Raw genomic sequence first — 57,671 nt, forward strand, 5'->3', positions numbered from 1 at the left:
ACCAGCCCGGTGGCCAGCTGCAACTTTGTCGGCACGGGCCAGAAGGCCTCGGGCTCGATCGGCTACCCGATGCCGGGCACCGATATGGCCATCCTCGACGATGCCGGCGAGCCGGTGGCGCAGGGCGAGCGCGGCGAGGTCTGCATACGCGGGCCGCAGGTGATGGCCGGCTACTGGCAGCGCCCGGACGAGACCGCCAAGTCCATGACCGAGGACCAGTTCTTCCGCTCCGGCGACATCGGCATCATGGAGCCCGATGGCATGTTCCGCATCGTTGACCGCAAGAAGGACATGGTGCTGGTGAGCGGCTTCAACGTCTACCCCAATGAGGTCGAAGACGTGGCCGCATCCTTCCCCGGCGTCGCCGAATGCGCGGTGGTGGGCGTGCCCGATGAGAAGACCGGCGAGGCGATCAAGCTGGTGGTCGTGCGCAAGTCGGCCGATGTGACCGAGGCGCAGCTGCGCGCCCATTGCGCCGAGCACCTGACCGGCTACAAGCGGCCCAAGTACATCGAGTTCCGCGACAACCTGCCCAAGACCCCGGTGGGCAAGATCCTGCGGCGCGAGCTGCGCGACGAAACGACCAAAGCCTGAGTGCTGCAGCGGCACTGCGCCGCAGCAGTGCTGCCGCCGACACAGTAGCGAAAGCGCAGAGGGCGGAGATTGCAGCGACAATCTCTGCTTTGCTGTTTTTTGGGATTCCCCCGTGACCCTTGCCATTCTCAGTGCCCTTCCCGAGGAGCAGGCCGGCATTGCCGCGCTGCTGGCGGATGCCCGCACCAGCGACTATGCCGGCCGCCGCTACACCTGCGGCCAGCTGCACGGCCATGCGGTGGTGCTGGCGCTGTCGGGCATTGGCAAGGTGGCGGCGGCCAGCACGGCCGCAACCCTGGTCGAGCGCTTTGGCGCCCGGGGCATCGTGTTTACCGGTGTGGCCGGTGGCCTGGGCGCGGGCGTGCAGGTGGGCGATGTGGTCGTGGCCAGCAGCTATGCGCAGCACGACATGGATGCCTCGCCGATCTTTCCGCGCTACGAGGTGCCGGGCTATGGCCGCGCGCGCTTTGACTGCGACGTTACCCTGAGCGCGCAGCTGGCCGTAGCGGTGCAGCAGTGCCTGGCCGGGGGCGCCGCAGCCTGGACGGCCGAGCTGGGCCTGCCCGCGCCGCAGATGCACCAGGGCCTGGTCGTCAGCGGCGACCGCTTTGTCAGCAGCGCCGCCGAAGTGCAGGCGCTGCGCAGCGGCTTGCAGGGCGCAGGCATGGACGCGCTGGCCGTCGAGATGGAAGGCGCCGCCGTCGCCCAGGTCTGCGCCGACCATGGCCTGCCCTTTGCGGCCATGCGCAGCATCTCCGACCGGGCCGATGACAGCGCGCACCTGGACTTTCCGCGCTTCATCCGCAGCATTGCCAGCCGCTATGCGCAGCACACCATCGGCAGCCTGCTGCGGAACTTGGCGAGAGGTTAATCGGCTACCCGGTAGCGCGGGTGACTGTGCACTGCGGCAAGCCTCGTCACAATGGCGCGCTGCCTTGATGCGCTGTTTTGCCGACCATGCCCCTTTTTCGCGCCCACTCCTTTGCGCCCGGCCAGGTGCTGACCACCTGCAAGCTGGGCCTGGGGCAAATGCTGTCCTGGGGCTCGGCCTTCTACCTGCCCGCCATCCTGGCCGGCGCGATGGGCGAGAGTCTGGGCATAGCGCCATCGCGCATCTTTGCGGCGTTCTCCGTGGCGCTGCTGATGATGGCGCTCACTGGCCCGGTAGCGGGGCGGCTGATTGACCGCTGGGGCGGGCGGCCGCTCCTGATGGCCACCAATGTGCTGTTTGCGCTGGGCCTGGCGCTGCTGTCGCAGGTGCAGACCCAGGGCCAACTGTTTGCGGTCTGGTGGCTGCTGGGGCTGGCGATGGGGGCGGGCCTGTACGAGGCAGCCTTTGCCACCTCGGTGCGCCTGTATGGCAAGGCCGCGCGCGGCAGCATTGTCGGCATCACCTTGTTTGGCGGCTTTGCCAGCACCCTGAGCTGGCCGCTCACCACCTGGTTGCTGCACAGCTGGGGCTGGCGCGAGGCTTGCCTGGTCTGGGCGGCGGTGCAGCTCTTGGTGCTGCTGCCGCTGCATGCCAGCTTGCCCCATGCTCCGGCTCGCGCCCGTACCGATGCGGCAGCCGACCCAGCGGGCGTGCCTGCAGCGCCAGCTGCTGCCCTGCGGGGCCAGTGGCTCAGCCTGGTCTTGCTGGCGCTGACCTTTGCCGCCATCTGGTTCATCGGCACCTCGATGATGTCGCACCTGCCGCGCCTGCTGATGGTCAGCGGCGCCACGGCGACGGCAGCGGTCGCTGCGGCGGCGCTGGTGGGCCCGGCCCAGGTGGCCAGCCGCATTGCCGACTATGTTTTTCTGCGCCGCGCCCATCCGCTGTGGTCGGCGCGCATTGCCGTCATCGCCTACCCCGTGGCGGCGCTCGCGCTGGCGCTGTTGGGCGCCTCGGGCGCCTGGGTCTATGCGCTGGCCTTTGGCCTGGGCAACGGCATCATGACCGTGGTGATCGGCACCTTGCCGCTGGCCATGTTTGGCGCGCAAGGCTATGGCCAGCGCCAGGGCCTGCTGATGGTGCCTGCCCGCATGACCCAGGCCAGCGCCCCTTTTCTGTTTGGTCTGGCGCTGGAGCAGTGGCAGCTGGGCGCGCTGTGGGTGCTGATGCTCGCCGCATCGATCGCCGGCACGGCCCTGTGGTGCCTGCGGCCCAAGCAGGTGTAGTGGGCGCCGCCGTGCTTACTTGAGCCAGCCGCGCTTGCGGAAGTACAGCATCGGTATCAGCGCGCTGCCCACCATCAGCGCAATGCCGTAGGCATAGCCGTATTGCCAGTCGATTTCGGGCATGTACTTGAAGTTCATGCCGTAGACGCTGGCGATCAAGGTGGGCGGCAGCAGCGCGACGCTGGCCACCGAAAAGATCTTGATGATCTTGTTCTGGTTGATGTTGATGAAACCGACCGTCGCATCCATCAAGAAGTTGATCTTGTCAAAGAGGAAGGCGGTGTGGTTGTCCAGCGATTCGATGTCGCGCAGGATCTGGCGCGCGTCCTCGAACTGGTCGGAGTTGAGCATCTTGCTGCGCATGACAAAGCTCACCGCGCGGCGGGTGTCCATCACATTGCGGCGAATGCGGCCGTTCAAGTCTTCCTGGCGGGCGATGGCCGAGAGCACTTCACTCGCGTGGGTGTCGGTCACATTGCCAGCCAGCACCTGGGTGCTGACTTTTTCCAGGTCGTCGTAGATGCCTTCCAAGGTATCGGCCGAGTACTCGGCGTCGGCGTCAAACAGCTTGAGCAGCACGTCCTTGCTGTCCTCGATGAGGCCCGGCGCGCGGCGCGCACGCAGGCGCAGCAGGCGGAACACCGGCACATCCTCATCGTGGATGGAGAACAGCACGCCATAGCTTTTGAGCGCGGCGTTGTGCAGGTTCATGATGAAGGCCACACGCACGCTGCGCGGGTCGTCTTCGTCATCGATCAAGAAGTCGCTGCGGATGTGCAGGTCGCCGTTGTCTTCTTCGTAGAAGCGGGCCGATTCCTCGATGTCCTGGTCCATCGCGTCTTCGGGGATGGACAGGCCATAGTGCTGCTTGATCCAGCGCTTTTCTTCGAGGGTGGGGGATTCGAGGTCGACCCAGATAGGCTGAAAACGGGCCAGGTCCTGGAGAGACTCGATCTCTTCCTGCACCAGACGGCCATTGGCAAGCGTAAAGATGTTGAGCATGGGCTCACTTCCTTGTTGTTATTGGTCTGCAAAAGGGGTGCGGGGGGCGCTTCCGACCCTTGTGCAGCCATGTGCTTGCCAGGGTGGAAGCTACCAACTAGGGTAGGGATCCAAGGAGAGACTCCGGTTTGTGAATGGGCGCCATTATGGCATTCCCGCATCCGCTGCGCATGACGATGCGCTTTGTCCGCGCGCAGCGTTGTCAACGCCCCACGCCACAGCCTGTCAGTGGGCGCCTACACTCACCAAATGGCGGCTATTTGGCGGCTATTTGGCGGCTAAATGGCGGCAGATTGGCAGGTTGGTGAAGAAAATTAACGCCCGGCCTGGGCCAGTGCAAAGCACAGATCGGCCCAGGTTGCTGCCTTGGCCTGGGGGGTGCGCAGCAGGTGGCTGGGGTCGTAGCTGACCACGGCAGGCAGCTGGCAGCCGCCCAGCAGGTGCAGCTGCTGGCGCAGGCTGGAGAAAGGCAGGTCACCCGGCACCAGGTGGCGCACCGCCGGCAGGCCCAGCAGCAGCGCCATGGCCGGCTGGCATTCCTGCACCAGCGCCTCGATGCTGAAGCTGGGCAGGCCATCATCGCCTTCCTGGTTGGCAGGGATGCGGGCCAGCGGCACCCAGTAGACGGGGGCATCGGTCAGGCGCATGGCACGCAGCATCTGCACCAGCAGCTGGCAGGCTTCGCTCTGCTGGGGCGCGCCCTCGGGCAGCTCGGCCACCACCAGCCAGGACGGCTGGGTGTGGGGCACTGCGGGCTGCTGCTTGCCCTGCAGATCGAGCAGGACTGGCGCGCGCAGCGCAAAGCGCACACGCGGAAAGCCGGCGGTCAGCGCCTGTGGGGACGTGGGGCGTGCAGCTGCTGCAGGCGCTGGCGTTGGCTCAATAGCGGCAGCGGGCACGGCCGTTTCTGGGAGCGCAGCAGCCGGCATCGCCGCTGGAGCGGGTGCAACAGTAGGTGCATTAGCTCCTGTAGTCGCTGCTGCAGCCGCTGCCGTGGGCACAACAGCTGGGGCAGGCACCGCCTCCGCGCGCGATGGCGGTACAGCCACTGGCGCAGGAGCGGAAGATGTCTCAGGCGCGGCCTGGGCGGCAGGCGCGGGCGATTCGGGCCACCACAGCGGGTGGCCCATCTCTTGCAGCATGGCGTGTTGGCGGGCGTCCAGGTTCAGGCTCATGGGGTGGTAGGCAGCAGATAACGCATGACCATGGCGTCCTCGCGTTCGACATGGGATACCGGATAGTAGCGCTTTCGCAGCCCTACCGATTCAAAACCAAACGCCAGGTAGATCTGCTGGGCGCGCAGATTGCTGATGCGCACCTCCAGCCAGATCGCCTGCGCGCGCGCACTGACGGCCCAGCTGCGCAGCTGATCGAGCAGCACCTTGGCCCAGCCCTGGCGCTGGTGGCGCGGGTTGACGGTGATGTTGAGCAGGTGCAGCTCATCGACGCCCTGCATCGCAATAAAGTAGCCGATCAGCTCCTCGTCGGCCCAGAGCAGCTGCATCGCATAGCCCATCGCCATCGAGTCGATAAAGTTGCCCCGCGTCCAGGGGTGGGTGTAGCACTGGTTCTCCACCGCCAGCAGTGCATCCAGGTCATCAATGCGCAGCGCGGACCAGCGCAGCTGGGGCGAGGCCGGCAGGCTCATGGCGCGCTGCCTGGGCTGCCGGCGGCCTGGGCTTGTTTTTCTGCCTCGCGCTCGGCCGTGGTCTTGGCGACCTTGTCGCGGATATAGAGCGGCAGCGCATCCTGCGCAGCCACTGCCTGGCCTTGCGCCAGCAAATAAGGCGCCAGGCTCAGCAAGGCCCGGGCCGTGGGCATGGCCTGCAGATGGGTGGCGCCGGGCGCCAGGCGCTCGCCATATATGGCCTGGGCATTGCCGGCCACGACAAAGCCCGCGGGCACCTGCACCTCCTGCGGCGGGCAGACCTGCAGATCGCCCAAGGTCTGCCAGTGGCCATCCACATACTGGTAAACGGCGTTGTAGACCTCGTCCATGCGGGCATCGAGGCAGGCCAGCACCTGGGTGCAGCCGTATTGCAGGCGGGCCTCTTCAGCGACGGTCATCAAGGTATCGACCGGCAGCACCGGCACGCCCTGGCCGCCCTTGGCCACAAAGGCCAGGCCCTGGGCAATGGCGCAGGCGGTACGCAAGCCGGTGAACGAGCCCGGGCCCCGGCCAAACACAATCGCGTCCAGCGCATCAAAGCCCAGGCCTGCATCGGCCATCAGGCCGCGCAGCGCCGGCAGCAACTGGCTGGAGGTGTGCTGGCCACCGGCACCGCTGTGCAGCCAGCGCTGGTCATCCCGCGCGGTGGCAATAAAGAGGGTGTCGGTACTGGATTCGAGGGCAAGCAGGTTCATGGGGTAGGGCGCGCACGGGCGCTATGCTGGCGCCCGGTTTCAGCCCCTGTAGAGGGGTGGCAACCTGCCATTATCGGGGCAAAGCCAAGGCTGCATGCCGGGCTTGGGCATAGCCGCTAGACTGCTGCCCATGCAACAGATTTCTTCGATGGCGCCCCTTTCTCTGTCCCTGGCGCGGCTGAGCGCTGGCCTGCCTGGCAGCAGCGGCCGCTGGCTGCTCCCGGTCGCGATTGCGCTGAGCCAGGTGGCCTGCGCGCAGACGCCGGCCGCCCCCTCTAGCGACCCCACGCCCACGCCCATCCGGCTGGCCCAGCCGGTCGCTGGGGCGCCCCAGGCACCGGCCTCCGTCGCACCTGTCGCTGCAGCACCTGCAGCCCTCGCCGCCCCGGCCAACGCCTGGCCCGCCGGCCGCTTGCCGGCCGAGGTCGAAGCGGCCTTGCAGCGGGGCAAGGTCGCGTCCGATGCGGTCTCCGTGGTGGTGATGGATGTCAGCGGCGCGCAGCGCCCGCTCCTTGATGTGCACAGCGATGTGGGCCGCAACCCCGCCTCGGTGATGAAGCTGGTGACCACCTATGCAGCGCTCGAGATCCTGGGCCCCGCCTACACCTGGGACACCCGCATTGCCACCGACGGCCAGGTCGCCCAGGGTGCCCTCAATGGCAATCTTTATGTACAGGGCTCGGGCGACCCCAAGCTGGTGATGGAGCGCCTGTGGCTGCTGCAGCGCCGCCTGCTGGGCCAGGGCATCCAGGTCGTGGTTGGCGATGTGGTGCTGGACCGCTCGGCTTTCGCGCTGCCGCCCATCGACCCCGCACGCTTTGACAACGAGCCCTACCGGCCCTACAACGCCGTGCCCGATGCGCTGCTGCTGAACTACAAGTCGCTGACGATGCGCTTTATCCCCGATGCCGCCGCTGGCGTGGCCCGCATCGCCTACGAGCCGGCCGTCGCGCATCTGCGCCTGCCCAGCACGGTGCCGCTGCTCAAGACCAAGGGCAATGCCTGTGGCGACTGGCGCGGCGCGCTCAAGGCGCAGATGGCCGATGCCACGCAGATCCAGTTTCTGGGAGGCTACCCGGCCGCTTGCGGTGAGAACAGCTGGGCCGTGGCGCCCGCCGCGCCCGACCGCTTTGCGCCCCGCGTGTTTGAAGGCATGTGGCGCGAGCTGGGCGGCAAGGTGACTGGCCAGGTGCGCATGGGCACCACGCCTGACGGCGTGCAGCCGCTGATGAGCTTCAGCTCGCCCACCTTGGGCGAGGTGGTGCGCGATATCAACAAGTACAGCAACAACGTGATGACCCAGCAGGTCTTCCTGACCCTGGGCAAGGAGCGCGCGGGCATCGGCACCTTTGAAGGCGGCCGCCAGGCGGTGGCGCAGTGGTGGAGCGAGCGCGTACCCGGCATGGCGCAGCCCACCATCGACAATGGCGCTGGCCTCTCGCGCGATGCCCGCATCACCGCCGGGTCGCTGGCCAAGATGCTCTCGGTCGCCTGGAACTCCAACGTCATGCCCGAGCTGATGGCCTCGATGCCGATCGTGGGTGTGGACGGCACGATGAAAAACAGCAAAAGCGCCCATACCGGTGGCGCCCACCTGAAGACCGGCACGCTGCGCGATGCCTCGGCCATTGCTGGCTATGTCAATGGCCGCGATGGGCGCCGCTGGGTGGTTGTGGCCATGGCCAACAGCGACAATGCCCCGCAGGCACGCCCCGCCTGGGATGCGCTGATCGACTGGGTGGCGGCCCAGTAACCCCAGAGGCGCAGGCAGGTCGGGAAAAACCTGCCTGCCACCAAGGTTGGGCTGCGGCGGTATCGGTGTACATTGCGCGTTGGAGCATGGTCACAAGCCATAAGGAGCCCTGCATGAGTCTGCCTTCGAAGACCTCGCTGTTTGCTGCTGCCAAGCGTTGGGATGCCGCCTTGGTGGCCCAGCTGCTGGCGCAGGCGCCGCAGTGGGCCCAGGCGGTCGATGGCAAGGGACGTACCGCCTTGCAGGTGGCCTGTGGCGTATCCGCGCACAACACCCAGTCTGCCGATACCAACGGCCTGGAGACCGTGGCCACCTTGCTGGCCGCCGGCGCAGTGCTGGAGGCCGAAGCCCCGATGGGCGAGTGCAATGGCGAGTTCCGCGCCACCGCGCTGTGGTTTGCCGTGGCCCGGGGCGAGAACCTGCCGCTGGTCGAACTGCTGCTTTCGCACGGCGCCAATGCCAGCTACTCGCTGTGGGCCGCCGTGTGGCGCGATGACGAGGCCATGTGCCGCGCGCTGCTGCAGGCCCAGCCCCTCCTCAACCTGCGCGAGCACGGCGAAACCCCTGTTTTCTATGCCGCACGCCTCGGTCGCCTCAAGACCCTGGAGCTGCTCCTCGACGCCGGCGCCGACGTCTCGGTAGCTGACTTCAAAGGCCGCGACGCGGTCGACATCGCGCTCGCCCGGCGCCTGCCCCAGGGGCTGATCTACCGCATGCAGCAGCTGCGCCAGCCGCGGCTGGCCTGACGATCCGTTGCACAGCGCATTGCCCGGGTTTCAGCGCGAACCCGGGCGGGCCACTGCGCTGCCTTCCTGCTACTGCTCCTCGATCCGCTTCTCTTCCATGAGGCAATGCTTGGCATGCTTTGCCCGCCAAGCGACTGGAGGTAGTCAGTACCCACCTTTCAGGTGACTGTTGCATTTGCCTAACTATCTGTCAGCTTCCTGTAAGCAGTGTTCATTCCAATGCGCTTCAAGATGAAATAAAGCTATCAATTGACATCAGTAAATTATTGTTGTTAATTGACGGATATCAAGTGAAGTGGAGGACCAGGGGTGCATCCATGGACCTGGGCCGACTACAGATGGACACACGGCATGTATCAAAAAAAGAGGGGCCGCCCGCTGTTTACCAGCTGGGCAACGGTGGTGGGCATGTTGGTGCTGGGGCTGCTGTATTCGATCAGCAGTGCCTTTGCGCAGGCGGCAGACGCTGTGTGTGCCGAAGTCAAAATTGTCATTGAACAAAAGCTTTCGCTGGAGCGCCAGGCCTTTGATGCCAAGATGGTCATCACCAATGGCCTGGCGGACCAGAAGCTGGAGAACGTCTCCATCGAGCTGAAGTTTCTCGATGCCAACAACAACCTGGTGGTTGCGACCTCGGACCCCAATGCCCAGGGGGCGACGTTCTTTTACCGCACTGACCAGGTGACAGGCATCACCAGTCTCCAGGGTGGTGTCATCGCGCCCAAGGCGGTGGCCCATATCAACTGGCTCATCATCCCCGCAGCGGGCAGTGGTGGCAGCAACCCGCAAGGCGCTGTGTACTACGTGGGTGCCAAGGTCAGCTACACGCTCGACGGCAAGGCAGATTCCGTTGACGTGGCGCCAGAATCCATCGTGGTACGCCCCCAGCCCGAGCTGGTGCTGGATTACTTTTTGCCGCGCGATGTCTATGCCGACGACGCCTTCACGCCAGAGACCGAAGCAGCAGAGCCCTTTACCCTGGGCGTCCGCATCAAGAACCAGGGCGGCGGCACATCCCACAAGACCAAGATCGACACCGCCCAGCCCCGCATTGTGGAGAACCGGCAGGGCCTGGCGATCAGCTTTCAAATTCTCGGCGGCTATGTCGGCGACCAACCAGCAGGCAAGAGCCTGCTTTTGGACTTTGGCGACATAGAGTCAGGCACTTCCAAAATGGGCCGCTGGTCCATGGTCACCAGTCTGGCAGGCAAATTTGTCGAGTTCAATGCCAGCTTCACCCATGCCGATTCCCTGGGGGGGGCGGTCACCTCGCTGATCAAGGAAGTGCGCACGCATACCTTGGTCCAGGATGTGCGCGTGGATCTGGCAGGGCGCGATAAGGTGCGCGACTTTCTCGCCAAGGATGGCGACGTCTATCGGGTCTACGAGTCCGATGGCGCAGACACCGAGGTGCAGAACCAGACGGCGTCGGCACAGATGACCGTGCAGGGCAACAACGCCAGCCTGCGCTTTAGCCCTGTAGCCCAGGGCTTTGCCTATGCCCGCGTGCCCGATCCGGCGCGCGGCGCCAAGCTGCCGGTGCAGGTCACGCGGTCGGATGGCTATATCGTGCCTGCAGAAAACGTCTGGTTGTCCAAGGAGCGCAATGAAGACCTGAGTTGGAGCTACTTCCTCAATATCTTCGATGCCAATACCAGCGGCCAGTACAGCATTGGCTTTGTGGCCGGCGCGGCCGAGGCCAGCATCGCGGGCCTCGTGTACCGGGACAGCAATGCCAATGGCCTGCGCGACAGTGGCGAGCCGGGCATCCCCGTGACCGAGGTCAAACTGAGCGGCACCCAAGCCAGCACGGGCGCCGCCGAGCTGCAAACGTCGTATACCGATGCGCAAGGCGCGTTCCACTTCACCAACCTCAAGCCAGGCGTCTACACCTTGGTCGTTGGTGTCAGCGATGGCCTGGTGGATGGCGCGGCGCTGGCGGGCTCTGCGGGTGGGCAGAGCGAGGCGGGCAAGTTCAGCAGCATTGAGCTGACTGCTGGCTCCGCTGCAGCCGGCTATCTGTTTGCCAAGCGTGCCGCCGCGCCCGACAACCCCGACCTCGAGCCCAAGGCCGACCTGGCAGTAGCTGCAGGTGCCAGCCCTGCTACCGTCAAGCGAGGCGACAAATCCACCGTCACGATCACCGCAGAAAACCTGGGCCCGGCTACGTCTGTGGCGACCACGGTGAATGTGGAAATACCAGCGGGCTTAACCGTGCTGAGCCCATCGGCCGCTGTGGGCAGCTATGCCAATGGTGTCTGGACCCTGGGCGATATGGCAACGCGTTCCACCGCGATCCTGACCTTGGAAGTGCAAACCGACAAGGACAGCAGCGCCAAGGAGTTTGCCGTGGCTGCGCGTATCGGCTCGTCCACCAAGGACGATATCAGCAGCAACAACAGCGCCTCTACCTTGATCCGTATTCAGAGCAGCGAGGCCGTGACTGCCACGCAAACAGCAGACCAGGGTATGCGCGTGCTGGCCTATATCGGCTGCGGCGCAGACACCGCCTGCGCCGCGCAAAAACGCCAGGCCGCGCAAACGGTGCTGGCCACGTATGACGATGAGGCCGAGATCGTTGAGACAGCTGCTGCCTTCCAAAAGGCGTTGCGTGCTGGCGACTTCAGCCTGCTGTGGCTGAGCGGGTCGCTCAGCGATCTGAGCGCCCACCTGCAGGAGGAAGTGCGCGCTGCCGTGCTGCGTGGTGCCTCGCTGGTGGTGGATGGCGCTGCCGATACCCATCTGCGTGCCATTGCCGATATGTGGGGCAGCTATGCCGATCAGCCGTTGCCCAATGCTGCACTGCAGTTGGGCGCTAACGCGCTGCCGCTGACCCGCCCAAGCTGGGCCTTGGCGGATGATGCGCAGGCGACCAGCGAGCTGCGCTATGCGACCGGAGAAACCGCCGCAGCACGCAGCAGCTACGGCAAGGGTCAGGTGCTGGCGATGGGCTTTGACAGCCTGGCTGAGCCGCTGAGCGGCACGGAATGGACGGCATGGCTCCAGGCCCAGATGGTGCTGAGTACGCCCAAACTGGTAGACCCGATGCTCGCCCAATCCAGCGTGTACCTGAAGACTGTCATCCACAATGGCGACGACAAGGCCCGCCAGCTCACGCTGAGCACGGCCTTGGGCAACGGCGCCCAGCTGCTGTCGTCCAAGCCCGCTGCCGCGCAAAGCGGCGACCAGCTAAGCTGGCCTATGGACCTGGCTGCCGGTGCAGAGCAAGGCGTTGAGCTGTGGCTACAGCTGCCTGCCGATGCCAAGGCCTTTAGCCTGGAATCCCAGCTGCGCAATACCGCCGATGCGGTGGTGGTGGACAGCTGGTCGCACAACCTGCGCACCATTGCACAGCAGCAGGCGGAGGCCAATGCACGCACAGCGCTGCCCGCCATTGCAGGCCTGGCTGACGCAGAAAAGGCCCAGTTGGTGGCCCTGTTCGACCAAGCAGCCGATGCGGTCCAGCAGCAAAAGCTGGGCGATGCGATTGCTGCGCTGCTGCAAGCGCAAGAAAAACTGCGTGCGCTGCCGCAAGGTGGTGGGCGTGATGCGGCATGGCAGCCCGTAGCGCAGTGGATAGGCCTGGTATCTGCGGCCTGGAAGGATGACGGCTCTGCCACCAAGAACTGGACCTTGGCCATCAGCAGCGGTAACCAGCAGGTTGCCCAAGTAAGCACTGCGTTTGCGGCGCCGCTGCAGGTACGTCTGGCCGATGAGAATGGTGCCCCGGTAGCCGGTCAGACCCTGCGCTTTGCCGCACCTGCCAGCGGCGCCAGTGCGGTGTTTGGCAACGGCACTGCCGCCTTGCAGGTCAGCACCGACGCCCAAGGCCTAGCGAGCACCGATGCCATCACGGCCAATGCCGTCGTGGGTGCCTACCAAGTGTTTGCCAGTGTGGACGGCGTCAACACCCCCGCTAGCTTTGACTTGCGCAACAGCGATGCGGCAACCCCCATCTTGACCTTGCAGCGGGTGGCGGGCGATAACCAGACTGCACACGTAGGCCAGGCCTTTGCCCAGCGCTTGCAAGCCAAGGTGGTCGATGCGCAAGGCGCAGCCATGGCCGGTCACGTGGTGGTGTTCACGCTGCCATCGGCTGCAGTGGGTAGTGCCACGGCTAGCTTTGCCGATGGCTCCCAAACCGCTAGCGTCTCTACCGATGCCCAAGGCTTGGCGATCTCGCCAGTGCTGACGGCCAACAGCGCGGAGGGTAGCTACCAGGCGAGTGCTACAGCGGCAGGGGTCTCCGGCGAGGCGACGTTCGCGCTGACCAACACGGCGCAGCCGGTGCAAGTGCTCCAGCTGCTTGGCGTTGCCGGCAGCGGCCAGTCGGCCCATGTGGGCGCTGCCTTTGCGCAAGCGCTTGCCGTCAAACTGGTGGATGGCCAAGGCCTGGGCGTGGCAAACCACAGCATTCGTTTCGAGTTGCCTTCCAGCGGTGCCAGTGCCACGTTTGCAGGCGGCGCTTTGCAAGCAGAGGTGCAAACCGATGCCAATGGTTTTGCCAGCGCGCCCCTGCTCACGGCCAACAACACCGAAGGCAGCTTCGAGGTGCTGGCCAGTGCAGGCGGTGTGGCAGACGGCGTGCGGTTTGCATTGACGAACACCGCTGTAACGGCGCCTGTGCTGAACCTGCAGGTGCTTGCCGGTGGCGGCCAGTCTGCGGTGGTGGGTACGGCCTTTGCCGAGGTGATCCGTGTCAAGCTGGTCAACGGCCAGGGTGAACCGGTGGCAGGGCGTGTGCTGAGCTTCAGCATGCCCGCCAGCGGTGCAGGCGCTGTCTTTGCGGGTGGCGGCTTGACTGCGCAAGCGACGACCGATGCACAGGGCCTGGCGGCATCGCTGATGTTCAGCGCCAACGCGACGGCGGGCGACTACGAAGTGGTGGTGGCGATGGCGGGTGCGCCCGATGTCAAGCTGGGCCTCAAGAACACCCCGGCCCCCGCGGGTGACAAGCAAGTAACCATCCCCACGCCAACGGGAACGGGCACGCTCAAGGCTTCGGTCACGGGCGGTGGCGCCACTTGCCGCTTCAACCCTGACAAGACCGCCGTCAAGCGGGCGCAAGGCTGGTTGCCGCTGTTTGATGTGCTGCTGTTCCCCCATGGCGTGTTCGAGTACGAACTGGTCGGCTGTGACGTGGGCAGCACGGTGACCGTCACGACCGAGTGGCCCAACCTGTTTGGCATCAGCAACTACATGAAGTACGGCCCCACGCCTTCTTCACGTGGCCGCAGCCTTTGGTACGTGCCCAAGAACCTCAAGCTGGAGGGCAACCGGGTGAGCTTCACCATCACCGATGGCCAGCTGGGCGATGACGACCTGGCCGCCAATGGCGTCATCAAAGACCCGGGCGGCCCGGTGATCCAAAGCGGGCCGCTGCCTGCCGACGAGCAAGCCGTGCCTGTGCCTGGCTTGGGTTGGCTGGCTGTGCTGATGCTGTCGATGTTGACTGGTTTGGCGGCAGTGGTAGGGCTGCGACGCAAGGGCGTGCTGGGAGCGAGCGATGGCCGCTAAGACCATGGCGTGCGGCCCCAGGTGGGGCGTGCACGCTGCGCTGGCCGTCTTGGTCGGCGCAGCCTTGGGTGGTACTGCCTGCGATGCAGCAGCTTGGTCGCGGCCAGCGACTGCGCCTCCGCCTTTGGTGGAGGCTGAATCGGCTTCTGCCCCGTCCAAGGAGTTGGGCTGTTCGGCTGCGCAATATGCAGCGCAAACCACAGAGACGCCCGCGCTGGCATGGCCGGTGCAAACCGCGCCGCTGGCGCTGGACCAGGCCTGCTGGGTAAACGCTGCTGAGGCGGCTGCATCGGTGCAAAGCGCCCAGCCCCCCACCTTGGTGGATGTGCGCCCGCGCAGCCTGCAACGGGCAGCACCCATTGCGCGCGCTTTGGAGCTGGAGCTTTCTGACATGGCCAGCAAACGATTTTTACAGCAAACGCCCGTAGTGCTGCTGGGCTCCGGGCTCGACAGCGCCGAGGTTGACCAGGCCTGCCGTCAGCTGCGGCAGCAAGGCTTTGTCCAGTTGCAAGCGGTGCGGGGCGGTGTCCGAGCATGGCAGGCCGCGCAAGCGGGGACGGCAGGTAGCCAACCGTTGTTGCAGCCCTTGGATGCGCAGACTTGGATAGCCGCTCTGGGCCAGGGCATGCACTGGACGGTGATCTCCGCCAGCGAAGCCATGCAACATGCGCCCCAGGCGCAGTGGCCGGTTCCGCCCGAGCAGCTAGTCGCCGTACGGGTGGAAGGCAAAGAGCGCGATGCCAAGTTGGTGGCCGCCATTGCGCGCGCCTACCAAGACCGGCTCAAGCATGTACGTCATGCGGGCTACGCCCAGGCGCTGGTGGTCATCACCGATGGGGTGGTCAGCGATGCCTTGCGTGCCCAAGTCGAAAGTACCTTGGCGCCTAGCACCGATGCATCCAAAGCGGGCCGTTCCACAAGTGAGACCAGTGCCGCAATGGTCACCTTGCCCGCCTACTGGCTGGACGGTGGCTGGCAAGCCTATGCACAGCAAGTGGCCCAAACCGCCGCCATCCAACAGACCGCCAACCACCGGCTGCAAGCGCCGTGTGGACGCATATGAGTGCAAACAAAAAATGAGAAATACAGGGGGAAGCATGTACCAACAACAACCATCTTCAGCGCTCCAAGCGGCGGTCTGGGCACGCAAGGCCTGGCAGGGCTTGCAGATGCTGGGCCTTTGGCTGATGCTGCTCTGTGCGGCCCAGCCAGCCTTGGCACAAACGCCGGTGACGGGCGTGATCACCAGCAACACCACATTGCGCGCCGCGCAGTCGCCCTATCTGTTCCAGGGCGATGTGATTGTGGATAACAACGCTACCTTGAGTATTGAGCCCGGGGTGACCATCCAGATGGCAACGGCGGCCAGCTTTACTTTGAAGCGGGGTGCGCTCCAGGCCGTGGGCACTCCCAGCTTGCCCATCAAAATCACCTCGGCATCTGCAACGCCCGCCACCGGTGACTGGCGGCAATGGCGCTTCACCGCAGGCACCAACCAGGCACTGACGCAGCTGGGCCATGTCGTCATCGAATACGGCAGCGGCGTGGCGATTGAATCGGCTTCCCCCGTTATCAACAACACCGCCATCAACCACCACAGTGGCCCTGCGATCAGCATGGACCTGGCTTCGTCACCGGTGGGTACGGGCAATACCGCCAATGGCAACTCGCTCAATGCAATCTCTGTGCCCTCAGGCACCATTCGCACGCAGGTGGTCTGGGGCATCGTCGGTATCCCCTATCTGGTGCAGCAAGGCCTGGTGCATATCGGCCAGGCACCTTTGGCGCTGGATCCAGCCAAACTCAAGCTCAGTCCCGGTGTGGTGGCCATGCTGCGGGTGTCGCTCAATGCACCAGCCCCCGCAGGCGGCACGCTGATCGATGTCAGCAGCAGTGTTCCCTCGGTCGCGTCGGCCGTTACCCGTGTCACCGTGCCCGAAGGGCAAACCAGTGCCGATCTGGAGGTGCAGGCCAGCAGCCTGGGCACCACCAAGATCACCGTCAGCCATGCGACGTTGGGTATGGCTGAAACCGACATTGAAGTCACTAATCTGCCTTCTTTGGGACTGGTGCCTGTAAACGCTACGGTGGGGAGCAACCAAAAGCTCTTTATGACCTTGTCGCTGCCAACGCCTGCCGTATCCAATGTGGCAGTGCAGTTGGACAACGCAGACGCGGCCTCGCTCTGGGCGCCTAGCCAGCTGGAGGTCGCAGCCGGCCAACAGAGTGTGAGCTTTGAAGTAAAGGGTCTGGTTGACGGTATCAGCCGTTTGACAGCGCAGGCAGACGGCTACAACAGTGCATGGTCCACAGTCAATGTGCGCAGCAAGGCACTGGTGTTGCCAACCAGTGTGGTGGTAGCGCCTACGGGTAGCAGGACTGTGACTTTGGAGACCACGGAGCCGGCACCTGCTGCAGGTTTGAACGTGAGCTTGGCCCTCGCACAAAGCAATTTGGCTCAGATTCCTGCCGCAGTGATTATTCCTCCAGGCCAAAGCAGCGTGAGCTTTACGATTCAAGGTATTAACTCTGGCTCCACCTCTTTGGTCGCGTCCGCCGCTGGCTATCAGTCAGCACAAACCGCGTTGCGTGTTGATGAGATCCGATTAAACACCGCTCCTTTAGGAGATCTGGTGATGAATGTGAATGCGAGCCGAACGGTGCGTGTGCACATAGACAAGGTTGCGCCGAAGGATGGAATCGTCGTGGGCGTAGTAAGCCAGGATCCAGCAGTTGCCTCGGTCAGCCCTGTGCAGGTGTTCATTCCAGCCGGGCACACCTATACGACAGTCCCCATCACCATCAATGCCTTGGCGGAAGGAAAGACAGCCATTGCAATTTCGTCCCCTGGGTTGATCTCCAAGACCTTGAATGTGCACGTCCAGGAAAAGTTTGGTTTGCGGGTCGGCCGCGTGGACGGTAGCAAGGTCGTCGTGGGCAAAGGGCTGTACAGCTATTACAGGGATGAAGTCTATGTCGAGCGACTGACCAATGGCATTGGTAGCAGCGAACCTGAAGCGATGACCGTACACCTGCGCTGTGCTGCAGATAGTCTGTGCCAGACGCCCGAAACGGTCACTATTCCCGCAGGTGAAAGCACCGCCTACTTTAGTGTCACAGGTTTAGAAGTGGGCTCAACGCATTTGGAAGCCACTGCTGAGGGCGCGACAGCGGCTGTGCCTTTTCCTGTGGATGTAGTCATACCTCTGTTCGAGATTGCGAATTTGGACTACGAAAGAACTACCTCGAGTGAAAAAGATGATTTCCTTATATGGGTCAGGGTGCCAGATGCTAGAAATCAGTTTTCTCAGTATGCAAGTAATCCTCTGACTGTGAACGTAAGAATTACTGACCAAGATTCAGAGGGAATAATCAATGGCATTTATGACGTAGCAGGAAATCCAGTTTCCCAGGTAACTATTCCAATGGGGCGGGCTTTATCTGGGCCGGCTTACGTTGCGCAACCCATAGCTGCAGGTACATACCAGATTAGCGCCGAGATTAAAGATCTAGTAAGTGTTAAGTCCTGGGTGCAAAGAGTTACTGCTGGTCCAAATCGATTGGAGCTGACGGCAACAGGTGGAGGCAGGGCCGTGGTAGGAAAATACCTGTCAACCCTCCCTGGTGACTTGTTCGTGGAAAGATTTACGGATGATGAAGTGGATAGTGGCGCCGATGCGTTAACGGTGAATTTGCGTTGCGTTAATGAAAGCATATGTTCAGTTCCCCCAACGGTCACCATTCCCGCTGGACAAAGCTATGCACATGTAAGCATAACGGGGGTGGATTTGGGCTCTACCCAGATCGTTGCTACTGCGGCAGGGTTTGATACATCTATCCTCACTGTGGAGGTGGTGAGTGCGGTACTACAACTGCATGGGACTTCTCCCAGTATTGATGTTGGGCAAGCGCATGAGGCTATCTATGTTTCGGCACAAGTACCAGGCAGAGAAAATTTTCTTCGCCAAACTCCAGCCACTCCTATTTCTATTGCCTTCTCAAGCTCAGAGCCGTCTGTAGCTGCCGTCACTGAGACGGTGATCTGGTATAGAGGTAATTGGTTCTCTCGCAGCCCCACCTTCACCGCCATATCCCCCGGCACCACCCAGATAACCGCCAGCAGCCCCGGTTTCGTGCCGGCCACCAGCGGCGTGATCACTGTCAACCCATAAGAAGGAGAAGACCATGCAACTCTCCCATATCACTTCTTTATTCTCTCGTCGAGCCTGGGCCTCTGTAGGCCGCAGGGCGGCAGCGGCGAGCAAAAAACACAGCCACACCATAGCTGTGACGGTACTAGCAGGCACCGCGCTGGCAGGCGGCGCCGTCGCACTGGCGGCAGGCAATGCCAAGCTCAGTATTGCCGATGGCGTTGTCGTTAAATTTGGCGAGGGCGCTGGCATCAATGTGCGCGACCAGTTGCAGACTGGCTCCAACGTCCTGTTCACCAGCCAGTTCGATGACAGCGCCATTGCGGCCACCAACCCAGAGCCTGGCACTGCACAAGCAGTTGATTGGCTGGGCGTGCTGGTCGAGGCAGGTGTGCCTGCGGCTGGCCTCAAACTCGATGGCTTGCAGATTCGGTATGCCGGTGGCACAGCAGGTTTGCCCAGCTATATGAACGGGGGCGCTGGCCTGGTCGTGCATGGCGGTGCCTATAGCTTCAACCGTTTGCAGCTCAGCCACAATGCCGTGGGTATTCGGGTGATAGGCAGTGGTAGTCCCAGCATCAGCGCATCACGCATCACCCATAACGAGGTGGGTCTGTTGGCCGAGCAAGGTGCAACGCCTGCCATCGCTGAATCCGATATTTCGGCCAATACTCAGTTTGGGGTGCGTAACACCCAGCCCGCTGCCGTGGTGCAAGCGCGCGGCAACTGGTGGGGGCATGCCAGCGGCCCCAAAGATTCGGTAGGTAATCCGGCAGGCCAGGGCAATGCCGTCAGCAGCGGGGTGGACTATGGCAGCTATCTGGGGGCAGAGCCGGTGCTGAACTGCACGATGGCGCCCACCCAGGGCTATGTCACCCGGGTTCGCAATGTTGAGTTGGTCCTGGAGTGCCCGCAGGCAGCGCAGTACCGCATCCAGGAATCGGACCAGTTTGGCGATTCACTGCCTTGGCAGGCAATGGCGGGCCATCCCAACAAGCTGGTCTACACCTTGTCCAGCGGCGGTGGCGACAAGATGCTGTATGTGCAGTTTCGCACGGCACAGAACAAGACCAACCAGTTCTCGCTCAGCCAGCCCATTGCCTATGCGCCCGAGGGGCCCGTGGTGCAATTCAGCCAACCTGCAGCAAACGCGGTGCTGGAGCAAGACACCACCATTGCGGTAACGGCCAGCGATGCTGAGGGCCTGCGGGATGTGGAGCTCTTGGTGAACGACAAGCGCCTGGCGCTGCTCAGCGCCGCGCCCTACCAAGTGCAATGGTCCTTGGTGGGTGTGCCCAACGGCAATTACACCCTCAAAGCCAAGGCTACCAATACCGCCGGCTTGAGCAATACCGCCACCCGCACCGTACAAGTACAAAAACAAGGCGGCAACGGCCCAGCCATCACCGCCAGCTTTGCCGGCCAGGCGCTGCAAGCCAATCCCACGATCACCCAGCCGGGCACGTTGGCGGTTAGCGCAGAAAGTGCCGTGGGTGTCACCAGCCTCCAGGCTGCCGTCAACGGCGTGCAGATTTTTGAGCGCAGCTATGGCAAGACCAGCCCCGTCACCCACAGCCAGATGGTGGATTTTGCCCAGCTGCCCAATGGCAACCACAGCTTCAGCATCACCGCGACCGATGCCGATGGCATTGCGGCAGTGCTGGATATTCCTTTCAGCCTCAATCTGAGTGCCCCTGCCGCCCCGGTCATCACCCAGCCCGCAGCGGGCACGACCGTGGCCGTGCCGCAGCTGAATGTGGCGGGCACAGCAATGCCAGGCTCGCAGTTGCAGCTGTTCTTGAACGGGCAGGCATCGGGTACGCCTGTCGCAGTGGGCGCCAATGGCAGCTTTGCGGCCAGCATCAGCTTATCCGCTGAAGGCGCACACCAGATTGAGGCGACCGCCAGCAACACGCGTGGCAACAGCCCCAAGAGCGCGGCGGTCACGGTGACCTATGCCAGCGCACCACCCAGCATCAGCTTTGTGGCGCCGGCGCCCAATGCGGTGTTGTCCAGCGCGGCCACGATCACCGCCGTGGCTTCTGCCCCAGCAGGCATTGCCAAGGTAGATATCTACGCCAACGATGTCCTGCTGGCATCGCCCACCCAAGCGCCATACAGCGCGCAATGGGCAGCTAATGCGGCAGCCGATGGCAGCTATACCTTGAAGGCCGTGGCCACCTCAGCCGCAGGCAAGACCGCGCAGGCCACCCGCGTAGTGACGGTGCAAAACGCTCCCGTCGTGCCCGAGGTGCCCAAGACGCCTTACACCGGCACGGTGGCCAATATCAGCCCTGCGCTGTCTTATGGGGCGCAAAGCATTGTCATCACCGGTGCCGCCGTTACGCGCGATACCGCGCAGGCGATCCCCAATGCTGCGCTGCGCATCGTGCTGGATATCGCAGGCTTCAAGCGCCGCATCAATATCGCAACCGATGCGAGCGGCAATTACCGCTATGAGTTTGTACCCGCTGCCAATGACAACGGCACCTATGTCGTCTCGGTGGTTCATCCCGATGAAACCGCAACCGCTGAGCAAGGGCGCTTCACGATCAACCGCCTGAGCTTTAACCTCTCCAGCTACAACCTGACAGCCGCGCGCGATTTTGCGAGCAGCATCACCATCCAGGCGCGTGCCAGTGCCGGCACAGGCGTGGAGGGGGTGCGCTGGGCCGTTGTGCCGGCCAACCAGCCCAGCGGCAGCCTGCCGCCAGGCATCAGCGTGGATGCAGGCCCGCCTGTCAATATTGCCGCCGGTGCCTCCGTGCCCATGGTCATCAAGTTCACCGGCAGCGCTACGGCAGGTGAATCGGGCACGGTCGTCCTCACCGCCTTTGCAGCCGATTCAGGCGATACGCCGCGCGGCACATTCAGCATCAACTACAAGCTGGTGCAAGCCCGCCCTGATCTGTTTGCCAAGCCCACGTTCATCGAGACCGGCGTGCAACAAGAAAGCTCTGTCACCGAGAGCGTAGTCATCGGCAACCGGGGCCTGGTGGCTGCGCAGAATGTGCAGGTCAAGCTGGTAGACAACAGCGGCAACCCGCCGCCTGCCTGGGTATTCCTGGCCAGCGGCAACCAGATCGGGGCCATTGATGTGGGCGGCGAAGTGCCCATCCAGGTGACGGCCAGCCCAGGCAAGAATGTGGCCGATGGCATCTACAACTACAAGCTGATCGTCACCGCAGGCAACAGCGGGGATGGCGTCATTCCGGTATCGGTGGCCGTGACCCAAAGCGGGCAGGGTGGGGTGAGCTTCCAGATCACCGACCTGTTTACCGGAACCCTGGGCGCGGACAACCAGCCTATCAAGGGTGTGACGGGCGCCCGCATCCGCCTGCAAAACGATGCTGTGCTCACCTATCTGCGCACGCTCACCACCGATGCGGAAGGCAAGGCTGTCGTGACGGACCTGCCACCAGGCACCTACACCTACCGTGCCAGTGGCCCGCGCCACTCTGACAAGACCGGCCGCATCTTTGTGCGCCCGGGCATCACCACCACGGAGCGGGTGCACCTGCAGTACCAAACCATCAGCATTGATTTCAGCGTCACGGAAACCACCATTCCCGATGTCTACGACATCAATCTGGAAGCCACGTTCCAGACCCAGGTGCCCGCACCTGTGGTGCTGCTGGAGCCGCTGTCCATCAACCTGCCCGAGCTGCAAATTGGCGAGGAGCACACCGGCGAGCTGACCTTGACCAACTACGGCCTGATCCAGGCCGAGGACGTCGTCTTCAAGCCGCCCCAGTCCGACGAGTACTACCGCTACGAGTTCTTGGCAGACATCCCTAAGGTGCTGGCAGCCAAGCAGCGTGTGGTCATCCCCTACCGGGTGACCGCCGTCAAGCTGCACCCCAAGGGCATTGGCTTTACCAATGCCAAGGCGGGCGACTTTACCGCTGTGCAACGCGCGTTGGCCAACACCTTCAGCAGCAAGGCATCCAGCTGCTCGTCCTACAGCGTGTGGGCCACGGCCGAATGCTCGTTTGAATGCGTCAACGGCGAGCGAGAGAACCGGGTGGTGTTCTCCCAATACAGCCGCTTGGTCGGCACCGGTACATCGTGTAGCGGCGGAGGTGGAGGTGGCGGAGGCTGGGGCGGCGGAGGAGGCGGCTGGGGCGGTGGCTCTGGTGGAGGAAGCGGCACCCAACTGCCTCTGGCGCCACAGTGCACACCCCATTGCCGGGGTGAGTGCTGCGCTGGTGCCGGTTCAGGCCCTGGCGGTGGTGGCGGGGGCGGAGGAGGCGGTGGTGGATCTGGCCCCGCTGGCCCTGGCAGTAGCTAAGCCTTCAGCGCCTGAACAACCCAATCAAAAAACACTGGCCATCAAGCCTTGCTGCCGCACAAAGCCGCAGCAAGGCCAGGCATCAGCCCATGCCACGCCAAGCAATATGAGGGAATGAGATATGACAATGACAAAGAAAAACACAGCAGGATTAGCGGCTGCTGCGGCAAAGACTGCAGCACTCGCTAATGCAAATGGGAGTGCCCCCGCAAAGCACCTACTGCGCACCAGCCTGCTGGTCGCCGCTTTGGGCTTGGCCAGCGTGGCCTCCGCCCAAGGAATCTCCGGCATCGGCGCTTTCGCACCCAATACCGAGCTGGGCTTTACCCCGGTCGCCAAAGCCGGCGAGCCGCGCATCAACTGGATCAATGGCGAATACCAAGAGAGCAACACCGACCTGAGCGTCAAAGTGCTGGGCGGCAGCTTGGACATCGCCCGCTCCTGGAGCCAGGGGCGCTGGTGGCTCAACCCCGCCTGGGCACCGCTCAGCTTTGAGCTCGATCCGCTGGGCAGCGACGCCAAAGTGATAGAGCGGGTGGGAGTGCTCTACGAACGCAGCGGCCAAAGCGATCTGTACATGGCCAAGAGCAAAGGCAACGCCCCCGTCTATATCAAAAGGCTCAAGGATGCAGCTGGCCAGCACACCGGCTGGCAGTGGTACGACCGCTTTGGCAACACCATCCACTACAGCGCAGACGGCGTCATCCAAAGCTATGCCAACGCCAGCGGCGTCAAAGTCAGCTTCGCCTACGACAGCGCCACCAGCGCCCGCATCCTGGACCACGGGGGCAAAACCATCTACACCGTCACCATGGCAGGGGGCCTGATCACAAGAATAGAAGACCTGGCTGGGCGCAGCGTCAGCTACCAATGGGCAGGCCAGCGCCTGGCCCAGGTCACCGACGTCATGGGCAACGCCTGGAAGTACGGGTACGACGCCAACGGCCAGATCACTAGCCGCACCGACCCGCTGGGTCTCAAGATCAGCGCCCAGTACATCCAAAGCATCCCCGCACCCGAGCCCATGCTGAGCCTGGGCAAGAAGGGCGTCACCATCGACCCCACAGGCACCAGCGGCACCACGCAAAAGCTCGCCAACCTTTGGGGCGGCGGGCGCGTGGGGCAGTTTGATGGGCAAAGCGGCTGCGCATCCACGGGCGCCAACAACTACCTGCGCGAGCGCCGGGTGTTCGAAGTCACCTACACCGACTGCCGGGGCAACGCCACCGTCACCCAGTACGACCTGCAAGGCAATGAGCTCAGTCGCACCTTCAACGGTAAAAAGACCGCCTCTAACCAATGGGATGGCGCTTACAGCCAGAAATACACCAACGCCCGGGGCTACAGCACCACCACGACCTACGACAGCAACTACCAGCCGCTGCAAATCACCCACCCCGATGGCAGCGTGGAAAAGTACACCTATGAGCCTGTGTTTGGCAGGCAGAGCAGCTACACCAACCAGTTGGGGGTTGTGAGCACCTGGCGGTATGACAGCAAGGGGAATGTGACCGAATGGGTGGAGGCCAAAGGCCTGCCCGAGCAGCGCACCACCGTCTATACCTACGACCCCTACAGCCAACTCACCAGCAGCACAAAGGGCGCGGGGGATGCCACCAAGGCAGATGCGATTACCCAAAGCTGGCAGTACGACAGTGCGGGCAATGTAATTATTTTCAAAGATGGCGAAGACAATACCTTTACGCAGATATACGACTCTATAGGGTCATTGGTTGAAAAAATAGACCCTGAAAATAATAGGAAAACCTACAGATATAACAAATCTGGCAGTGTGGAGATGATATCTGTTGCCGGAGAGATTGTTGAGCGATTTAAATATGATTCTTTAAATCGAAGAATTCAATCGACAACTGCTATGGGTTACGAAACCAATATTAAATATGATGAGTTAGGGCGGTTGACTGAAATTAGTGAGCCTGGTGATTCGAGTGGAAGTGGACGTAAAGTACAGTATGATAAATATGGAAGCGTGCAAAAAACAATCAGTCCCAGCGGGTTGAGTATTGTTAATGAGTATGATGAGTTCGGTAGAATATCTAATATATATAATATCGCTGGTGAAAAAACGTCGTATGTATATGGAGACTATGAAACGGAAAATGCCGGGTTACTAATTTCAACGAATTATGCAAGCTATTCTGAGGTATATAGTTACGACCAGTTAGGTCGGAAGGTGAAAACTACGGAAATCTTTGATGACGGTGAAAAAAGATCTCGGATCGTTCAATATAATGCTGCCGGGGAAAGGGTCGCCGTTATTAATGCTGCTGGTGCTGCAACACTCTTTGCATATGATTCGTTGGGTAGGCTTCTTTCAGTAAATACTCCTGCTGGTGGATTTAGTGGATATAGCTATCGTTTCGATAATGAAATGACGGAGTTTTTGGATGGGAGTGATAATAGATTCAAATATGCTTATGATAGAAATGGGCGGGTTGTGAAGACAGTTTCTCCATTGGGTGTGGTAGTGCATTTTACGTATAATAAGAATGGTAAATTAATTTCACGAGTAGATGGGGGAGGGAATATAAAAGAGTTTTATTACGATAATCTTTATAATCTCCAAAAGGAGGTATACCGTGATGCATCGTTAAAGACTATTCAATCCATAGCGTACCGGCATGATTTGGACGGGCAAGTGATTGAGTATCAACAAATGGGTTTTGATGATAGGCTATTGAGCTCGGTAGTCTATGAGCGAGATATGCGGGGGAGAGTGATAAATTCAACTGTTAAATACGGGATGGTCAATAAGACTGAAGTTTTTGGTTTTAATATCGGATATAAGTATGACAGGGATGGGAGAATTGTTGAGGTGTCCTATCCTGACTCTTCAGTTCAGTCGTATCAATATACCGATGCTAACTTATCTCAAATAAAGTTACCTAATAAGCAAGTGATAAATTATGAGAGATATTTCCACGGGAAACCTGCTAATATAATTTTTCCTGGTAGTAGGTCAGAAGCCCAATTTGATGGTTTGTATAGACTTAAAAATATAAACATCGTTGCAAAGGATCGGCTGATTGCGCATAAGTCGTATGAATATGATGTAATAGGCAATATAAAGCAGATTGACGACCAAAACGGCATATTTAAATATGCGTACGATGATGATAATCGACTGACTGAGGTTGAGCCTAATGGCGATGCACGAAATCTTGGTTTTGAAAGCGAAGCTTATAAATATGATAATGCTGGTAATCGCATATTTAGTTTGCATCAACCCGGGGGGTGGGTTTATGCAGGGAATCAGTTGGTAGCATATCCAAAGCGTGATATGTTTGATGAAAATTTACAAGAGGTGAGCGCTACATATAGCCCTCAGGGGAATTTGGTTGCTGAAAGTAGCTCCGAAGCGAAAATACTATATAGTTACGATGCTACAGGGCGGTTGATAGGCTATAAAAATGACCGTCTAGATGTTATATATGGCTATGATCCGTACGGTAGGCGCATAAGTAAGAGTAAGAAGAATGGTGTAGATATTGATACCTTCTACTATGCTTACAATAATCAAGGTCTTGTGGCTGAGTTTGATTCAAAGGGAGTGATGACAAAGGCTTATGGCTGGGGTAGGGCTGATGTTAGTGATGAGGAGTGGGGAGCTAATCCAGTTTGGCAGGCCGATGTTGTTAAAGGTGCTTTAAGTGAAAAGATGACCGCTTATAACTATATACATAATGACCATTTGGGGTTTCCTGTAGTTTCGGTTAACGGGGATGGATTGATCACTTGGTCTGCAATTTATGATTCGTTTGGATCTGTGAAGATATTGGATAATTCTATAAATATCAATCTAAGATTTCCTGGTCAATATTGGGATGAAGAGAGTCGGTCTCATTATAATTACAGACGGAATTATATGCCGCAAATTGGGCGCTATATACAGAGTGATCCTATTGGCTTAAAGGGTGGTAGTAATTTTTATGCTTATGCATCATCTAATCCGATAATGTATTATGACCCCCAGGGGCTACAAGCTAAACCATGTTGTCAGCCTCAAATGACAGATCAAGACTGCTGTAATTCAATACCAACTTCGAGCGACGGTCTTAACTTTGAAATGCCTTCATTAGCGACTGGAACCGTTATGTGTTGTCAAGGACGATCTATTAGCTGTCTTTCTAAATCATACGATCATGCAAAGTATGGGCGAGATATCTCTAGAAGATGTGCAAAAGTGCATGAAGATACACATCAGGCGCATGTGAAAAAATGCCCCATGGATTGTAGTTACTTTGTCAATCCATTTGATATCGATAAAATAAGCCCTGAGAAAGGTGAGTGTGAGGCATATGGTGCAGAGCTGAAATGTCTCACAGATAGTCTTCCTGAGTGCGGCGATGATGCACTTTGCAAGATGAAAATTAAAGCTTCTATAGCTTCAAGTAAAAAGGAACTTGGAGAAAAAAGACAATGCCCAATGTGAAGACGATCTTGTTGGTAATCTTAATAATCCCTCAGTTATCCGCATGCTTTGGCACTTTGTGTGAAGGAGGCTGTGGTAGAAGGATGCGCGATGCGGAAGCCATTGAAAGAATGAAAAAACTTTATAAGATGGATGAGGACTTGATTCAATTTGGAAAATTTGAAGTTGTATATAAAAGAAATAATTATTATGTTAAATTCATAGTTGAGCCGAGAGTGCCAGGAGGGGAGTTTGAAGTGGTATTTGATTGCGCGGGTGATCCGATTTCTTCCACGCCAGGAAAATGAATTTATGGCTTTTATTTTGTGTTTAATTTATCGAAGAATTCTTGTGTCTGAATGTTGATTTTTTATGTGTATGCTCTTTATATATTTAATGGTGATGAGGTTGTAGTGACGTTGTTTAATGAAGTAGACATTGAGGAGTGTGTTTTGTAATTACAAAAATTGGAATATATCTGATAGGCGTTGTATTGACGAAGATAGCTGCAGCGTTGGTGTTCTATGTGCCGGCCGTCTCGTCTTTCTCGTTGTTTTAATTTTGTCAATGTGGTTTGCAAGTTGGGGAAATTGCGTTGACTTAGAAAAAAGAAGAAATATGAGAAAGTTAGCTAATCTGAATTTGACTTTACTGCCATTAAAATAATGACTGAGGTTCAGGGGATATGCATCGGGCTGGATGCCAAAATCCAATCGGCATAGCCCCAATTAAAAGTAATTAAGGGGTGATGTTAAATATTTTCTCCTGTGCTATTCAGATTTTTCTAATATTAAAGATGTATTTTTAAAGCATGTGATTTTATTGTTAATATAAAAAGTAAATGGCGTAAAGCTTCTTAATGGTGGTTCTGAATTGATTTTCTGAGAGCCTCCAGATGATTGGTATTGTCTGGGTGTGCGTGTTGTTGATGAATATTGTATTTGAATTTTTGAAATGATGATATTTATGGATTAATGCTGAATGGGCGAATTCCGTAATAAATTTATTTTGGTTTATTTCAAAAAAATGTTGCATTGCTTAATTTGAAGGTGCAATAGGATATGGGGTTTTTTGGGCTTGCCAGTGTTAACGCTGGCAAGCCCTGTCTCATCAAACTACCCAAGGCCAATCCCTCCACTATCCGAGATACAGTTCTGCAGCAACTAGCCAATGAGTGGCGTCTAGTGCGCCCCAGGGGCGCGCTGAGTGTAGACACCTGAGCGCTGCGCTCAGCCAGTGATCGCTCGTGTGTCCTGACAAACTCCTTCTCACCCAGGCTCCAAAAGCACTGCCTTTTAGCCTCCAGCCAAGACCTCAGCAGACATCCAACTCTGAGGCCTGCGAGCCCGCGCTAGAACCACCGCAAAGCGTTTCCATAGAGCGCCGCCTGAACAAGAACATCCTCGACTTCTTCCGACCCCTATGGTTTTCTGAGAGAACACGTTCGAGGCTGAGTACCTGACACCCCAGCACAGACTTCTCATATCCATATTTGAAATTCTTCGTGGTGCAAAGCCAGCCCGAAAGCTCCAATGGAGGCTTCGTTGCTGCTGCCGCCATGTGATGGCGCAGTCTTTACCTCCAGAAAGACGTCCCATGTTTCAGAGTTTCAAGCGTGTGCTGATCTCCGCTGCCATTGCTGTGGCCGTGCTGCCAGCTGTGGCGGCAGACAAGCTCAAGATCGCTGTCGTGCCCGGTGCCTATGCCGATTCCATCAATGCGGCTGCCAAGGATGCGAAGGCCCAGGGCATTGACGTGGAGGTGATCGAGTTCACCGACTGGACCACGCCGAATGTCGCGGTCAACAACGGCGATATCGATATCAACTACTTCCAGCACCAGCCGTTTCTGGATAACGCGGTGAAGAAGAATGGCTATGCGCTGGCCAGCGCCGGCACCGGCATTCTGGCCAATGTGGGCCTGTATTCGCTCAAGCACAAGAACGTGGCCGATGTGCCCAACAACGGCAAGGTGGGCATTGCCAGTGACCCGGTCAACCAGGGCCGGGGCCTGTTGCTGCTGCAAAAGGTCGGGCTGATCACGCTCAAGCCGGGTGTCGGTTATCTGGGCTCCATCAACGACATTGCCAGCAACCCCAAGTCGCTGCGCTTTGTCGAGGTCGAAGGGCCGCAGCTGGTGCGCATCACCGGTGATGTGGATATCGCCCAGGGCTACCCGCACTTCATCGTGGCGGCCAAGGCCTTTGATCCATCGAGCGGCCTGGCGTACTCGGGCATCGAGGACCAACAGTTCGCGATCCAGTTCGTGGTCAAGAAGGACCGGGTCAACGACCCGGTGGTGCAGAAGTTCATCCGCATCTACCAGAACTCCGAGACCGTGCGCACGGTCAGCAAAAAGTCTTTCAGCAATGACGACCGGCTCTACACGCTGGCCTGGCTGAAGAAGTAAGCCGCGTACCAAGACCTTTCATCAAGCAAGCGAGAAAAACATGACGAACAAGATAAACAGACGTGTGGTGGCGGCAATTGCAGCAGCGGCCATGCTGGGAGGGTGGCAACTGGCGCAGGCAGCCGACAAGATCCGCATCGCCTCCACGCCGGGGGCCACGGCCGATGCCATCAAGGCGGTGGTGGCCGATGCCAAGAGCCAGGGGTTGGATGTGGAGCTGGTCGAGTTCACCGACTGGACGGTGCCCAATGAGGCCGTCAACAACGGCGATGTGGACCTGAACTTTTTCCAGCACCAGGCCTTCTTGAACAACGTCATCAAGGAGCGCGGCTACCAGCTCAAGTTTGTGGGCCTGGGCCTGTTGCAGAACATTGGCATCTACTCCGAGCGCTACCAGTCGCTGGCCGATGTGCCGGCCAAGGCCAAGGTCGCGATTGCCAATGACCCGGTCAACCAGGGCCGGGGCTTGGCACTGCTGCAAAAGGCCGGCCTGATCCGCCTGCGCACCGGCGATGCGCCCGGCGCCACGGTGGCCGATATCACCGACAACCCCAAGCAGCTGCGCTTTTATGAAGTCGAAGGCCCGCAGCTGATCCGCTCGCTGCCCGATGTGGACCTGGCCGTGCTCTGGCCGAGCTACTTTGTCAGCGCCGGCAAGAAGGAGCAGGCCAGCAAGGCCCTGGCCTATTCGGGCATTGCCGACCGCTTCTATGCGATGGGCTTTGTCGCGCAGGCCAGCCGTGCCGACGACCCCAAGCTGCGCAAATTTGTCCAGGTGTTCCAGAACTCTGCGGCAGTCAAGCAGGCGATCAGCCAGCAGTTCAACAACGACCCCAAGCTCTACACCTTGCCCTGGTAAGGGCAGGACACCAGGAGACGCACATGGCCCTTTCCGCCGTATCCAATGTATTGCGCAAGCAGTTCCGCGCCGAGGCCGAGCCGGCCGCCGAGGGCCGTGCTGCGCGCGCCAGCGCAGCGGTACCAACCGCCGCAAGCGGCCAGGCGCCGGTAGCCGCCACCCCCTTGGGCACCGTGGTATTCCGCAATCTGGGCAAGGTCTACCGCTCATCGGCCGGTGAGGTGCCTGCGCTGCAGAACATCACCTTGGACATTGCTGCGGGCAGCATCTTCGGCATCATCGGCCGCAGTGGCGCGGGCAAGTCCAGCCTGCTGCGCACCATCAACCGCTTGGAAGCGCCCAGCAGCGGCCAGGTGCTGGTCGATGGTGTCGATATTGGCACCTTGGATGAAGCGGGCCTGGTGCAACTGCGCCGCCGCGTCGGCATGATTTTTCAGCACTTCAACCTGCTGTCGGCCAAGACGGTGTTCGAGAACGTGGCGCTGCCGCTCAAGGTCGCAGGTGTGCCGGCTGCGCAGATCCAGCAGCGCGTGACCGAGCTGCTCGACCTGGTGGGCCTGCAGGACAAGCACAAGACCTACCCCAGCCGTCTCTCCGGCGGGCAAAAGCAGCGCGTAGGCATTGCCCGTGCGCTGGCTACGCGCCCCGAGATTCTGCTCTGCGACGAGGCCACCTCGGCGCTGGACCCGGAAACCACGCAGGCCATTCTTGCGCTGCTGCGCGATATCAACCGCCGCCTGGGCATCACGGTGATCCTGATCACCCATGAGATGAGCGTGATCCGCGAGATTGCCGACCAGGTGCTGGTGCTGGAGAAGGGCGAGATTGCCGAGCTGGGCGAGGTTTGGCAGGTGTTTGGCAACCCGCGCCATGCCGCCACCCAGGCCCTGCTGGCACCGCTGCGCCACGGCGTGCCCGATGACCTGCAGCAGCGCCTGCAGCCGCAAGCGCCCGGCACCGGCCGCTTTGAGCAAGTACTGCAGCTGGGCTACTGCGGCCATGACGGGCTGGAGCCGGACTTTCCCCGCATTGCCGAGGCACTGGGCGCCAAGGTGCGCCTGCTGCACGGCGGTGTGGACCGCATCCAGGGCCATGCCCAGGGCCAGCTCATCATCGCCATCGATGGTGCCGCCGCCCGCAACGACTGGGCCGCGCTGACGCAAGGCCCTGCCACCATCGCACATGAAATCAGGGTACTGGGCTATGTTGTTTGAACTGAGTATTTCCATCGACCGTTACTGGAAGGCGCTGGCCGACACCTTCATCATGGTGTCCACCTCGGCCGGTATCGCGCTGCTGGCGGGCATTCCGCTGGCCATCTTGCTGATCGTGACGGCACCTGGTGGCTTTCTCGAATCGCCCCGCACCAACCGCGCCGTCGGCAGCGTCGTCAACGGCTTCCGGGCCACGCCCTTTATCGTGCTGCTGGTCGCGTTGATTCCGTTCACCCGTCTGGTCACCGGCACGACGATTGGCGTCTGGGCGGCGATTGTGCCGCTGGCCATCAGTGCCACGCCGTTCTTTGCGCGCATTGCCGAGGTCAGTCTGCGTGAGGTCGATCCCGGCCTGATCGAGGCGGCACAGGCGATTGGCTGCAAGAAGTGGGACATCGTGCGCCATGTCTACCTGCCCGAGGCCCTGCCCGGCATCATCGGCGGCTTCACCATCACCCTGGTGGCGCTGATCAGCTCGTCGGCCATGGCCGGCGCGGTGGGGGCCGGTGGCCTGGGCGACCTGGCGATCCGCTACGGCTACCAGCGCTTTGATACGCAGGTGATGCTGATCGTGATCGCGGTGCTGATTGCGCTGGTCACCATCGTGCAGACCGCTGGCGACCGCGTGGCGCACTGGTTGCGCAGCCGCTGACCGTCCGCGTTATCGCGGCCCACCACGGCGCAGTGCCGTGGTCTGCAGGCCAGGGCGTGTCTCTGGCCTGTCTCTCTCCGAACCCCTTTCAGAAAGCACCGAATGACTTCAGCGGTTGCCCAGGGCGCAGCGTTGCCCGCCGATTCCCCACCCCGCCTGCCTTTGCCGCCCAGCCAGCCCGCGCAGATCCGCAGCGAGGCCGAGGCCTTGCAGGTGGCCGCTGCGCTGGCCGAGAGCTTTCGCGGCGGCGCGGCCCGGCGCGACAGCGAACGCCTGTTGCCCTGGGACGAGATCGAGCGCTATACCGCCAGCGGCCTGGGCGGCATCACCGTGCCGCGCAGCCATGGCGGCCTGCAGGCCAGCTGGCACACCGTCGTGCAGGTGTTTGCGACCATCAGCGCGGCCGATGCCTCGCTAGGGCAAATTCCACAAAACCACTTTGCGCTGGTGCAGAACCTGCGCGATACCGCGAGCCCCGCGCAGCAAAGCCGCTGGTTTGCCGATGTGCTGGGCGGCTACCGGCTGGGCAATGCTGGACCTGAGCGCAAGGGCCGCGCCGCCCAGCTGAGCGATGCCACCGCCAGCCTGCGCCGGGCGGCCGATGGCCGGCTGCTGGTCAACGGCACGCGCTACTACTCCACCGGATCGTTGTTTGCCCACTGGGTGCCTTTCCGCGCCGAGGACGAGGCGCAGCGCCCCGTGCAGGTCTGGGTGCGGCGCACGGTGCCGGGCCTGCAGATCATCGACAACTGGAACGCCTTTGGCCAGAAGACCACCGCCAGCGGTGGTGTGGTGCTGACCGATGTGGAGGTTGAGCCGCGTGATGTGATTGCGCTGCATGACCTGAAGGACCGGCCGACTCTCTCCGGCCCGGTGTCGCAGATTCTGCAAGCCGCCATCGACATGGGCATTGCCCAGGGCGCGTTTGACGAGGCGCGCCAGTTTGTGCGCGACAAGACCCGTGCCTGGGTGCACTCGGGTGTCGAGCATGCCTGGCAGGACCCCTACATCATCCAGGAGTTTGGCCAGCTGCAGGTGGAGCTGGATGCCGCGCGCGAGGTGCTGCTCGATGCCGCGCAGCAGTTGGATGCCTTCGCTGCCCAGCCCGTCACCGACGAGAGCAGCGCCGAGGCCTCGGTGGCCGTGGCGCGCGCCAAGATCCTGACTACCGAGGCGGCGCTGAACGCCAGCGAACGCCTGCTGGAGCTGGGCGGTACCTCATCGGCCCGCGCCGGCTACAACCTGGACCGCTATTGGCGCAATGCCCGCGTGCACACCTTGCACGACCCGGTGCGCTGGAAATACCACCTGCTGGGCAACTACCTGCTCAATGGCCGCGCCCCGCGCCGCCACCAGTGGAACTGAGCCGCCGCAACGCACAACGACTTTGAAGGGCCAGGCCAGCGCCATGCTGCTGCCAAGCCCATGAGCCACCACCATGACTACCTCTCCCCCTGTGATCGCCGCTGCCAGCCCGGTGGCCCCCGCCCCCGCACCACGCCAGCGCCCCCCCGTGTTTGCCAGCGAGCAGGCCGCACTGCAACAGGCCCAGCAGCTGGCCGATGCCTGGGCCGGTGATGCGGTACTGCGCGACCGCGAGCGTCGCCTGCCCTGGGCAGAAATCGAGGCCTACAGCGACAGCGGCCTCTGGGCCATCACCGTGCCGCGCGCCTACGGCGGCCTGCAGGCCAGCGCCTGGACGGTGGCGCAGCTGATCGCCACCGTGGCGGCGGCCGATGGATCGCTGGGCCATATTCCGCAGAACCATTTCTATGCGCTGGAGGTGCTGCGCGTGGGCGGCAGCGCGGCGCAGCAGCGCTTTTTCTACGAACGGGTGCAGGCGGGCGAGCGCTTTGGCAATGCACTGTCCGAGATCGGCCACCGCGACTACCGCCGCCGCTCGCGGCTGGAGCGGGGCGGCTCGGGCTGGGTACTCAATGGCCGCAAGTTCTACTGCACCGGCGCCATCTTTGCGCACTGGATTCCGGTGCAGACCATGCAGGTGATCGACGAGGCCCAGGACCCCGTCAGCGTGATGGTGTTTGTGCCGCGCACGGCGCCGGGCGTGACGGTGATCGACGACTGGGACGGCATGGGCCAGCGGGTCACCGGCAGCGGCTCGGTGCTGCTGGAGAACGTCGCCATCGATGAGGCCTGGATCGTGCCTTTCCAATCGAGCTTCGACAGCCCCAGCACCATCGGGCCGTTTGCGCAGATCATCCATGCCGCCATCGACCTGGGCATTGGCGAGGGCGCGCTGCGTGCCACCTTGCCCTTTGTGCGCAACCAGTCGCGCGCCTGGGTGGATGCCGGCGTGGCGCAGGCGAGCGACGACCCCTTGACCCTGCAGGCGCTGGGCAATGTGGAGCTGCGCCTGCATGCGGCGCGGGCGCTGCTGCGGCGCTCGGGCAGCCTGGTCGATGCCGCGCAGCAGGAGCCCACGGCGCACACGGTGGCTGCGGCCTCGGTGGCCGTGGCGCAGGCACGTGCGCTGGCGCATACGGCCGGCCTGCTGGCGGCCAACAAGCTGCTGGAGCTGGGTGGCACCTCGGCCACCTTTGCCGAGCACGGCTTTGACAGCTACTGGCGCAATGTGCGCACCCACACCCTGCATGACCCCGTGCGCTGGAAATACCATGCCATCGGCAACTATGCGCTGAGCGGCGTGCTGCCCCCGCGCCACGGAGCACTGTGATGGCCAGCACCGCTGCCGGCGCGCGGGCGCCCATCATCCTCAATGCCTTCAACATGGCCAGCGTCGGCCATATCAACCATGGGCTGTGGACGCATCCGCGCGACCAATCGAGCCACTACCACCGCCTGGACTACTGGACCGGCCTGGCCAAGGAGCTCGAGCGCGGCCTGTTCGATGGGCTCTTCATCGCCGACATCATCGGCGTCTATGACACCTACCAGCAGTCGGTCGATGTGACCCTGCGCGAGTCGGTGCAGCTGCCAATCAACGACCCGACCCTGGTGGTGCCCGCGATGGCGGCGGTGACCGAGCACCTGGGCTTTGGCGTAACGGTCAACCTCAGCTACGAGCAGCCCTATCTGCTGGCGCGGCGCTTTTCTACCTTGGACCACCTGACCCAAGGCCGCATTGGCTGGAACATTGTCACTGGTTATCTGGACTCGGCTGCCCGCGCCATGGGCCAGCGCCAGCAGCTGGCGCACGATGCGCGCTATGACCGCGCCGATGAGTTTATGGACGTGCTCTACCAGCTCTGGGAGGGCAGCTGGAGCGACAGCGCCGTGCTGCGCGACCGCACGCGCCGCATCTATGCCGACCCGCAGCAGGTGCGCCGCGTGCAGCACAGCGGCCCGCATTTTCAGGTCGATGGCTACCACCTGAGCGAGCCCTCGCCACAGCGCACGCCGGTGCTGCTGCAGGCGGGCAGCTCGGGCCGGGGCCTGCAGTTTGCCGCGCGCCATGCCGAATGCGTGTTCATGGCCATCCAGGACAAGGCCGCCACCGCCACGCTGGTGCGCCAGCTGCGCGCCGAAGCCGTGCGTGCCGGCCGCCAGCCCGGCGACATCAAGGTGCTGGTGGGCATGACGCCCGTGGTGGCCGCCACCGCGCGCCAGGCCCAGGAAAAGTACCAGGAGTACTGCCGCTATGCCAGCCCCGAGGCTGCGCTGGCGCATCTGTCGGCCACGGCCGGCATTGATTTTTCGACCTACCAGCGCGACACGCCGCTGCTGCAGCAGCACCGCAGCAATGGCATCGAGAACTCGATCAAGCGCCTGGCCAATGGCCGTGAGGACTACCGCCTGGGCGACCTGCTCGATGAGCTGGCCTTGGGCGGGCGTTACGCCACCGTCGTGGGCGATGCCCAGCAGATTGCCGACGAGATGCAGTCCTGGGTGGATGAGGCTGGTGTTGATGGCTTCAACCTTGCCCGCACCGTGGTGCCCGAATGCTTTGGCGACTTTATCGACCTGGTCGTCCCCGAGCTGCAGTCGCGGGGCCTGCACAAGAGCGCCTATGCGCCCGGCAGCATGCGCCACAAGCTGTTTGGCCAGGGCGACCGCCTGCCGGCCCACCACCATGCGCAGCAGTTTCGCCAGCAGCCCTCCGTCGGTGGCGTCAGCGTTGCTGCTTCTCCATCCCTCTCCACACCCCGCGCCCAGGCCTTGGCCTGAGCGCCATCCAGGAAACCCCATGTCCCAGAACCCTTCTTCTCCGCTGCCAGGCCAACGCCGGCGTTTTCTGTCCTCGTCGCTGGCCGCTGGCGCCGCGCTGGCCACGGGCGCCTGGCGCAGCACGGCGCAGGCCGCAGTGCCGGTAACGACCAAGGTGCTGAAAGTGGGGGTGACCTCGGGCCCGCATGAGCAGGTGTTCGAGGCCGTCAAAAAGGTCGCCGAGCGTGACTATGGTCTCAAGATCGAGATCGTGTCCTTCAGCGACTATGTGATGCCCAATGCCGCGCTCGATGCGGGTGACCTGGATGCCAACAGCTTCCAGCACGGCCCCTTCCTGCAGGCGGCAATCCGTGCACGCGGCTACAAGCTGGTGGGCTTTGGCCGCACCTGGGTGGGCCCGATTGCGCTTTTCTCCAAGCGCTACAAGCGGCTCGAAGACGTGCCGGTGGGCGCGCAGATTGCGCTGCCCAATGACCCGGCCAATGGTGGGCGCGTGCTGCTGCTGTTGGAGAAGGGCGGTCTCATCAAGCTCAAGCCCGGCATCGACCCGATCAAGGGCGTGTTTGCCTCGACCCAGGACATCACCGACAACCCGCGCAAGCTGCGCTTTGTCGAGCTGGAGTCGCCCATGCTGGTGCGCGCGATGGACGATGTGGAGCTGGCTGCCATCAATGCCGACTATGCCTACAAGGCGGGGCTCAACCCCACGAAGGACTCGCTGCTGGTCGAGGGCGGGGACAGCCCCTATGTCTGCCTGATAGCAGTGCAGGAGAAAAACCGCAACGCCCCCTGGGTGCCGCAGCTGGTGGCCGCCTACCGCACCGACGAGGTGCGCAGCTATATCCAGCAGGCCTTCAATGGCGTGGTCATCCCTTCGTGGTGATCGGCGTCGCTACACCTGGCATTCACTGATTGCGCTCACCCGCACTGGTTATGACTGACAAAAAAATCATGCATGTCAACGCGTTCAACATGAACTGCGTCGGACATATCCACCACGGCCTGTGGACGCATCCGCGCGACCAGTCCACCCAGTACCACACGCTCAAGTACTGGACCGATATCGCCAAGCTGCTGGAGCGCGGCCTGTTCGACGGCATCTTTATCGCCGACGTGGTGGGCTACTACGACGTCTACCAACGCGGCGTGGACCTGACCCTGCGCGAGGCGATCCAGCTGCCGGTGAACAACCCCTGGCTGCTGGTGTCGGCGATGGCGGCGGTGACCGAGCACCTGGGCTTTGGCCTGACCGCTACCGTCAACGCCCACCAGCCCTACACCTTTGCCCGCGATGTCAGCACCCTGGACCAGCTGAGCAACGGGCGCATTGGCTGGAACATCGTCACCGGCTATGTGGACAGCGGCGCGCGTGGCCTGGGCCAGGATGGCCTGGCCGACCATGACAGCCGCTATGACCGCGCCGACGACTTTCTGGCGCTGGCCTACAAGTTCTGGGAAGGCAGCTGGGAGGACGGCGCCGTGATCGCCGACAAGGCGCGCCGCATCCATACCCTGCCGGACAAGGTACACCCTGTGGTGCATGACGGCCCGTTCTACCGCGCCAATGCGATCCACATGAGTGCGCCATCGCCCCAGCGCACGCCGGTGCTGTTCCAGGCGGGCACCTCGCAGCGCGGGCTGCAGTTTGCCGGCCAGCATGGCGAGGGCATCTTTATCGGTGCGCGCACGCCGGAGGCGGCCAGGGGTGCCTCGCGCAAGCTGCGTGCGGCCGCCATGGCCGCTGGGCGCAGGGCCGATGACATCAAGATCTATGTGGGCGCAGCCGTGGTGGTGGCGCCCACCCAGGCCGAGGCCGAGGAGAAATACGCCGACTACCTGGCCTATGCCAGTGCCGAAGGGGGACTGGCGCATTTTGCCGCCAGCACCGGCGTGGACTTTGCGCAGTACGACCTCGACGAGCCCATCGTCTACGGCCAGGGCAATGCCATCCAGTCGGCCGTGCAGGCCGCCCAGCAGCAGGGCCTGACCACGCGGCGCAAGCTGCTCGAACAGTTCAGCCTGGGCAGCCGCTACAACACCATCGTCGGCGACCCGCAGCAGGTGGCCGATGCGCTGGAGCGTTGGATCGATGTCGGCGAGATCGATGGCTTCAATCTCACCCGCATCGTCGTGCCCGAGACCTGGGAGGACTTTGCCAGCCTGGCCGTGCCCGAGCTGCAAAACCGCGGCCGCTACCGCACGCGCTACGAAGAGGGCAGCCTGCGCCACAAGCTGTTTGGCCGTGGGGATGGTCTGCCCGCCAACCACCCCGGCGCGCAGCAGCGCCGATAAGAGCCGCTAACACAACCCTTGATACGTCGTTGCCCTGCCTTGTCGTACTACTGTACTGCCTGCGGCAGGACGCCTAGTCTCAACCGCAAACCTTCGGTTTGCTGGGTCGTGTTACCGGTTCTAAGTACCGAGATTTTTTGAAAGCAGCCATGAAGTTTTTCCCCTCCTTGACAGCCCTGCTGCTGTCGCTCGCCACCTTGGGCGCCGCCCAGGCCCAGCCACTGCGCGTCGGCGTCACGCCCGGCTCGCTCGCCGATTCCGCCCAGATCGCGGCGCGCGAAGCCAAGGCCCAGGGGCTCGACGTTCAGATCGTCGAGTTCACCGACTGGACCCTGCCCAATACCGCGCTGGTCAACCGCGATCTGGACCTGAACTACTACCAGCACCAGGCCTTCCTCGATACCTTCAACCGCGAAAACCGCCAGGACCTGCGCGCGGCGGCCGTGGGCTCGCGCGGCAATATCGGCATCTTCTCCAAGCGCTACAAAAGCCTGGCGAGCCTGCCCACCGGCGCCAGCGTGGCGCTGGCCAATGACACCTCGAACCAGGCACGTGCCATTGCCACCTTGCGCGATGCGGGCCTGGTGACCCTGCGCGCCAATGCGCCGCAGCTGGCCCAGATCGACGACATCGCCAGCAACCCCAAGAAGCTCAAGTTCATCGAAGTGGCCGGCCCCCAGCTGGCGCGGGCGCTCGATGATGCCGACATCACCGTGGTGAGCCTGGGTGGACTGCTGCAGGCGGGCCAGCTCGAGACCGCCCGCCAGGGCCTGTACTACAGCGTCGGCACGGATGCCTTCTGGGCCATCCACTTTGTCACCCGGGCCGATAACGTGAAGGACGCGCGGGTGCGCCAGTTCATTGATATCTACCAGCAATCCCAGGCGGTGCGCCAGCAGATCCATGCCTCGTACGCCAATGAAAGCCGCTTCTACAGCCTGCCCTGGCTGAAGTGAGCCAGCCACCTACCCAAGGAAAGACGATGAAGACATTTGCGCTGAAAAAATACCTGCTGGCGCTGGGCGCCGGCGCCGTTATGGCCACCGCTATGGCGGCCACCGCCGTGGCAGCCCCGCTGAAAATCGGGGTCACGCCTGGCTCGCTCGCCGATTCGGTCCAGGTCGCTGCCAAGGAAGCGCGCCAGGCCGGGCTGGATGTGCAGGTGATCGAGTTCACCGACTGGACCACGCCCAACACCGCGCTGGATGCCGGCGATATCGATATCAACTACTTCCAGCACCAGGCCTTTTTGGACAATGCGATCCGCGACCGGGGTTACAAGATCGAGAGCGTGGGCGTGGGCCTGCTGCCCAATATCGGTCTGTATTCGAAAAAGCATGCGGCGCTGGCCGATATCCCCGCCGGCTCCTCGGTCGGTGTGGCCAATGACCCGGTCAACCAGGCCCGGGGCCTGTTGCTGCTGCAAACGGCCGGGCTTATCAGCCTGCGCCCCGGCGTGGGCGCCAAGGCCAGCGTGAACGACATCGTCGGCAACCCGCGCAAGCTCAAGCTGCTGGAGGTCGAAGGCCCGCAGCTGGTGCGTGCGCTTGACGATGTGGCCCTCGCCCAGGGCTATCCGGCCCACCTGGTCAACGCCGGCCAGCGCGAGCTGGCCAGCCGCGCGCTGCTGTATTCGACCGTCGATGACCTGTACTACGCGATCCGCTTTGTGGCCCGCAGCGACCGCAAGCAGGACCCGCGCATTGCGCAGTTTGTGCAGCTCTACCAGGCGTCGCCCGCGGTGGCCAAGCAGATCAGCGCCTCGTTTGCCGATGACGCCAAGCTCTATTCGCTGCCCTGGAAGAACGCCGCGAAGGCCGCGCCATGACCGAGGCCACACTGACACGCCCCGTGCCCGAGGTTGCTGATGCCAAGGCCCCGCGCCTGACCGATCTGCAGCAGCGTTTTGCGCCGGTGTTTGCGCGCATTGCCGAAGGTGCTGCCGAGCGCGAGCACAGCCGCACTCTCGCCCATGCGCCGCTGCAATGGCTGCGCGAGAGCGGCTTTACTGCCCTGCGCCTGCCTCAAAGCCTGGGCGGCAGTGGCGCATCGCTGGAGCAGCTGGTGGCCTTGCTGGTGGACCTGGCCGAGGCCGACCCCAACCTGACCCAGATCCTGCGGCCGCATTTTCTGTTTGTCGACCGCGTGCTCTACCAGGGCTCCCCCGAGGCACAGCGCCATTGGCTGCCGCTGGTGGCCCAGGGCGCCACCTTTGGCAATGCGACGACCGAGGTGGGCGAGGGGGCCGTCGGCAGCCTGCAGACCACCTTGGTGCCCGACCCAGCGGTGCCTGGCCAGTGGCGGCTTCATGGCCAGAAGTTCTATAGCACCGGCAGCTTGTATGCCGACTGGATCAGTGTGCTGGCGCGCGCGGTGGTGCCCGGCCAGCCGGACCAGACGGTGCATGCGCTGGTAGCGGGCGGTGCGGATGGTGTGGAGCGGCTCGATGACTGGCGTGGCTTTGGCCAGCGGCTGACCGGATCGGGCACCACGGTGCTGCGCGATGTGCCGGTGCCGGTGCCAGCGCATGCGGTGCTGCAGTTCCGCGCGGGCGAGCCGTCGCCCATCGTGGCCTTTGCGCAGCTCTTCCACCTAGCGAGTCTGGCGGGCATTGCCCGCGCGCTGAGCCGCGACACGCTGGCCTATGTGCAACAGCGCCGCCGCGTGTTCAGCCATGGCGCGGCCGCCCTGCCCAAGGACGATCCGCTGGTGCAGCAGATTGTGGGCCAGCTGGCCAGCACCGCCTATATGAGCGAGCTGGTGGTGCGCGATGTGGCCCAGGCGCTGGGCCCGATCTTGCGCAGCGCCGAGGCTGGCCATGAGCGCGCGGACAAGGCCCAGCTCGATGCGCTGGAGCTGCGTGCCGCTCAGGCCCAGGTGGCGGTGGTCGATGCGGTGCTGCAGGCGGCCACGCGCATGTTTGATGTGGGCGGGTCGAGCGCGCTGGCCGAGGACCTGCGGCTGGACCGCCACTGGCGCAATGCCCGCACGCTGGCCTCGCACAACCCGGTCATCTACAAGGCCAAGTCGGTGGGCGACATGCTGCTCAACGGCGCCGAGCCGGTCTACTTCTGGCAGGTGGGGCTCGCAGCAAAAAACGCATAAGAACATGAGATTTCATTCCTTGGCCTGCGGCGGCGCAGTGGTTGTAATGGTTGTCTTGACGCTGGAGGCAGCGACCCGGATAGGCCGGGCCCTGGCCCCTTGCGTGTGAACGACTGGAATGAACATGAGCCGCATCTTGAAAACCGTCATCGTCAATGGCAGCCTGGGCAAGCCTTCGCGCACCCGCAGCCTGCTCGACAGCTTGCATCTGCAACTGGGCCAGGCCCTGGGCCAGTCGGCCCAGGCGGTGCGCCTGGATGTGCGCCATATCGACCTGGTCGATCTGGTGGCCGACATCGGCCCGGTGCTGTACAAGGATGCGCTGTCCGCCGCCGCCCGTGATGCGCTGGAAGCGATCGAGACCGCGGACTTCCTGATCGTCGGCTCGCCCGTGTTCCGGGGCAGCCTGCCGGGCCTGCTCAAACACCTGTTTGACCTGGTGGACCAGCATGCGCTGCAGGGCACGCCCGTGCTGCTGGCTGCCACCGGCGGCAGCCCACGCCATTCGCTGGTGCTGGACCACCAGCTGCGCCCGCTGTTCGGCTTTTTCTCGGCCTTGACCTTGCCGATCGGCGTCTATGCAACGCCCGAAGACATCCAGGGCGGTGTGGTGGTGAGCGAGGCGCTGCACAAGCATATCTCGCTGGCGGTGAGCCTGGCGGTGCCGGTGCTCAGCGCGCTGGCGCACAGCCAGCGCAGCAGCCAGCCTGCCTTGCATGCGCTGGAGCGCCAGGCCGCTTAAGCGCGTTCAGGCTTCTTTTCAAACGCCACCCGCCTGCATACGCTGCGGTCGGGCTGGCGCAGCATGCCCTGCGGCGTCTGCTGCACGCCCCTTGCCTTGCAGCCATCCTGACCCTTTGCCATGGCCTCTACCTCATCCCCACCGGAGCTGTTCTGGTTCCTGCCTACCTCCGGCGATACCCGCTACCTGGGCGCCTCGGACTTTGGCCGCCAACCCACGCCCGAGTACCTGCGCAGCATTGCCACGACCAGCGAGAACCTGGGCTATGACGGGCTGCTGATTCCGACCGGCAGTTCGTGCCTCGACCCCTGGGTGGTGGCATCCAGCTTGGTCGCGGTCACCCAGCGCATCAAGCTGCTGGTGGCGCTGCGCACCTCGCTGGGCATGCCGGTGCCCAGTGCGCGCCAAGCCGCTACCTTGGATCAGGCGCTCGCCGGGCGTTTGCTGCTCAATGTGGTGCCCGGGGGCGATGCCACCGAGCTGGAGGCCGATGGCGTGTTTCTGGCCCATGACGAGCGCTATGCCTATGCCGATGAGTTTCTGAGCATCTGGCGGCGCCTGCTGGCCGGCGAGACGGTGGACCACGAGGGCAAGTACTTCAAGGTCAAGCAGGGCAAGAACTTTTTCGAGCCAGTGCAAAAACCGTATCCGCCTTTGTACTTTGGCGGCTCCTCCGACGCCGCCCATGACCTGGCGGCCAAGCATGTCGATGCCTACCTGACCTGGGGCGAGCCGCCCCAGGCCGTGGCGCGCAAGTTTGCCGATATCCGGGCACGTGCCGCCGCTGCCGGCCGCCAGCTGCGCCTGGGCGTGCGCCTGCATGTGATCGTGCGCGAGACCAACGAGGAGGCCTGGGCCGATGCCGAGCGCCTGATCAGCAAGCTGACCGACGAGGACATTGCGAAAGCGCAGCAGAACTATGCGCGCATGGACTCGGTCGGCCAGGCGCGCATGGCGGCCTTGCATGGCGGTAACCGCCAGAAGCTGGAGGTGGCACCCAACCTCTGGGCCGGTGTCGGCCTGGTGCGCGGCGGTGCCGGTACCGCGCTGGTGGGCGATGCGGCCACCGTGGCCGAGCGCCTGCGCGAGTACATGGACATTGGTGCCGATACCTTTGTGCTGTCGGGCTACCCGCACCTGGAGGAGTCGATCCGCTTTGCCGAATTGGTGTTTCCGCTGCTGGGCAAGAAGAGCGTGACCACCGCGCGCTCGCAGACTGGCGGCGCGTTTGATGTTCGTGGTGTTCAACAATGGAAGGAGTCGGCTTCATGAGCCTGCCCGTGATCGATATGCGCTGCCGGCCAGCGTTCTTGCACAACTTTTTTGGCGCAACGCCCGGCTCGCCCGAGCATGACACCGCCCGCTGGCTGAACCGGCGCGTGGGTACGCGCGGCAGCGATACGCACTTTGAGGAATCGCTGACCCAAGACGGCTTTTTAAAGGCGGTGCGCGATGCCGGCCTGAGCCAGGCCGTGGTCGTGGGGCGGCACACGCCTTCGCAGCACCTGCCCAACGATACGATCCACCAGATCGTGCAGGGCCACAGCGAGTTGCTGGGCATTGCCGGGGTGGACCCGGTGCTGCAAGGCGAGCAGGCGGCGCTCGACGAGATCGAGCGGGCCGTCAAGCAGCTGGGCCTGCGCGGCATCGACCTGGAGCCCGGCTTTGGCGACCCGGCGCGCCACCCCGATGACCCCGTGTACTGGCCCGTTTATGAGCGCGCGCGGGAGCTGGGTGTGCCGGTGTTCCTGATGAGCGGCCCGACCACACCGGACCCGAGCTTCAACGACCCGGCGCGCCTGGCCAAGGTGGCCCAGGCCTTTCCCGATCTGCCGCTGGTCGTCTACCACGGCTACTGGCCGCGTGTGCAGGAGGCCATTGGCCTGGCCTTCCGCTACGCCAATGTCTACCTGGTGCCGGACATGTATGTGTTCCAGCCCGGCCACCAGGCCTATGTGCAGGCGGCCAACCAGTTCCTGGGCGACCAACTGCTGTTCGGCTCGTCCTACCCCTTCCGCCCCATCGGCCAGAGCATTGACGACTTTCTGGCGCTGGGCTTTGACGAGGCCGTGCTGCCCAAGCTGCTGCATGGCAATGCGGCGCGCATTTTGGGGCTGTAGTCGGCCTGCGGCGAATGCTGCGCCGCTCCCATCCCACTCCACCAAGGGCTCCCGACAGGAGCCCTTTTTTGCGTATGCGGCGAGGGCCGCGTGGCAGACCTCTCTGCCGGGCGGGAGCGCGGTGGTGCGCCATCGGCTGCACGGTCGCTGTTATCCAGAGCAACGCCCCCATGGCCATCGACTTCTTGCACGCCATGGCGATCCAAACCGCCTGCGCCCCCCGCCGCCGCTACCTGGGGTTTACCCAAGGGTAATTGTCAATAAATCGTCAATAGATTTACAACAAATGTTTCTTAATGTTTTGTTAACCAAGCGGTTGGTACATTTTCTAACAGGTTGCGGATAATTGCGTCTTTGGTTTTTTGCTGAGAGAAGTGCTTTTATGTGGGTACTTGCTGCTTTTTGAAGAATTCGGAAACCAGGAAATTTTTTTCCTGAATTAATGCATTTTCTCTATCGCAAATTGTTTTTTTATTATTTATGTGGAAAGAACAATGATGCTCAAACAATCATGGTGGCCATTTTTGCTGCACCGCGCTAAGGCCAAGGCTGCGGTGCTGCTGTTCGCTGCCTCGCCGCTGTACGCGCTGGCCCAGGTGGCTGACGTGCAAATCACCAAATCCGGCCCATCATCGGCTGTGGGCGGCACGCCGGTGAGCTATGTGCTGGAGATGGATAACAACGGTCCCAACGCGGCGAATGGCGCGCGTTTTGAGGACGTGTTGCCCGCCGGTCTGGCGAATGTCACGCTGGCCTGTACGCTGGCCACGGGTGGTGCGACCTGCCCGGCCGATCTGGCCTTGGCCGGTGGCGTGGTGTCTGGCACGTTGGCCAGCTTTCCCAACCAGGGCAAGGTGCGGGTGGAGATCCAGGCCCGTTTTGGCGTGACGGGCCCCAGCACGTTGACCAATACAGCGACCATCAGTGCCCCGGCAGGGACCTCCGATCCGGTGCCGGGCTCCAACAGCAGCTCGATCAGCACGGCCATGCGCTATGAGGTGAACCTGGCCGTCACCAAGACGCAAAGCAGCGACAGCTTCCAAAGCGGCGTGCCGCTGACCTACACCATCAGCTTGCGCAACAACGGCGTGGGCGCTGCCGATGGCGTGGCGCTGTACGACCGGCTGAGCAACAGCTTTATCAGCCACATTGGGGCAGATCTGGTGTTCAACCAGTGCACGGCCAGCGGTGGCGCGCAATGCCCGGACAATGCCAGCTTCCCCAACCACAGCGGTGCCAACGACTACGGCCCGGTGTTCAACGCCACGGTGCCAGTGTTGCCGCCTGGTGGCGCGGTGGTCGTCACCTATACGATGACGCCTTATCTGGTGCCCAATGCCGCCTGCGGTCGCCCCGCCGGCCAGTTGTTCAACCAGGCTTCGCTCCAGCTGCTCGATGGCATGGTGGACACCACCCCGGCCGACAACCAGCAGACTGCCATTTTGCAGGTGCCCGGCACGCCCGCCTGTCCCACGACGGATCTGCAGGTGAGCAAGACCCAGGACCCGCCGGTGCCTGCCATGGGGGATCTGGTGACCTATACGATGACCTTGGTCAATGCTGGCCCGAACGCGGCCAACGGCGCCAGCATCGCGGACATCATCCGCACCCATGGCGGCTCGGCCAATTACTTCGCGGTCGACACGCAGTTTCAAAGCTGCTTCGCCGAAGGGGGCGCAGTCTGCCCACCGTCCTCGGAGTTCCTGGAGCCGAGCGGCAATGCCTCGTATGTGAGCTTGTTCAATACCCAGGTGCCGGTCTTGCCCGTCAACGGGCGGCTGACCATCATCTACCAGGTGCAAACCCGCTTCAATGGCAGCATTCCATGCGGGCGCACCCTGGGTGGTCTGAACAATGAGTTCTCGGCGAACCCGCCCGACAACATGACCGACTCCAACACCAGCAACAACGTGGCGTCGGTGGGTATCCTGGTGCCGGCCACGCCGGCATGCCCCAGAACGGATCTGGCGGTGACCAAGACGCAAAGCGCGGACCTGTACCAGCCGGGTGTGCCCGTCCATTACACGATGACCGTGACCAACAAGGGCCCTGCAGCTGCCGATGGTGCGTCCATCGCCGATCGTCTGATCACGTTTGAGTTGGCCAACCGCCTGGATGTGCAATCGTCTGCGATCAGCTGCTCAGCAGCCGGTGGTGCCGTGTGCCCGGACGCTTCAGTGTTTCCTGCGCCTTATACGGGCAGCATCAGCGGGTTTTCCTGGCCTTTCCAGGCGCAGGTGCCACAGCTGCCGGTGGGTGGCAGTCTGACCATCGGCTACAGCCTGACCTATAGCTATTCCCAAAGCAGCTGTGACTGGCCATCGGGCTATCTGGTCAACGAGTTCTCGGCCAACCCTGGCGATGGCGTCGAAGAGGCGGTGCCTTCCGACAACGTGGCCACGACGGCCATGCAGCGCTTTAGCTGCTCGAACGTGTCGGTCAACAAATCGGTCAACCCGGTCACGGCCACCAGCGGCGCGCAGGTGACCTACGCGGTGGACATGCACAACGCCGGCCCGGCCGACACCAGCAATGTGGTCTTCTCCGATCCACTGCCCGCTGGCGTGGTGTTCAGCGATGCCAGCTGCAGCGTGCTGGTGGCGCCTGCACAGTGCGGCGCAACGGTCGACTATGACCCGGCCACCCGCACCGTGAGCAGTGTGGTGACGTCGCTGGGCAATGGCGGCGCGGTGCGCTTTGTCATCCAGACCACCGCGGGTGGCCAACCGGGCACCTACACCAATACCGCCTATGCGGCGGTACCTGCTGGCGTGATTGACCCCATCCTTGCGTCCAACGAGAGCTATGTGAACCTGCAGATATTTGCACCGACGACCACCAAGACCGTGACCAAGAGCATTGCAGGCCTGGCGACGGGCTTGCCCCAGGCGATGACCTTCAGTGGCAGCCTGCGCTGCGGCACGCAGCCTGCGCAAACCTGGACGGCCACGGTCGCCGCAGGCGCGACCAGCGGCACCAGCGCAGCACTGACGGTGTTTGAAGGCGACAGTTGCACGGCCACCGAAGACACGCCGCCGGCGGCCCCTGCGGGCTATGGCTGGAGCGGTGCGCCAGAGATTGCCGAGCAGGCCCAGGGCTTTACGGTGACCAACCGCCTGCAGCGGCTGACGGGCGGTGTGCAACTGACCAAGCGCATCACCGGCCCGGCAGCAGGCGTTGCAGCCGCCAATGGCAGCTTCGACTTCAGCCTGGATTGCGGCCCGGACGGCATGCACACCGCCAGCGTTACGGTAGCCAATGGGCAAGAAGCCAGCGTCCACTTGGCCGATCTGCCTGCGAATGCCAGCTGCACAGTGACTGAGACGGGCAAGGCCGCAGCGCCTGCGGGCTACCAGTGGCGGGCGCCGGTGTACAGCGCCAACCCGGTGGTGATACCTGCTGGCAGCGATGTGGCGCTGAGCGTCAGCAATCCGCTGACCAGTAACGGCAGCGTGGTTGACCCCATCGATGGCGGCAACAACGGCAAGCTGCGCGCGGTGCCGGTGGGCAGTCCCTGGGCCTATCTGGTGCTGACGGGCCTGATCGCGGGCCTGGGTATGGCGCGCAGAAGGCGCATGCTGTAAGCGCGCAGCGCTTGAGCGCTGCGACCTAGCCAACCCGTGCCCGGCCGCCTCAGCAGCCGGGCACTTTGGCGAATGCGGCCGCCAGATGGTCGATCAATGCCCGCACCGCCGGCAGCATGCCCCGGCGGGAGGCGAATACCGCATGCACTGCCTCCTTGCGCGGGCCCCATTCGGGCAGCACTTTGACCAAGGTGCCTTTGTCCAGCTGCTCGTGCACCATAATCATCGGCAACTGCACCACGCCCAGGCCGGCCATCGCCGCACTGCGCAGTGCCACCATGTCGGTCGTGATCAGGCGAGGCGTGTGCGGGACCTGGATGCTGGGCATGCTGTCGTGTTCGAGCTTCCACACAAACTGCTGCTCGGGCGAACCCAGCCAGAGGCTGGGCCACTGCGACAGATCGGCAGGGCTGCGCACAATGCCCTGGCGCGCGGTCAGGATGGGGCTGGCCACCAGGTGCTGGGCATGGACAGAAAGCATGCGCACCGACAGGTCACTGTCCTCCAGCGGCATGGTGCGCACGCGGATCGCCACGTCAAAGCCCTCGCCAATCACATCGACCGGGCGGTTGGTGGCCTCCAGCTGGATCGTCACCTCGGGGTACATGACCATGAAGTCGGTCAGCATGCGCTCGACCAGTTCATGGAGCAAGGTGATGGGGCAGCTCAGGCGCACGACGCCCCGGGGCTGGGACTGCACCGCCTCGATGCTCAGCTGCGCGGCCTCGGCCTCGACCAGCATGGCCTTGCAGTGCTGGTAGTAGGTCTGGCCCAGCTCGGTCACCGCGAACTTGCGTGTGGAGCGCAGCAAAAGGCGCACGCCCAGGCGCTCTTCGAGCAGCGCAATGCGGCGGCTGAGCTTGGACTTGGGCATGCCCAGCGCGCGCCCGGCGGGCGCAAAGCCGCCATGGTCGACGACTTGGACGAAATAGAACAGGTCATTGAGGTCGAATGGCTGCATGGGGTGCTCTGCGGGATGGTCTTATCGTTCAAAAAATAGAACTATCAAGGCGAATTATGCCGTCTACCGCTCGCAGTGTTTCAACCCCACAATAACGGTACAGCCTTCCGACACCTAGCTTGGAGGCCAGACAGGAATCCCCGATGAAAAACGTACTGCATGTCCAAGACGCACCCCGCCAGCACTGGGTTGGCGACGGCTTTCCTGTGCGTTCACTGTTTTCCTACCAAAGCCACGGCAAGCTGCTGAGCCCCTTTTTGCTGCTCGATTTTGCCGGCCCGGCCGAGTTTGCCCCTGCCAGCGCGCCGCGCGGTGTGGGCCAGCACCCGCACCGGGGCTTTGAGACCGTGACCATCGTCTATGACGGCGAGGTCGCGCACCGCGACTCGACCGGCCAGGGCGGCGAGATAGGCCCTGGCGATGTGCAATGGATGACGGCCGGCGCTGGCATCCTGCACGAGGAGTTCCATTCGCCTGCGTTTACCGCCCATGGTGGCACGCTGCGCATGCTGCAGCTGTGGGTCAACCTGCCTGCCAAGGACAAGGGCGCGCCCGCGGGCTACCAGGCGATTGTCCAGTCGCAGATCCCTGCGGTGGCCTTGCCTGGCGGCGGCCAACTGCGCGTGATTGCCGGCGATTACCAAGGCCAGCAGGGCCCTGCCAAGACCTTCACGCCGATGCAGGTCTGGGATCTGCGCCTGGTCGCCGGTGAAAAGCTGGAGCTGGAGCTGCCCGAAGGCTGGAGCACGGCGCTGGCCATCGTGCAGGGCATCGTGCTGGTCAACGGCAACGATGTGGCGCGCGAGGCGCAGCTGGTGGTGATGGCCCAGGAAGGCCGCAAGCTGACACTGGAGGCCAATGGCGATGTCGCCTTGCTGCTGATGAGCGGCGAGCCCATCGACGAGCCCATCGTCGGCTACGGCCCCTTTGTGATGAACAGCCAGCAGGAGATCGTGCAGGCGGTCAATGACTTCAACAGCGGCAAGTTTGGCAGCATGCGGGCTTGATCGGCGGGTCTGAGATGCCGCAGCCGTGTTGAGGCGGCCATAAAAAAATGGACACCTTGGTGTCCATTTTTTCGTTAAGCGCTTGCCAAGGACAGCAGCTTACCAATTCGCCTTCATGCGGTCATAGACCCAATCGCCAAAGCGGCGGTGCGCCTGGGGCGTGTAGTTCACCAGGTCGGAGAACAGGTACTGGTCGACCTTGGAGGCTTCCACCAGGGTGTCGGCGGTGCACAGCGAGGAGTTGATCTGGTTGACGCCAATGTTCAGGCCATTGGTGGCATCTGCGGTGGTGCAGGCCGGATCAGTGGAGTTGGTGAAGCTGTAGCTGCCGGGGTTGCCGGTCATCGAGTTGAAGTAGTACTGCACGTCGGCGTACAGCACTTCGGTGCCCGACAGGCCATACAAGGCGTTCAGCAGGCCATTGTTGAAGGCGGTGGTGGCCGCTTCCAGCGTGTTCGATGGCTTGGGGTCGGCGCTGGGTTGCGCGTTGTCCAGGCTGGTGGCCCACAGCGTGCGGCCCAGGTTGGGCGTGCCCACGGTCAGCACGCGGGGGGCGCCTGCGCTGTTGAGGCGACGCACCTGCGCTGCCATCTGCTGGCCAGCGGTGGTCATGTCGGCCAGGTACTGGTCGCGGGTCTTGGTGCCGGCGGCGTATTCGTTGTAGCCGGCAATCACGTCGCTCATGCCGCCACTCATCAGCACAAACTGGTTGCTGGTGAAGGTTGGGTGGGCCGCCAGGTAGCTGTCGATCTGCGCGGTGATGGAGGGGGCATTGGTCACGCCGGTGGCATCGGGCTGGGAGACGCGGGCATTGCCGTAGGCATAGGCGGTGCCACCATCCTTGGCCGCGGTGATCGTCAGGTCATAGCGGTAGGCGATTTCACGCGTCCAGTTGTTGTAGCTGCCGTTGCTGACCGAGTAGGGACGGCCATTGGGGTTTTGGCCCAGGTCGGTCATTGCATCACCAAAGGTGATGATGCTGTCGGGGCGAATCGAGTTCGCGGTTGAGCTCGATCCGCAGGCCGCCAGCATGGCCACCGAGGCACCAGCCACGGCGGTCAACACGGTACGGCGCATCCAATTTGCTGCCATGTGAGTTCTCCAGTAAGTAGAGCGTAGTGTAGCGAGGCTGATCCAGGCCACCAAGGTGATGAGGTAAAGAGAGGTAAAACGCCAGGGGCTAGGCGGCTCAGCCAGCCGCCGCCGCGCGCTGCAGACGGTCGCTGACGCCTTCCCAGTCTGCCGTCTCCGGCGGGGTTTCGATCCAGATGAGCTTGGCGCCCCAGTCGTCCAAGTCGCGCAGCAGGCCAAACAGCTCGCGGGCCGCAGCCAGCGGCGCATTGGGCATGGGCTGCAGGCGCAGATGGGGGCTGGCGCTGCGCAGTGGGCCGCGGTGGTAGATGGCGATATGCCGCGCGTCGGCCCCCAGCACATCGAGCGCCGATTGCAGCTGCTTGGCATCCATCAGCCTGACCTTGGCGCTGGGCGCATAGTGCGCGAGCAAGGTGCCCGAGGCGCGCGGGGTATCGGCCGTCAGCTCCTGCATCGACAGCGGGCGGGTGCCGCAGGCGCGCTCGATATCGTCGCGCGTGATGGCGCCGGGGCGCAGCAGCACGGGCACGCCACGCGTGCAATCGACAATGGTCGACTCAATGCCGATATCGCAGGCGCCGCCGTCGAGCACCAGCAGTGCGTCACCCAGTTCGGCCGCCACATGGGCGGCCGTGGTCGGGCTGACGCGGCCAAAGCGGTTGGCGCTGGGCGCCGAGACGCCCCAGACTGGCGGGCTGAGCTGCTGGCAGGCCTGCAGCACCGCTTGCGCCACCGGGTGCGAGGGGCAGCGCAGGCCCACGCTGTCCTGTCCGGCCGTCGATGCCATCGCCGCACCGGGCAGGCGCGGCAGGATCAGGGTGAGGGGCCCGGGCCAGAACGCATCGATGAGCTGCTGGGCAAACACCGGCACGGCCTTGGCGTAGCGCTGCACGCCTGCGGCATCGGCCACATGCACGATCAGCGGGTGGTCGGCAGGCCGGCCCTTGGCGCTGAAGATCTGCGCCACGGCGGCGTCGTTGTCGCTGTCGGCGGCCAGGCCGTAGACCGTCTCGGTCGGCAAGCCAACCAGTTGCCCCGCCTGCAGCGCCAGCGCGGCGGCGCGCACCGAGGCGTCGAGCTTTCCATCCAGAATCACGTGTAGTCCTCTTAGAACGCGGCAATGCCCAGGATGGCAGCGGCTTTGAGTGCCGTCTCGCGCACCTGCTCGGGCGTGGCAGCCGTGATGTTCAGGTGGCCCATCTTGCGGCCACGCTTGGCATCGACCTTGCCGTACAGGTGCAGGTGGCAGCCGGGCAGGGCCAGCACCTGGTCCCAGGCGGGGGTCTGCGCGCTGGCGCTGTCCTTGAACCACAGGTCGCCCAGCAGGTTGAGCATGATGGCAGCGCTGTGCTGGCGCGGTTGCACCAAGGGCAGGTTGGCCATGCAGCGCACCTGCAGCTCGAACTGCGACACATCCAGCGCGTTCTGGCTGTAGTGGCCGCTGTTGTGCGGGCGCGGGGCGATCTCGTTGACGACCAGCTGGCCGCCATCGAGCACAAAGAACTCCACACAGAGCACGCCGACATAGTCCAGGCCCTGGGCCACCGACTGGGCCGCCGCAATGGCCTGCTCGGCCTGCGCGGCAGGCAGGTTGCCGGCATAGACCTCGGTCACCGCCAGAATGCCTTCGCGGTGCAGGTTGCGCTGCACCGGCAGGTGCACGATATCGCCCTGGCGGCTGCGCGCGACGATGACCGAGCACTCATGGGCGAGCGGCAGCATCTTCTCGAGCACGCAGGCCACCTGCTTGAGCTCGGCCCAGGCTGCAGTCAGCTCCTCGCGGGTCTTGACGCGGATCTGGCCCTTGCCGTCATAGCCCATGCGGGAGGTCTTCAAAATGCCGGGCAGCAGCGCGTCGTTGACGGCGGCCAGCTGCTCGGCCGTCTCTATGACCGCATAGGGTGCGCAGGGCACGCCGCATTTCACAAAGTGGGCTTTTTCCGCAGCGCGGTCCTGGGCGATGGCCACGGATGCGCCGGCGGGCGACACCGGCAGGCTTTGCGCGAGCTGGTTCAGCGCGGCGGCGGGCACATTCTCGAACTCGGTGGTCACCGCAGCGCACAGGCGCGCCAGCTCGGCCAGGCCTTGCGGGTCTTCATAGCCGCTGCGCACATGGTGGTGGCTGACCAGGCCGGCCGGGCTGGTCGCATCCGCATCCAGCACGGCGGTGAAGTAGCCCATCGACTGGGCGGCATGGGCAAACATGCGGCCCAGCTGGCCGCCGCCCAGCACGCCCAGGGTGGCGCCGGGCAAAATGGCTTGGGCCTGGTCTTGCGCCGGGGCGCTGTGGCTGGTGGTGCTCATGCGTTCACCGGCAAGGTCATGTTGCGGGCCGCTTCGGTCTGCTCGGCGCGGAAGGCATCGAGCTTGGCGCGCAGCGCAGGGTCTTCATTGGCCAGCATGGCCACGGCAAACAGGGCGGCATTGGCCGCACCGGCCTGGCCGATCGCGAAGGTGGCGACGGGCACGCCCTTGGGCATCTGCACGATGGAATGCAGCGAATCAACGCCTTGCAGGTGGCGGCTGGCCACGGGCACGCCCAGCACGGGCACCGGGGTTTTAGCGGCTATCATCCCAGGCAGGTGGGCTGCGCCCCCAGCGCCGGCGATGATGGCCTTGAGGCCCCGTTCTACGGCGCTCTCGGCAAAACGGAACATGTCATCGGGCATGCGGTGGGCCGAGACCACCTGGGCCTCAAAGGCAATACCGAATTGCTGGAGAATGGCTACTGCGTGCTGCATGGTCTCCCAGTCGCTGCTGGAGCCCATGACCACGCCAACTTGGATGGGTGTCATAGTGTGGGTTGGCGGGTGTCTAAGGCAAGAATGCCGGCCCCGCGCTAGGGTGGAACCCGCCATTTTACTTTTTGCAGTGAAGCTGCCTGATCAACACGGATTTTTAGCGACATGATCGACGTCACCATTGAGAATTTTGAAGCCGAAGTCATCCAGGCATCCATGCAGGTGCCCGTGCTGGTGGACTTTTGGGCACCTTGGTGCGGCCCTTGCAAAACCCTGGGCCCCTTGCTGGATAAGCTCGAAGTCGACTACGGCGGCCGCTTCAAGCTGGTCAAGATCGATTCGGACCAGGAGCAGCAGCTGGCAGGCATGTTCGGCATCCGCTCCATTCCGACCTGCGTGCTGATGATCGGCGGCAAGCCCGTCGATGGTTTCATGGGCGCCCAGCCGGAAGGCAAGCTGCGCGAATTTCTGGACAAGCATCTGCCGTCGGAAGCAGCCATGGCCGCCGAAGCGGGCGCCGACGAAGCCCAGCAACTGCTGGACAGCGGCGATGTGCAGGCCGCGCTGCAGATGCTGCAAGAGTCGCTGGCGGCCGACCCCAGCAATGACGATGCCCGTTTTGACTATGCCCGCCTGCTGATCCAGACGGGCGCGGTGACCGAGGCCGAAGCCCAGATCGAGGAGCCGCTCAAGCGCATCCAGCAGCCGCTGCGCTTTGTGGCCTTGAAGGCCTGGGCCCAGGCGATCCGCTTTGTGCACGAGGACGACCGGGGCGATTGGCCACTCGAGCAGTTCGACGCGGCCATTGCCGCCAACAAGCGCGACTTCGACACGCGCTTTGCGAAGGCGCAGGCGCTGATGGCCGAAGGCCAGTGGACCGCCAGCATGGACGAGCTGCTGGAGATCATCATGCGTGACAAAACCTGGAACGACCAGGCTGCACGCAAGCTGTTTGTCGCCATCCTGGAGCTGCTGACCCCGCCCAAGCCCAAGGCCGCAGACACGGTGCCCGGCACTACGGCCGGCGGCATTGCGCTGACGGGCAAGGCCAGCAAGCAGGAGGACGAGGTGGGTGCATTGCTCAGCAGCTACCGCCGCCGTCTGAGCATGGCGCTGAACTGAGCCCCACTGGCGCGGCGGGTGCTGGTAGGCGAGGGCCGGTTTTTTGGGCAGGGGCCCAGCCCTTCCTGTACAGTAGTTGACCTACACCCCGTTGCAACTGCAAAACAGGGGTATGGTGGTTTGCACCTATACTGATAGCAGCAAAGCGGCGATGGGTGCGCGCAGGTGCCCATTTTGAGCGTCAATAGGCCCAAAGCTGTGGTCTTTGACGCTTGGGGCGCATGGGGCGTGCCGCTACCGCAGGAGAATCAACACCATGGGATTGTGGCAAAAACTGTTTGGCTGGCTGAGCCCCTCTGCGCCAACGGCTGCCCCCGCTGAAACCCCGACCCCGCACCCCGCCGCAGCGGCAGGCGGTACGCCGCAGGAGCCTGCGCGCGGCACGCGTGAGCCGGCCTTTGACCCGGCGGCCGAGCTGGCTGCGCCCTTGGTCGGCATGCCCAGCGCTGGCGATGTGCCCGCAGCACCCGCTGCCCATCTAGCAGCCGAGGCAGCGCCCAGCCCGCAGGCCGATCTGTTCGAGGCCGCAGCGGCCCGTGAAGCCGAAGTCCCTCCGTCCATTGCCGATCCCGCACTGCGCGAGGCGCTGTCCGCCTATGCCGGCATGGCCTGGGACCGCCAACTCGATTTTGCCGAGAGGGTGGGTGACCGCCCCTGGTCGGCCGATACGGCCCAGGGCCTGATCGCCTTTGGCGATGACCTGCGTTTTCGCATGCAGGTGCTGGGCTCCTACTCCTTCCAATCAGGCACCTGGCTGTGGATCTGGGCCCATACCCAGGCCGAGGTGGCGCCCGCCTTTACCGAAGTGGCACGCCAGCTGCAAGGCTTTGGCGCGGCCAAGAACCTGGCGCTGTTCACCGAGCCGCGCACCGCGCTGCGCCAGGAAGACCTGCATGTGATCGGCCTGATTGCCGCTGGCGCCGACAACAGCGCTGGCTACTACCTGGGCAACTATGGCGAGGGCATCTTGCTGGCGCTGATCGATCCCGACCATGGCCTGCCCACGACCGCGCCCCAGCCCGAACGTGTGCCGACCGTCGTGTCGCAACTGATCAGCGATTTCGAGCTGGACCACCGTGTGCTGCTGCAGCACTACCTGCCGGCCAAGGGCTTCAGCGTGCAGGAGACGGGCTCGCGCATCACCGGCCAGCATGGCCCACACCGCATCGTTGCCGATCTGGACGGCCAGGGCCGTATCAGTGCGATCTCCGGCAGCCTGGGCCCTGCCGTCTGATCGATCAGAAGCGGTAGTCCAGTGTCTTGCCGGGCGTACCGGCTGGCCCCACCTCGACACCCTGGTCGATCGTCTTGCCGCCATCGGCGCTGGCCTTGACTGTGTAGCGACCGCTGTCCAGGCGCAGCAGGCAGACGGGCCCCTGGGCCTGGAACTGCGCCACTTCCTGCCCCTTGCCATCGGCAATCACCACCTGGATCTTTGCGAGGTAGTCGCCCGACTTGGTCGCAAACAGCAGCGACAGCGGGTAGTCCTTCATCGCCGCACGCATCGCGGTCGATTCATCAATGCCAATGCCGCCGCAGACATACTGCACATCACCTGCTTTTTGCAGCGCGGGGTGCTGCGCATGGGCCGCAGTAGCCGACAGCAGCGCGGCGCAGAGCACGGCGGCACTCAGGGTGGGGGTGTGGTTCTTCAAGGCAGTCCTTTGCAGTCATGGATCTGCCTTGACTGTGCCTGGGCGTTGCTGTACCGCCTGTCAGCGAAGGGCGGACATGGCGGTACGCCTGCAGCGGCTTAAAAGCGTGGCAAATCTGGATGGGACAGCTTACCCGCGCGCACCAGCATCTTGCCGTACTCGGCGCAGCGGTTCAGGGTCGGGATCACCTTGCCGGGATTCAGCGAGCCCTGCGGGTCAAATGCGGCTTTCAAGGCCAGCATCTGCGCGTTCTCCTCGGCCGAGAACTGCACGCACATGCTGTTGAGCTTTTCCACGCCCACGCCATGCTCGCCGGTGACGGTGCCGCCCATGGCAACGCTGGTCTCCAGAATGTCGGCGCCAAACAGCTCGCAGCGGTGCAGCTGGTCGGGGTCGTTGGCATCGAACAGGATGAGCGGGTGCAGGTTGCCGTCGCCGGCATGGAAGACATTGGCGCAGCGCAGCTGGTACTTTTTCTCCATCTGCTGGATGGCGAGCAGGATATCGGCCAGGCGCTTGCGCGGAATGGTCGAGTCCATGCACATATAGTCCGGGCTCATGCGGCCGCTGGCGGGGAAGGCGTTCTTGCGGCCGCTCCAAAAGCGCAGCCGCTCTTCTTCGTCCTGGCTGATGCTGATGGCGGTGGCGCCTGCGGCGCGCAGCACCTGGCTCATATGGGCGACCTCTTCGGCCACCTCTTCGGGCGTGCCGTCGCTCTCGCACAGCAAGATGGCTTCGGCGCTGAGGTCATAGCCGGCATGCACAAAGTCCTCGACGGCAGCAGTCATTGGCTTGTCCATCATCTCCAGCCCGGCCGGGATGATGCCGGCGGCAATCACGGCGGCCACCGCATCGCCCGCCTTGCGCACATCGTCAAAGCTGGCCATGATGCAGCGCGCCAGCTGCGGCTTGGGAATGAGCTTGACCGTCACCTCGGTGGCCACGGCCAGCATGCCCTCGCTG

41 protein-coding genes (2 of these 41 running past the window's edge) are annotated in these 57,671 nt (G+C 62.8%); 30 read left to right on the forward strand and 11 right to left on the reverse strand.

What is annotated here, in order from left to right:
- The 3 genes from F0Q04_RS04665 to F0Q04_RS04675 all read left to right on the forward strand — a co-directional run.
- On the forward strand, nucleotides 1-594 hold the end of the coding sequence (locus F0Q04_RS04665; RefSeq protein ID WP_182344718.1) for an AMP-binding protein. It extends 1,095 nt beyond the left edge of the window; only the last 594 of its 1,689 coding nucleotides appear in the window; its start codon lies off the left edge, out of view; its stop codon occupies nucleotides 592-594.
- 112 nt (nucleotides 595-706) lie between these two features.
- Nucleotides 707-1,465: a 5'-methylthioadenosine/adenosylhomocysteine nucleosidase gene (locus F0Q04_RS04670; RefSeq protein ID WP_182344720.1), complete on the forward strand. Its 759-nt coding sequence runs from the start codon at nucleotides 707-709 to the stop codon at nucleotides 1,463-1,465.
- Between the two features lie 86 nt (nucleotides 1,466-1,551).
- The gene (locus F0Q04_RS04675; RefSeq protein ID WP_182344722.1) at nucleotides 1,552-2,751 is read left to right on the forward strand and encodes an MFS transporter; all 1,200 of its coding nucleotides are present in this window, start codon (nucleotides 1,552-1,554) and stop codon (nucleotides 2,749-2,751) included.
- A gap of 15 nt (nucleotides 2,752-2,766) precedes the next feature.
- On the opposite strand, the gene corA is transcribed toward F0Q04_RS04675, so the two are convergent.
- The 4 genes from corA to tsaB all read right to left on the reverse strand — a co-directional run bounded on the left by corA (nucleotide 2,767) and on the right by tsaB (nucleotide 6,117).
- The gene (corA, locus tag F0Q04_RS04680) at nucleotides 2,767-3,753 is read right to left on the reverse strand and encodes a magnesium/cobalt transporter CorA (protein ID WP_021025633.1); all 987 of its coding nucleotides are present in this window, start codon (nucleotides 3,751-3,753) and stop codon (nucleotides 2,767-2,769) included.
- A 314-nt stretch (nucleotides 3,754-4,067) separates the two neighbouring features.
- Nucleotides 4,068-4,928: a hypothetical protein gene (locus tag F0Q04_RS04685; protein WP_182344724.1), complete on the reverse strand. Its 861-nt coding sequence runs from the start codon at nucleotides 4,926-4,928 to the stop codon at nucleotides 4,068-4,070.
- Nucleotides 4,925-5,401 carry a ribosomal protein S18-alanine N-acetyltransferase gene (rimI, locus tag F0Q04_RS04690; protein ID WP_116926120.1) on the reverse strand — a complete coding sequence of 159 codons (477 nt, stop codon included), beginning with the start codon at nucleotides 5,399-5,401 and terminating at the stop codon, nucleotides 4,925-4,927. Before rimI ends, F0Q04_RS04685 begins: the two co-directional genes overlap by 4 nt.
- A complete protein-coding gene (tsaB, locus tag F0Q04_RS04695) occupies nucleotides 5,398-6,117 on the reverse strand; it encodes a tRNA (adenosine(37)-N6)-threonylcarbamoyltransferase complex dimerization subunit type 1 TsaB (protein ID WP_116926121.1) in 720 nt (239 codons plus the stop codon). Before tsaB ends, rimI begins: the two co-directional genes overlap by 4 nt.
- 130 nt (nucleotides 6,118-6,247) lie before the next feature.
- Between tsaB and dacB the strand changes: the two genes are divergently transcribed.
- The 24 genes from dacB (at nucleotide 6,248) to F0Q04_RS04815 (ending at nucleotide 48,130) form a co-directional block, all read left to right on the forward strand.
- Nucleotides 6,248-7,870 (forward strand): D-alanyl-D-alanine carboxypeptidase/D-alanyl-D-alanine-endopeptidase, encoded by a 1,623-nt coding sequence (gene dacB, locus F0Q04_RS04700; protein WP_232539501.1) that lies wholly within the window; start codon nucleotides 6,248-6,250, stop codon nucleotides 7,868-7,870.
- A gap of 113 nt (nucleotides 7,871-7,983) precedes the next feature.
- A complete protein-coding gene (locus F0Q04_RS04705) occupies nucleotides 7,984-8,616 on the forward strand; it encodes an ankyrin repeat domain-containing protein (RefSeq protein WP_182344726.1) in 633 nt (210 codons plus the stop codon).
- Between the two features lie 351 nt (nucleotides 8,617-8,967).
- On the forward strand, nucleotides 8,968-14,133 hold the full coding sequence (locus F0Q04_RS04710) for a choice-of-anchor U domain-containing protein (RefSeq protein WP_182344728.1): 5,166 nt from the start codon (nucleotides 8,968-8,970) through the stop codon (nucleotides 14,131-14,133).
- Between the two features lie 226 nt (nucleotides 14,134-14,359).
- A complete protein-coding gene (locus F0Q04_RS04715) occupies nucleotides 14,360-15,196 on the forward strand; it encodes a rhodanese-like domain-containing protein (protein ID WP_182344730.1) in 837 nt (278 codons plus the stop codon).
- Nucleotides 15,197-15,230: 34 nt separating this feature from the next.
- Nucleotides 15,231-18,305 carry a hypothetical protein gene (locus F0Q04_RS04720; protein ID WP_182344732.1) on the forward strand — a complete coding sequence of 1,025 codons (3,075 nt, stop codon included), beginning with the start codon at nucleotides 15,231-15,233 and terminating at the stop codon, nucleotides 18,303-18,305.
- A 115-nt stretch (nucleotides 18,306-18,420) separates the two neighbouring features.
- The gene (locus F0Q04_RS04725) at nucleotides 18,421-22,575 is read left to right on the forward strand and encodes an Ig-like domain-containing protein (RefSeq protein WP_182344734.1); all 4,155 of its coding nucleotides are present in this window, start codon (nucleotides 18,421-18,423) and stop codon (nucleotides 22,573-22,575) included.
- A gap of 121 nt (nucleotides 22,576-22,696) precedes the next feature.
- Nucleotides 22,697-27,028 carry an RHS repeat domain-containing protein gene (locus F0Q04_RS04730; RefSeq protein WP_182344736.1) on the forward strand — a complete coding sequence of 1,444 codons (4,332 nt, stop codon included), beginning with the start codon at nucleotides 22,697-22,699 and terminating at the stop codon, nucleotides 27,026-27,028.
- Nucleotides 27,029-27,111: 83 nt separating this feature from the next.
- A complete protein-coding gene (locus F0Q04_RS04735) occupies nucleotides 27,112-27,315 on the forward strand; it encodes a hypothetical protein (protein WP_182344738.1) in 204 nt (67 codons plus the stop codon).
- 1,288 nt (nucleotides 27,316-28,603) lie between these two features.
- A complete protein-coding gene (locus F0Q04_RS04740; RefSeq protein WP_021026289.1) occupies nucleotides 28,604-29,416 on the forward strand; it encodes a MetQ/NlpA family ABC transporter substrate-binding protein in 813 nt (270 codons plus the stop codon).
- A gap of 40 nt (nucleotides 29,417-29,456) precedes the next feature.
- Complete coding sequence (locus F0Q04_RS04745) at nucleotides 29,457-30,275, forward strand: MetQ/NlpA family ABC transporter substrate-binding protein (RefSeq protein WP_182344740.1); 819 nt, start codon at nucleotides 29,457-29,459, stop codon at nucleotides 30,273-30,275.
- A gap of 23 nt (nucleotides 30,276-30,298) precedes the next feature.
- Entirely contained in the window at nucleotides 30,299-31,489 is a 1,191-nt protein-coding gene (locus F0Q04_RS04750; protein ID WP_182344742.1) for a methionine ABC transporter ATP-binding protein, read from the forward strand.
- Nucleotides 31,479-32,141 (forward strand): methionine ABC transporter permease, encoded by a 663-nt coding sequence (locus tag F0Q04_RS04755; protein WP_021026291.1) that lies wholly within the window; start codon nucleotides 31,479-31,481, stop codon nucleotides 32,139-32,141. The genes F0Q04_RS04750 and F0Q04_RS04755 overlap by 11 nt, the downstream gene beginning before the upstream one ends.
- Nucleotides 32,142-32,243: 102 nt before the next feature.
- Nucleotides 32,244-33,506 (forward strand): SfnB family sulfur acquisition oxidoreductase, encoded by a 1,263-nt coding sequence (locus F0Q04_RS04760; RefSeq protein ID WP_182344745.1) that lies wholly within the window; start codon nucleotides 32,244-32,246, stop codon nucleotides 33,504-33,506.
- Between the two features lie 73 nt (nucleotides 33,507-33,579).
- Nucleotides 33,580-34,836: an SfnB family sulfur acquisition oxidoreductase gene (locus tag F0Q04_RS04765; RefSeq protein WP_182344747.1), complete on the forward strand. Its 1,257-nt coding sequence runs from the start codon at nucleotides 33,580-33,582 to the stop codon at nucleotides 34,834-34,836.
- Nucleotides 34,836-36,287: an LLM class flavin-dependent oxidoreductase gene (locus F0Q04_RS04770; protein WP_182344749.1), complete on the forward strand. Its 1,452-nt coding sequence runs from the start codon at nucleotides 34,836-34,838 to the stop codon at nucleotides 36,285-36,287. The genes F0Q04_RS04765 and F0Q04_RS04770 overlap by 1 nt, the downstream gene beginning before the upstream one ends.
- A 19-nt stretch (nucleotides 36,288-36,306) precedes the next feature.
- A complete protein-coding gene (locus tag F0Q04_RS04775) occupies nucleotides 36,307-37,170 on the forward strand; it encodes a MetQ/NlpA family ABC transporter substrate-binding protein (protein WP_116926135.1) in 864 nt (287 codons plus the stop codon).
- Between the two features lie 50 nt (nucleotides 37,171-37,220).
- The gene (locus F0Q04_RS04780; protein ID WP_182344751.1) at nucleotides 37,221-38,579 is read left to right on the forward strand and encodes an LLM class flavin-dependent oxidoreductase; all 1,359 of its coding nucleotides are present in this window, start codon (nucleotides 37,221-37,223) and stop codon (nucleotides 38,577-38,579) included.
- Between the two features lie 149 nt (nucleotides 38,580-38,728).
- Nucleotides 38,729-39,535: a MetQ/NlpA family ABC transporter substrate-binding protein gene (locus tag F0Q04_RS04785; RefSeq protein WP_182344753.1), complete on the forward strand. Its 807-nt coding sequence runs from the start codon at nucleotides 38,729-38,731 to the stop codon at nucleotides 39,533-39,535.
- 80 nt (nucleotides 39,536-39,615) lie between these two features.
- A complete protein-coding gene (locus F0Q04_RS04790; RefSeq protein ID WP_182345550.1) occupies nucleotides 39,616-40,407 on the forward strand; it encodes a MetQ/NlpA family ABC transporter substrate-binding protein in 792 nt (263 codons plus the stop codon).
- Nucleotides 40,404-41,684, forward strand: a complete 1,281-nt coding sequence (locus F0Q04_RS04795; protein WP_182344755.1) for an acyl-CoA dehydrogenase family protein — start codon at nucleotides 40,404-40,406, stop codon at nucleotides 41,682-41,684. Before F0Q04_RS04790 ends, F0Q04_RS04795 begins: the two co-directional genes overlap by 4 nt.
- A 124-nt stretch (nucleotides 41,685-41,808) precedes the next feature.
- Nucleotides 41,809-42,426 carry an NAD(P)H-dependent oxidoreductase gene (locus tag F0Q04_RS04800; RefSeq protein WP_116926209.1) on the forward strand — a complete coding sequence of 206 codons (618 nt, stop codon included), beginning with the start codon at nucleotides 41,809-41,811 and terminating at the stop codon, nucleotides 42,424-42,426.
- A gap of 120 nt (nucleotides 42,427-42,546) precedes the next feature.
- Nucleotides 42,547-43,698 (forward strand): FMNH2-dependent alkanesulfonate monooxygenase, encoded by a 1,152-nt coding sequence (gene ssuD / locus F0Q04_RS04805; protein WP_116926139.1) that lies wholly within the window; start codon nucleotides 42,547-42,549, stop codon nucleotides 43,696-43,698.
- A complete protein-coding gene (locus F0Q04_RS04810; protein ID WP_198424346.1) occupies nucleotides 43,695-44,546 on the forward strand; it encodes an amidohydrolase family protein in 852 nt (283 codons plus the stop codon). Before ssuD ends, F0Q04_RS04810 begins: the two co-directional genes overlap by 4 nt.
- A gap of 497 nt (nucleotides 44,547-45,043) precedes the next feature.
- Nucleotides 45,044-48,130, forward strand: coding sequence for a DUF5979 domain-containing protein (locus F0Q04_RS04815; protein ID WP_182344757.1), 3,087 nt, complete (start codon nucleotides 45,044-45,046; stop codon nucleotides 48,128-48,130).
- 49 nt (nucleotides 48,131-48,179) lie between these two features.
- Here the strand turns inward: F0Q04_RS04815 and F0Q04_RS04820 are convergent, their stop codons facing one another.
- Entirely contained in the window at nucleotides 48,180-49,091 is a 912-nt protein-coding gene (locus F0Q04_RS04820) for a LysR family transcriptional regulator (protein ID WP_182344759.1), read from the reverse strand.
- A gap of 143 nt (nucleotides 49,092-49,234) precedes the next feature.
- Between F0Q04_RS04820 and F0Q04_RS04825 the strand changes: the two genes are divergently transcribed.
- Nucleotides 49,235-50,098: a pirin family protein gene (locus F0Q04_RS04825; RefSeq protein ID WP_182344761.1), complete on the forward strand. Its 864-nt coding sequence runs from the start codon at nucleotides 49,235-49,237 to the stop codon at nucleotides 50,096-50,098.
- A gap of 99 nt (nucleotides 50,099-50,197) precedes the next feature.
- Here F0Q04_RS04825 and F0Q04_RS04830 read toward each other — a convergent pair whose 3' ends face one another.
- From F0Q04_RS04830 to purE, 4 genes are all read right to left on the reverse strand, one after another.
- Nucleotides 50,198-51,190 (reverse strand): SGNH/GDSL hydrolase family protein, encoded by a 993-nt coding sequence (locus F0Q04_RS04830; protein ID WP_116926143.1) that lies wholly within the window; start codon nucleotides 51,188-51,190, stop codon nucleotides 50,198-50,200.
- 97 nt (nucleotides 51,191-51,287) lie between these two features.
- The gene (locus tag F0Q04_RS04835) at nucleotides 51,288-52,286 is read right to left on the reverse strand and encodes an L-threonylcarbamoyladenylate synthase (protein WP_182344763.1); all 999 of its coding nucleotides are present in this window, start codon (nucleotides 52,284-52,286) and stop codon (nucleotides 51,288-51,290) included.
- A gap of 11 nt (nucleotides 52,287-52,297) precedes the next feature.
- Entirely contained in the window at nucleotides 52,298-53,494 is a 1,197-nt protein-coding gene (locus F0Q04_RS04840) for a 5-(carboxyamino)imidazole ribonucleotide synthase (RefSeq protein WP_182344765.1), read from the reverse strand.
- The gene (gene purE, locus F0Q04_RS04845; protein WP_116926146.1) at nucleotides 53,491-53,985 is read right to left on the reverse strand and encodes a 5-(carboxyamino)imidazole ribonucleotide mutase; all 495 of its coding nucleotides are present in this window, start codon (nucleotides 53,983-53,985) and stop codon (nucleotides 53,491-53,493) included. Before purE ends, F0Q04_RS04840 begins: the two co-directional genes overlap by 4 nt.
- Before the next feature lie 111 nt (nucleotides 53,986-54,096).
- Between purE and trxA the strand changes: the two genes are divergently transcribed.
- Together trxA and F0Q04_RS04855 are read left to right on the forward strand one after the other, a co-directional pair.
- On the forward strand, nucleotides 54,097-55,053 hold the full coding sequence (trxA, locus tag F0Q04_RS04850; RefSeq protein WP_116926147.1) for a thioredoxin: 957 nt from the start codon (nucleotides 54,097-54,099) through the stop codon (nucleotides 55,051-55,053).
- A gap of 256 nt (nucleotides 55,054-55,309) precedes the next feature.
- Nucleotides 55,310-56,287, forward strand: coding sequence for a DUF6882 domain-containing protein (locus F0Q04_RS04855; RefSeq protein ID WP_182344767.1), 978 nt, complete (start codon nucleotides 55,310-55,312; stop codon nucleotides 56,285-56,287).
- Nucleotides 56,288-56,291: 4 nt separating this feature from the next.
- On the opposite strand, the gene F0Q04_RS04860 is transcribed toward F0Q04_RS04855, so the two are convergent.
- Nucleotides 56,292-56,708 (reverse strand): carboxypeptidase regulatory-like domain-containing protein, encoded by a 417-nt coding sequence (locus tag F0Q04_RS04860; RefSeq protein ID WP_232539502.1) that lies wholly within the window; start codon nucleotides 56,706-56,708, stop codon nucleotides 56,292-56,294.
- Between the two features lie 98 nt (nucleotides 56,709-56,806).
- Nucleotides 56,807-57,671 carry the 3' portion of an FAD-linked oxidase C-terminal domain-containing protein gene (locus F0Q04_RS04865; RefSeq protein WP_182344769.1) on the reverse strand. 641 nt of this gene lie beyond the right edge of the window, so only the last 865 of its 1,506 coding nucleotides appear in the window; its start codon lies beyond the right edge, outside the window — the gene reads right to left on this strand; it ends in the stop codon at nucleotides 56,807-56,809.

This window comes from Comamonas koreensis (assembly GCF_014076495.1).
In the GTDB taxonomy this organism is placed as follows: domain Bacteria; phylum Pseudomonadota; class Gammaproteobacteria; order Burkholderiales; family Burkholderiaceae_C; genus Comamonas; species Comamonas squillarum.

Bases quoted from the DNA above. Each gene is read 5' to 3' on its own strand.
- F0Q04_RS04675 (WP_182344722.1), top strand. From the start codon at position 1,552: ATGCCCCTTTTTCGCGCCCACTCCTTTGCGCCCGGCCAGGTGCTGACC.
- F0Q04_RS04825 (WP_182344761.1), top strand. From the start codon at position 49,235: ATGAAAAACGTACTGCATGTCCAAGACGCACCCCGCCAGCACTGGGTT.
- purE (WP_116926146.1), bottom strand. From the start codon at position 53,985: ATGACACCCATCCAAGTTGGCGTGGTCATGGGCTCCAGCAGCGACTGG.
- dacB (WP_232539501.1), top strand. From the start codon at position 6,248: ATGCAACAGATTTCTTCGATGGCGCCCCTTTCTCTGTCCCTGGCGCGG.
- rimI (WP_116926120.1), bottom strand. From the start codon at position 5,401: ATGAGCCTGCCGGCCTCGCCCCAGCTGCGCTGGTCCGCGCTGCGCATT.
- F0Q04_RS04685 (WP_182344724.1), bottom strand. From the start codon at position 4,928: ATGAGCCTGAACCTGGACGCCCGCCAACACGCCATGCTGCAAGAGATG.
- F0Q04_RS04810 (WP_198424346.1), top strand. From the start codon at position 43,695: ATGAGCCTGCCCGTGATCGATATGCGCTGCCGGCCAGCGTTCTTGCAC.
- F0Q04_RS04790 (WP_182345550.1), top strand. From the start codon at position 39,616: ATGGCCACCGCTATGGCGGCCACCGCCGTGGCAGCCCCGCTGAAAATC.
- tsaB (WP_116926121.1), bottom strand. From the start codon at position 6,117: ATGAACCTGCTTGCCCTCGAATCCAGTACCGACACCCTCTTTATTGCC.
- F0Q04_RS04840 (WP_182344765.1), bottom strand. From the start codon at position 53,494: ATGAGCACCACCAGCCACAGCGCCCCGGCGCAAGACCAGGCCCAAGCC.
- F0Q04_RS04740 (WP_021026289.1), top strand. From the start codon at position 28,604: ATGTTTCAGAGTTTCAAGCGTGTGCTGATCTCCGCTGCCATTGCTGTG.
- F0Q04_RS04795 (WP_182344755.1), top strand. From the start codon at position 40,404: ATGACCGAGGCCACACTGACACGCCCCGTGCCCGAGGTTGCTGATGCC.
- F0Q04_RS04785 (WP_182344753.1), top strand. From the start codon at position 38,729: ATGAAGTTTTTCCCCTCCTTGACAGCCCTGCTGCTGTCGCTCGCCACC.
- F0Q04_RS04820 (WP_182344759.1), bottom strand. From the start codon at position 49,091: ATGCAGCCATTCGACCTCAATGACCTGTTCTATTTCGTCCAAGTCGTC.
- corA (WP_021025633.1), bottom strand. From the start codon at position 3,753: ATGCTCAACATCTTTACGCTTGCCAATGGCCGTCTGGTGCAGGAAGAG.
- F0Q04_RS04735 (WP_182344738.1), top strand. From the start codon at position 27,112: ATGCGCGATGCGGAAGCCATTGAAAGAATGAAAAAACTTTATAAGATG.
- F0Q04_RS04770 (WP_182344749.1), top strand. From the start codon at position 34,836: ATGGCCAGCACCGCTGCCGGCGCGCGGGCGCCCATCATCCTCAATGCC.
- F0Q04_RS04750 (WP_182344742.1), top strand. From the start codon at position 30,299: ATGGCCCTTTCCGCCGTATCCAATGTATTGCGCAAGCAGTTCCGCGCC.
- F0Q04_RS04755 (WP_021026291.1), top strand. From the start codon at position 31,479: ATGTTGTTTGAACTGAGTATTTCCATCGACCGTTACTGGAAGGCGCTG.
- F0Q04_RS04760 (WP_182344745.1), top strand. From the start codon at position 32,244: ATGACTTCAGCGGTTGCCCAGGGCGCAGCGTTGCCCGCCGATTCCCCA.
- F0Q04_RS04765 (WP_182344747.1), top strand. From the start codon at position 33,580: ATGACTACCTCTCCCCCTGTGATCGCCGCTGCCAGCCCGGTGGCCCCC.
- ssuD (WP_116926139.1), top strand. From the start codon at position 42,547: ATGGCCTCTACCTCATCCCCACCGGAGCTGTTCTGGTTCCTGCCTACC.
- F0Q04_RS04815 (WP_182344757.1), top strand. From the start codon at position 45,044: ATGCTCAAACAATCATGGTGGCCATTTTTGCTGCACCGCGCTAAGGCC.
- F0Q04_RS04830 (WP_116926143.1), bottom strand. From the start codon at position 51,190: ATGGCAGCAAATTGGATGCGCCGTACCGTGTTGACCGCCGTGGCTGGT.
- F0Q04_RS04705 (WP_182344726.1), top strand. From the start codon at position 7,984: ATGAGTCTGCCTTCGAAGACCTCGCTGTTTGCTGCTGCCAAGCGTTGG.
- F0Q04_RS04730 (WP_182344736.1), top strand. From the start codon at position 22,697: ATGACAATGACAAAGAAAAACACAGCAGGATTAGCGGCTGCTGCGGCA.
- F0Q04_RS04780 (WP_182344751.1), top strand. From the start codon at position 37,221: ATGACTGACAAAAAAATCATGCATGTCAACGCGTTCAACATGAACTGC.
- F0Q04_RS04710 (WP_182344728.1), top strand. From the start codon at position 8,968: ATGTATCAAAAAAAGAGGGGCCGCCCGCTGTTTACCAGCTGGGCAACG.
- F0Q04_RS04800 (WP_116926209.1), top strand. From the start codon at position 41,809: ATGAGCCGCATCTTGAAAACCGTCATCGTCAATGGCAGCCTGGGCAAG.
- F0Q04_RS04855 (WP_182344767.1), top strand. From the start codon at position 55,310: ATGGGATTGTGGCAAAAACTGTTTGGCTGGCTGAGCCCCTCTGCGCCA.
- F0Q04_RS04775 (WP_116926135.1), top strand. From the start codon at position 36,307: ATGTCCCAGAACCCTTCTTCTCCGCTGCCAGGCCAACGCCGGCGTTTT.
- trxA (WP_116926147.1), top strand. From the start codon at position 54,097: ATGATCGACGTCACCATTGAGAATTTTGAAGCCGAAGTCATCCAGGCA.
- F0Q04_RS04720 (WP_182344732.1), top strand. From the start codon at position 15,231: ATGTACCAACAACAACCATCTTCAGCGCTCCAAGCGGCGGTCTGGGCA.
- F0Q04_RS04745 (WP_182344740.1), top strand. From the start codon at position 29,457: ATGACGAACAAGATAAACAGACGTGTGGTGGCGGCAATTGCAGCAGCG.